The organism is Microbacterium sp. CJ77 (assembly GCF_002911615.1).
Lineage (GTDB): Bacteria > Actinomycetota > Actinomycetes > Actinomycetales > Microbacteriaceae > Microbacterium.
Map to the genome: position 1 here is coordinate 225749 of NZ_PQBR01000007.1, position 57370 is coordinate 283118.

General features: G+C 68.3%; 56 protein-coding genes and 1 tRNA gene (2 of these 57 cut by a window edge). 15 read left to right on the top strand and 42 right to left on the bottom strand.

The window, feature by feature from the left end; all coding sequences use genetic code 11:
* The 4 genes from tatA to lnt form a co-directional block, all read left to right on the top strand.
* Nucleotides 1-147 carry the 3' portion of a Sec-independent protein translocase subunit TatA gene (tatA, locus tag C2868_RS06985; protein ID WP_100810780.1) on the top strand. It extends 120 nt beyond the left edge of the window, so only the last 147 of its 267 coding nucleotides appear in the window; its start codon lies off the left edge, out of view; the stop codon is at nt 145-147.
* A 66-nt stretch (nt 148-213) separates the two neighbouring features.
* Nucleotides 214-990, top strand: a complete 777-nt coding sequence (tatC, locus tag C2868_RS06990; protein WP_100811326.1) for a twin-arginine translocase subunit TatC — start codon at nt 214-216, stop codon at nt 988-990.
* On the top strand, nt 987-3503 hold the full coding sequence (locus C2868_RS06995; protein WP_100810779.1) for an RNA helicase: 2517 nt from the start codon (nt 987-989) through the stop codon (nt 3501-3503). The genes tatC and C2868_RS06995 overlap by 4 nt, the downstream gene beginning before the upstream one ends.
* Nucleotides 3504-3526: 23 nt before the next feature.
* The gene (lnt, locus tag C2868_RS07000; RefSeq protein ID WP_100810778.1) at nt 3527-5062 is read left to right on the top strand and encodes an apolipoprotein N-acyltransferase; all 1536 of its coding nucleotides are present in this window, start codon (nt 3527-3529) and stop codon (nt 5060-5062) included.
* 85 nt (nt 5063-5147) lie between these two features.
* Here the strand turns inward: lnt and C2868_RS07005 are convergent, their stop codons facing one another.
* The 4 genes from C2868_RS07005 to C2868_RS07020 form a co-directional block, all read right to left on the bottom strand.
* Nucleotides 5148-5531, bottom strand: a complete 384-nt coding sequence (locus tag C2868_RS07005) for an RNA polymerase-binding protein RbpA (RefSeq protein WP_100810777.1) — start codon at nt 5529-5531, stop codon at nt 5148-5150.
* 149 nt (nt 5532-5680) lie between these two features.
* Nucleotides 5681-6457 (bottom strand): glycerophosphodiester phosphodiesterase family protein, encoded by a 777-nt coding sequence (locus tag C2868_RS07010; RefSeq protein ID WP_100811325.1) that lies wholly within the window; start codon nt 6455-6457, stop codon nt 5681-5683.
* Nucleotides 6458-6482: 25 nt separating this feature from the next.
* Nucleotides 6483-7439, bottom strand: coding sequence for an SPFH domain-containing protein (locus C2868_RS07015; RefSeq protein WP_100810776.1), 957 nt, complete (start codon nt 7437-7439; stop codon nt 6483-6485).
* Complete coding sequence (locus C2868_RS07020; RefSeq protein ID WP_232711175.1) at nt 7436-7927, bottom strand: NfeD family protein; 492 nt, start codon at nt 7925-7927, stop codon at nt 7436-7438. Before C2868_RS07020 ends, C2868_RS07015 begins: the two co-directional genes overlap by 4 nt.
* Nucleotides 7928-8059: 132 nt before the next feature.
* Here C2868_RS07020 and C2868_RS07025 point away from each other — a divergent pair, with 132 nt between their 5' ends.
* Nucleotides 8060-8818 carry an SDR family oxidoreductase gene (locus C2868_RS07025; RefSeq protein ID WP_100810774.1) on the top strand — a complete coding sequence of 253 codons (759 nt, stop codon included), beginning with the start codon at nt 8060-8062 and terminating at the stop codon, nt 8816-8818.
* A gap of 66 nt (nt 8819-8884) precedes the next feature.
* Here the strand turns inward: C2868_RS07025 and C2868_RS07030 are convergent, their stop codons facing one another.
* On the bottom strand, nt 8885-9439 hold the full coding sequence (locus tag C2868_RS07030) for an HdeD family acid-resistance protein (protein WP_100810773.1): 555 nt from the start codon (nt 9437-9439) through the stop codon (nt 8885-8887).
* Between the two features lie 92 nt (nt 9440-9531).
* A complete protein-coding gene (locus C2868_RS07035; protein ID WP_100811324.1) occupies nt 9532-10455 on the bottom strand; it encodes an AEC family transporter in 924 nt (307 codons plus the stop codon).
* A 176-nt stretch (nt 10456-10631) separates the two neighbouring features.
* Here C2868_RS07035 and C2868_RS07040 point away from each other — a divergent pair, with 176 nt between their 5' ends.
* From C2868_RS07040 to C2868_RS07050, 3 genes are read left to right on the top strand one after another with little or no spacing between them, the layout of a single operon-like run.
* Nucleotides 10632-11225 (top strand): molybdopterin-dependent oxidoreductase, encoded by a 594-nt coding sequence (locus tag C2868_RS07040; RefSeq protein WP_100810772.1) that lies wholly within the window; start codon nt 10632-10634, stop codon nt 11223-11225.
* Nucleotides 11219-11944 carry an FAD-binding oxidoreductase gene (locus tag C2868_RS07045; RefSeq protein WP_181003376.1) on the top strand — a complete coding sequence of 242 codons (726 nt, stop codon included), beginning with the start codon at nt 11219-11221 and terminating at the stop codon, nt 11942-11944. Before C2868_RS07040 ends, C2868_RS07045 begins: the two co-directional genes overlap by 7 nt.
* On the top strand, nt 11944-12222 hold the full coding sequence (locus C2868_RS07050; RefSeq protein WP_100810770.1) for a DUF6510 family protein: 279 nt from the start codon (nt 11944-11946) through the stop codon (nt 12220-12222). Before C2868_RS07045 ends, C2868_RS07050 begins: the two co-directional genes overlap by 1 nt.
* 113 nt (nt 12223-12335) lie before the next feature.
* Here the strand turns inward: C2868_RS07050 and C2868_RS07055 are convergent, their stop codons facing one another.
* The 3 genes from C2868_RS07055 to helR all read right to left on the bottom strand — a co-directional run bounded on the left by C2868_RS07055 (nt 12336) and on the right by helR (nt 15512).
* Entirely contained in the window at nt 12336-12713 is a 378-nt protein-coding gene (locus C2868_RS07055; RefSeq protein ID WP_100810769.1) for a GntR family transcriptional regulator, read from the bottom strand.
* A gap of 231 nt (nt 12714-12944) precedes the next feature.
* Nucleotides 12945-13262 carry a hypothetical protein gene (locus C2868_RS07060; protein ID WP_146048017.1) on the bottom strand — a complete coding sequence of 106 codons (318 nt, stop codon included), beginning with the start codon at nt 13260-13262 and terminating at the stop codon, nt 12945-12947.
* A gap of 75 nt (nt 13263-13337) precedes the next feature.
* Nucleotides 13338-15512, bottom strand: coding sequence for an RNA polymerase recycling motor ATPase HelR (gene helR / locus C2868_RS07065; RefSeq protein WP_100810767.1), 2175 nt, complete (start codon nt 15510-15512; stop codon nt 13338-13340).
* A 110-nt stretch (nt 15513-15622) separates the two neighbouring features.
* Here helR and C2868_RS07070 point away from each other — a divergent pair, with 110 nt between their 5' ends.
* The 3 genes from C2868_RS07070 (at nt 15623) to C2868_RS07080 (ending at nt 17525) form a co-directional block, all read left to right on the top strand.
* Nucleotides 15623-16192, top strand: coding sequence for a dihydrofolate reductase family protein (locus C2868_RS07070; RefSeq protein WP_100810766.1), 570 nt, complete (start codon nt 15623-15625; stop codon nt 16190-16192).
* Nucleotides 16193-16218: 26 nt separating this feature from the next.
* Entirely contained in the window at nt 16219-16743 is a 525-nt protein-coding gene (locus tag C2868_RS07075; protein WP_181003377.1) for a hypothetical protein, read from the top strand.
* A gap of 128 nt (nt 16744-16871) precedes the next feature.
* Nucleotides 16872-17525, top strand: a complete 654-nt coding sequence (locus C2868_RS07080) for a hypothetical protein (protein ID WP_100810764.1) — start codon at nt 16872-16874, stop codon at nt 17523-17525.
* A 12-nt stretch (nt 17526-17537) separates the two neighbouring features.
* Here C2868_RS07080 and C2868_RS07085 read toward each other — a convergent pair whose 3' ends face one another.
* From C2868_RS07085 to polA, 4 genes are all read right to left on the bottom strand, one after another.
* Entirely contained in the window at nt 17538-18296 is a 759-nt protein-coding gene (locus C2868_RS07085; RefSeq protein WP_181003378.1) for an SGNH/GDSL hydrolase family protein, read from the bottom strand.
* A 214-nt stretch (nt 18297-18510) separates the two neighbouring features.
* Nucleotides 18511-19566, bottom strand: coding sequence for an LLM class flavin-dependent oxidoreductase (locus tag C2868_RS07090; RefSeq protein WP_103663124.1), 1056 nt, complete (start codon nt 19564-19566; stop codon nt 18511-18513).
* A gap of 76 nt (nt 19567-19642) precedes the next feature.
* Nucleotides 19643-21319, bottom strand: a complete 1677-nt coding sequence (locus tag C2868_RS07095) for a DUF885 domain-containing protein (RefSeq protein WP_100810763.1) — start codon at nt 21317-21319, stop codon at nt 19643-19645.
* A 9-nt stretch (nt 21320-21328) separates the two neighbouring features.
* Nucleotides 21329-23986 (bottom strand): DNA polymerase I, encoded by a 2658-nt coding sequence (gene polA / locus C2868_RS07100; RefSeq protein WP_181003379.1) that lies wholly within the window; start codon nt 23984-23986, stop codon nt 21329-21331.
* A 72-nt stretch (nt 23987-24058) separates the two neighbouring features.
* On the opposite strand from polA, the gene C2868_RS07105 reads away from it, so the two are divergent.
* Entirely contained in the window at nt 24059-24484 is a 426-nt protein-coding gene (locus C2868_RS07105) for a hotdog fold thioesterase (RefSeq protein ID WP_100810761.1), read from the top strand.
* Nucleotides 24485-24553: 69 nt separating this feature from the next.
* Here the strand turns inward: C2868_RS07105 and C2868_RS07110 are convergent, their stop codons facing one another.
* Nucleotides 24554-25174 (bottom strand): ANTAR domain-containing response regulator, encoded by a 621-nt coding sequence (locus C2868_RS07110; RefSeq protein ID WP_100810760.1) that lies wholly within the window; start codon nt 25172-25174, stop codon nt 24554-24556.
* A 38-nt stretch (nt 25175-25212) separates the two neighbouring features.
* Here C2868_RS07110 and C2868_RS07115 point away from each other — a divergent pair.
* Nucleotides 25213-25295: transfer RNA gene (locus C2868_RS07115), tRNA-Leu, on the top strand.
* A 30-nt stretch (nt 25296-25325) separates the two neighbouring features.
* Here the strand turns inward: C2868_RS07115 and pyk are convergent.
* The 4 genes from pyk to lgt form a co-directional block, all read right to left on the bottom strand.
* Entirely contained in the window at nt 25326-26774 is a 1449-nt protein-coding gene (gene pyk / locus C2868_RS07120) for a pyruvate kinase (RefSeq protein ID WP_100810759.1), read from the bottom strand.
* Between the two features lie 74 nt (nt 26775-26848).
* The gene (locus C2868_RS07125; RefSeq protein WP_100810758.1) at nt 26849-28315 is read right to left on the bottom strand and encodes a glutamate synthase subunit beta; all 1467 of its coding nucleotides are present in this window, start codon (nt 28313-28315) and stop codon (nt 26849-26851) included.
* The gene (gene gltB, locus C2868_RS07130) at nt 28308-32882 is read right to left on the bottom strand and encodes a glutamate synthase large subunit (RefSeq protein ID WP_100810757.1); all 4575 of its coding nucleotides are present in this window, start codon (nt 32880-32882) and stop codon (nt 28308-28310) included. The genes C2868_RS07125 and gltB overlap by 8 nt, the downstream gene beginning before the upstream one ends.
* Before the next feature lie 66 nt (nt 32883-32948).
* Nucleotides 32949-33950, bottom strand: a complete 1002-nt coding sequence (gene lgt / locus C2868_RS07135; RefSeq protein ID WP_100810756.1) for a prolipoprotein diacylglyceryl transferase — start codon at nt 33948-33950, stop codon at nt 32949-32951.
* A gap of 184 nt (nt 33951-34134) precedes the next feature.
* Between lgt and C2868_RS17390 the strand changes: the two genes are divergently transcribed.
* The gene (locus tag C2868_RS17390; protein WP_181003380.1) at nt 34135-34275 is read left to right on the top strand and encodes a hypothetical protein; all 141 of its coding nucleotides are present in this window, start codon (nt 34135-34137) and stop codon (nt 34273-34275) included.
* Here the strand turns inward: C2868_RS17390 and trpA are convergent.
* The 10 genes from trpA to rpe form a co-directional block, all read right to left on the bottom strand.
* Entirely contained in the window at nt 34272-35069 is a 798-nt protein-coding gene (trpA, locus tag C2868_RS07140) for a tryptophan synthase subunit alpha (RefSeq protein ID WP_100810755.1), read from the bottom strand. The genes C2868_RS17390 and trpA overlap by 4 nt on opposite strands.
* Nucleotides 35066-36337 (bottom strand): tryptophan synthase subunit beta, encoded by a 1272-nt coding sequence (gene trpB / locus C2868_RS07145; RefSeq protein WP_100810754.1) that lies wholly within the window; start codon nt 36335-36337, stop codon nt 35066-35068. The genes trpA and trpB overlap by 4 nt, the downstream gene beginning before the upstream one ends.
* Nucleotides 36334-37110 (bottom strand): indole-3-glycerol phosphate synthase TrpC, encoded by a 777-nt coding sequence (gene trpC, locus C2868_RS07150; RefSeq protein ID WP_100810753.1) that lies wholly within the window; start codon nt 37108-37110, stop codon nt 36334-36336. Before trpC ends, trpB begins: the two co-directional genes overlap by 4 nt.
* Nucleotides 37111-37112: 2 nt before the next feature.
* Complete coding sequence (locus tag C2868_RS07155) at nt 37113-37343, bottom strand: DUF6704 family protein (RefSeq protein ID WP_100810752.1); 231 nt, start codon at nt 37341-37343, stop codon at nt 37113-37115.
* Between the two features lie 93 nt (nt 37344-37436).
* Nucleotides 37437-38093: a Trp biosynthesis-associated membrane protein gene (locus C2868_RS07160; protein WP_232711173.1), complete on the bottom strand. Its 657-nt coding sequence runs from the start codon at nt 38091-38093 to the stop codon at nt 37437-37439.
* Nucleotides 38090-38500: a phosphoribosyl-AMP cyclohydrolase gene (gene hisI / locus C2868_RS07165; protein ID WP_100810751.1), complete on the bottom strand. Its 411-nt coding sequence runs from the start codon at nt 38498-38500 to the stop codon at nt 38090-38092. Before hisI ends, C2868_RS07160 begins: the two co-directional genes overlap by 4 nt.
* Complete coding sequence (hisF, locus tag C2868_RS07170; RefSeq protein ID WP_100810750.1) at nt 38497-39261, bottom strand: imidazole glycerol phosphate synthase subunit HisF; 765 nt, start codon at nt 39259-39261, stop codon at nt 38497-38499. The genes hisI and hisF overlap by 4 nt, the downstream gene beginning before the upstream one ends.
* Nucleotides 39262-39265: 4 nt before the next feature.
* Nucleotides 39266-40108: an ATP phosphoribosyltransferase gene (hisG, locus tag C2868_RS07175; RefSeq protein ID WP_100810749.1), complete on the bottom strand. Its 843-nt coding sequence runs from the start codon at nt 40106-40108 to the stop codon at nt 39266-39268.
* A gap of 43 nt (nt 40109-40151) precedes the next feature.
* Nucleotides 40152-40415 carry a phosphoribosyl-ATP diphosphatase gene (locus tag C2868_RS07180; RefSeq protein WP_100810748.1) on the bottom strand — a complete coding sequence of 88 codons (264 nt, stop codon included), beginning with the start codon at nt 40413-40415 and terminating at the stop codon, nt 40152-40154.
* Nucleotides 40416-40491: 76 nt separating this feature from the next.
* Nucleotides 40492-41175, bottom strand: a complete 684-nt coding sequence (gene rpe, locus C2868_RS07185; RefSeq protein ID WP_100810747.1) for a ribulose-phosphate 3-epimerase — start codon at nt 41173-41175, stop codon at nt 40492-40494.
* A gap of 183 nt (nt 41176-41358) precedes the next feature.
* On the opposite strand from rpe, the gene glsA reads away from it, so the two are divergent.
* Nucleotides 41359-42543: a glutaminase A gene (gene glsA, locus C2868_RS07190; RefSeq protein ID WP_100810746.1), complete on the top strand. Its 1185-nt coding sequence runs from the start codon at nt 41359-41361 to the stop codon at nt 42541-42543.
* Nucleotides 42544-42556: 13 nt separating this feature from the next.
* Here the strand turns inward: glsA and C2868_RS07195 are convergent, their stop codons facing one another.
* The 14 genes from C2868_RS07195 to carB form a co-directional block, all read right to left on the bottom strand.
* A complete protein-coding gene (locus tag C2868_RS07195; protein ID WP_100811320.1) occupies nt 42557-43918 on the bottom strand; it encodes a transcription antitermination factor NusB in 1362 nt (453 codons plus the stop codon).
* Between the two features lie 2 nt (nt 43919-43920).
* The gene (fmt, locus tag C2868_RS07200; RefSeq protein ID WP_100810745.1) at nt 43921-44841 is read right to left on the bottom strand and encodes a methionyl-tRNA formyltransferase; all 921 of its coding nucleotides are present in this window, start codon (nt 44839-44841) and stop codon (nt 43921-43923) included.
* An 8-nt stretch (nt 44842-44849) separates the two neighbouring features.
* Complete coding sequence (locus C2868_RS07205; protein ID WP_103663095.1) at nt 44850-46859, bottom strand: hypothetical protein; 2010 nt, start codon at nt 46857-46859, stop codon at nt 44850-44852.
* Between the two features lie 2 nt (nt 46860-46861).
* The gene (metK, locus tag C2868_RS07210; RefSeq protein WP_100811319.1) at nt 46862-48055 is read right to left on the bottom strand and encodes a methionine adenosyltransferase; all 1194 of its coding nucleotides are present in this window, start codon (nt 48053-48055) and stop codon (nt 46862-46864) included.
* A gap of 127 nt (nt 48056-48182) precedes the next feature.
* Nucleotides 48183-48458: a DNA-directed RNA polymerase subunit omega gene (gene rpoZ, locus C2868_RS07215; protein ID WP_100810743.1), complete on the bottom strand. Its 276-nt coding sequence runs from the start codon at nt 48456-48458 to the stop codon at nt 48183-48185.
* A 122-nt stretch (nt 48459-48580) separates the two neighbouring features.
* Complete coding sequence (locus C2868_RS07220; RefSeq protein WP_100810742.1) at nt 48581-49180, bottom strand: CoA-binding protein; 600 nt, start codon at nt 49178-49180, stop codon at nt 48581-48583.
* Nucleotides 49177-50514 carry an O-acetylhomoserine aminocarboxypropyltransferase/cysteine synthase family protein gene (locus tag C2868_RS07225; RefSeq protein WP_100810741.1) on the bottom strand — a complete coding sequence of 446 codons (1338 nt, stop codon included), beginning with the start codon at nt 50512-50514 and terminating at the stop codon, nt 49177-49179. The genes C2868_RS07220 and C2868_RS07225 overlap by 4 nt, the downstream gene beginning before the upstream one ends.
* Before the next feature lie 76 nt (nt 50515-50590).
* The gene (gene acs / locus C2868_RS07230) at nt 50591-52624 is read right to left on the bottom strand and encodes an acetate--CoA ligase (RefSeq protein WP_374935764.1); all 2034 of its coding nucleotides are present in this window, start codon (nt 52622-52624) and stop codon (nt 50591-50593) included.
* 1 nt (nt 52625) lies between these two features.
* Nucleotides 52626-53456: an ABC transporter permease gene (locus C2868_RS07235; RefSeq protein WP_100810740.1), complete on the bottom strand. Its 831-nt coding sequence runs from the start codon at nt 53454-53456 to the stop codon at nt 52626-52628.
* On the bottom strand, nt 53456-54493 hold the full coding sequence (locus tag C2868_RS07240; RefSeq protein ID WP_100810739.1) for an aliphatic sulfonate ABC transporter substrate-binding protein: 1038 nt from the start codon (nt 54491-54493) through the stop codon (nt 53456-53458). The genes C2868_RS07235 and C2868_RS07240 overlap by 1 nt, the downstream gene beginning before the upstream one ends.
* Nucleotides 54490-55359, bottom strand: coding sequence for an ABC transporter ATP-binding protein (locus C2868_RS07245; protein WP_100810738.1), 870 nt, complete (start codon nt 55357-55359; stop codon nt 54490-54492). The genes C2868_RS07240 and C2868_RS07245 overlap by 4 nt, the downstream gene beginning before the upstream one ends.
* A gap of 101 nt (nt 55360-55460) precedes the next feature.
* Nucleotides 55461-56333: a guanylate kinase gene (gene gmk, locus C2868_RS07250; RefSeq protein WP_269800324.1), complete on the bottom strand. Its 873-nt coding sequence runs from the start codon at nt 56331-56333 to the stop codon at nt 55461-55463.
* A gap of 73 nt (nt 56334-56406) precedes the next feature.
* Complete coding sequence (gene pyrF / locus C2868_RS07255; RefSeq protein WP_100810736.1) at nt 56407-57276, bottom strand: orotidine-5'-phosphate decarboxylase; 870 nt, start codon at nt 57274-57276, stop codon at nt 56407-56409.
* Nucleotides 57273-57370 carry the final stretch of a carbamoyl-phosphate synthase large subunit gene (gene carB / locus C2868_RS07260; RefSeq protein ID WP_103663096.1) on the bottom strand. 3190 nt of this gene lie beyond the right edge of the window, so the window shows 98 of its 3288 coding nt (coding positions 3191-3288); its start codon lies beyond the right edge, outside the window — the gene reads right to left on this strand; its stop codon occupies nt 57273-57275. The genes pyrF and carB overlap by 4 nt, the downstream gene beginning before the upstream one ends.

The following is a 57370-nucleotide window of genomic DNA, read 5'->3' on the forward strand; positions in this document are numbered from 1 at the left end:
CGCGGTGAGATGAAGGCCATGAAGGAAGAAGATGCGGCCTCGGATTCCGCCAAGGCGGATCAGAGCGCGGCTCCTTATCCGCCGGCGGCCACGGGCCTCACCCCGCCGCCGCCCGCATCGGGCGGAAGCCCCGAACCCAAGCCGTAGCAACGCGTGGCCACGACCGACGCGGGCGTGACCGTCTCGGAGGACGAACCACGCCGCGAGAAGCGGATGTCCCTCGCCGGGCATCTCGTCGAGCTACGTCGGCGTCTGATGATCGCCGCGCTTGGCGTCGTCGTCGCGATGGTCATCGCGTTCTTCATCACGGACGGCGTCATCTCGCTGTTGAATGAGCCGATCCTGGCCGCAGCGGAGCGCCGCGGTCAGACGATGGACGGCCAGTCGCTCACGGCACTGAATTTCACGACGGTCACGAGTGGATTCGATCTGCGGATCCGCATCGCCTTCGCTCTCGGTCTCCTCATCTCCGCACCGGTTTGGCTCTGGCAGATCTGGGCATTCATCATGCCGGGGCTCACACGCAAAGAGATCCGCTACACCTGGTCGTTCGCCGCGGCGGCCGTGCCTTTGTTCTTCGCCGGCTGCGCCGTCGGGTTCCTGATCATCCCGCACGTGATCGACCTGATGACCTCCTTCGTCCCGAACGGTGCAGCGCTGCTGTTCACCTACGACACCTACTACGACTTCGTGTTCAAGTTCTTCATCGTCCTGGGAGTCGCATTCGTGCTGCCCGTCTTCCTCGTCGCGCTGAACGTCGCGGGGGTCATGAGCGGCATGGCAATCCTGAAGGGATGGCGTGTCGCGGTGCTCATCGCGGCCGTCTTCGCGGCGCTCGCGACCCCGGCGGCGGACGTGACCTCGATGCTGCTGCTGATGGGCATCATGATCGTGCTGTATCTGGCCGCGGCGGCGTTCTCGGTGCTCTTCGACCGTCGTCGTCGGCGGCGTGAGCCACCCCTGCTCCCCACTCCCGGGATCGACGGGTGAGTCCCTCGGCCGAGGTTCCCCGTCCCGCCGAGCGATTCGCTGCCGCACGCGAAGCACAACGCCACCCGGTGACGTCCGCCTTCGCCGAGGCGCAGCCGTTCGACCTCGATCCCTTCCAGATTGCCGGATGCCAGGCGCTCGAGGAGGGCCGGAGCGTTCTGGTTGCGGCGCCCACCGGCGCGGGCAAGACGATCGTCGGCGAGTTCGCCATCCATCTGGCGATGCTGTCGGTGCGCGGCAAAGCCTTCTACACGACGCCGATGAAGGCGCTGTCGAATCAGAAGTTCCGCGAGCTCCAGCAGGTCTACGGTGCCGACCAGGTCGGGTTGCTCACGGGTGACACCAACATCAACGGCAACGCCCGCGTCGTCGTCATGACGACCGAAGTGCTGCGCAACATGCTCTACGCGGACTCGCCCGCGCTGCGCGATCTCTCGTTCGTGGTGATGGATGAGGTCCACTACCTCGCCGACCGTTTTCGAGGCGCCGTGTGGGAGGAGGTCATCATCCACCTGCACCGCTCGGTGAGACTCGTGTCGCTGTCCGCCACCGTCTCGAACGCCGAAGAGTTCGGCGACTGGCTCGACACCGTGCGCGGCGACACCGAGGTCATCGTCTCCGAGACGCGGCCCGTGCCGCTCGAGCAGCACGTGCTAGTGCGCAGCGATCTCCTCCCCCTCTTCGACGACCGGGCCGGTATCGCGACCGCGCAGGTCAACCAGGAACTCATGCGCATCAGGTCGGTCAAGGGACCGAACTTCGAGAACAATCGCCGCGCTCAGAGCATGAACAGCGGTCGCCAGGCCGGTTGCTACGAACCGACGCGTGGCCGCCCGCACAAGGCTGGCCAACGGTCCGGCGGTCAGCGCCCGGTCCGCCCGAGCAACGTGCAGCGCATCGAACGGATGGACCGTCCCGACGTCGTCGAACTGCTCCGCCGGAACAACCTGTTGCCCGCGATCTTCTTCATCTTCAGCCGTGCCGGATGCGAGCAGGCCGTTGCACAGGTGCGGCGTGCGAATCTGCGGCTCACGACACCCGAAGAGCGCGCCGAGATCCGTGCCGTGGTCGAAGACCGCACGCGTTCGCTCCCCGACGAGGACCTCGCCGTGCTCGGCTTCTGGGAGTGGCGCGAGAACCTCGAGCGCGGCGTCGCGGCCCACCATGCCGGCATCCTGCCCGCCTTCAAGGAGGTCGTCGAAGAGCTCTTCCAGCGCAAGCTCGTGCGCGCGGTCTTCGCGACCGAGACCCTCGCGCTCGGCATCAACATGCCGGCGCGAACCGTCGTGCTCGAGAAGCTGGAGAAATTCAACGGCGAGGCGCGCGTGGCGATCACGTCGGGGGAGTACACGCAGCTGACGGGGCGCGCGGGCCGGCGCGGAATCGATGTGGAAGGCCACGCGGTCATCCAGTGGACCGAGGGGCTCGATCCGCAGGCCGTAGCCGCTCTGGCATCGCGGCGCACGTACCCGCTGCACTCGAGCTTCCGCCCCACCTACAACATGGCCGTGAACCTGATCGATCGGTACGGCCGGGCACGCGCTCGGGAGTTGCTCGAATCCTCGTTCGCCCAGTTCCAGGCCGACCGTGCCGTCGTGGGCCTCGCTCGCCAGGTGCGTGAGCAGGAAGAATCGCTCGCCGGCTACGAGAAGGCGATGACGTGTGATCGCGGCGACTTCTCCGAGTATTCGCGGATCCGGCGCGAGCTGAGCGATCTCGAGAAGCAGAACCGTGGCGAGTTCCTCGGGTCCAAGGCCGCGCGCGAACGCCGACAGGCGCAGATCCGTGACCTGCGCACGCGGATGCAGCGGCATCCGTCCCACACCTGTCCCGATCGCGAGGCGCACGCGCGGTGGGCCGAGCGGTACTGGAAGCTCAAGCGTCAGGTCGACAAGACCCGGCGTGAGATCGACACCCGTACCGGCACGGTCGCGCGCCAGTTCGACCGAGTCACGGACGTGCTCGCCGCGCTCGACTACCTGCGTGTCGGTGAGGACGGCGGCACGGCACTGACGGATGCCGGGCGCACGATGCGCCGCATCTACGGTGAGCGCGACCTGCTGGTCGCCGAGTCGTTGCGGCGCGGGTTGTGGGATCGGTTGGATGCGCCGGCGCTGGCCGCTCTGGCGAGCTGCCTGGTGTACGAACCGCGCCGCGACTCCGCGGGGCCGGGCGAGCACGGGTTGCCGGGCGGTGAGTTCCGCGTCGCTCTGAGCGCGACCGAGGAGCTCTGGTCGGATCTGGACGACCTCGAGCGGGAACACCGGCTGCCGGGTTCGGAACCGCTCGCGACGGGTCTCGCGCGAGCGATGCGGGCCTGGGCGCGGGGGATGCCGCTCGACCGTGTGCTCGAAGACGCCGACATGGCCGCGGGAGACTTCGTGCGGTGGTGCAAGCAGACGATCGATCTGCTCGATCAGCTGTCACTCGTCGCCGAAGGGGACCTCGGACGCACCGCCCGTGCCGCGCTCGACGGGGTCCGTCGCGGCATCGTCGCGTACAGCGCGGTCTGATCGCGTCCGCGTAGGGTTGTCGGATGCCCCTGAAACGCGTCGAGGTGCGCCCTGTGCTGCCCCTCTGGGCCGCCGTGCCCGCCTCGATCGCCGCCGGGTTCTGTCTCGATCTGGCCTTCCCGGATGTCGCCTGGTGGCCCCTCGCCTTCGTCGCGGTCGTTCTCGCACTCGTGTCGATCATCGGGCGTCGCGCCTGGAGTTCGGTCCTGGTCGGGTTCGCTTTCGCGGCGCCGTTCTTCCTCACCAACCAGGTCTTCACCGCGCGCTACCTCGGGCCGGTTCCCTGGCTCGCTCTGTCGCTCTTCGAGGCCGTGATCACGGCCGCGCTCACGGTGACGATCGCTTTCGCGTACCGCTGGGTGCCGCGGGCCGTGCCCTCGCTCTGGGCGCGGCTCATCGTTCTGCCGCTCATCGTGGCGGGCCTGTGGTGCGTACGCGAGCTGGTCGTCGGCTCGTGGCCCTACGGCGGTTACCCTTGGGGGCGTGTGGGGATCACCCAGACGAACGGGCCCTTCGCCGAGCTGGCGTCGTGGGTGGGGGTCACCGGCCTCAGCTTCTTCGTCGTGGCATTCTGCGCGGCCGTCATCGAGTACGTGCGTGCCGCACGATTCACCGACCTGCGCACGGCCCTGCCTGCTGCATCGATCCTTGTGGTCCTCGCGATCGCTCCCCAATTCCCGACGTCGGATGCCGGGACCATGCGTGTCGGCTCCGTGCAGGGCAACGGTCCCTCGGGGTATTTCGACCGTGCCCCGGCCGGTGCCGTGCTCAACGCTCAGCTCGCCGCGACCCGGCCGCTCTACGGGGAGCAGCTGGACGTGCTGCTGTGGCCCGAAGGCGGCGTCGACTCAGACCCCCGGAACAACGCGGACACCGCGCGCGTGCTCGATGCCGTCGCCGAACGTGCCGGCGCGCCCCTGATCATGAACGCGGCATCCGAGCGGGACGGACTCTTCTTCAACTCCTCGATGCTCTGGGAGGCGGGGGAGGGCGCTGTCGCGACCTATGACAAGAGGCATCCCGTACCGTTCGGTGAGTATGTGCCGGATCGCTGGTTCTACCGCCTGTTCGCGCCCGACCTGATCGATCTGATCCAGCGCGAGTACACGCCCGGCACAGCGACGCCGATGTTCGACGTCGACGGCGTCGGGGTGGGTCTGGCCATCTGCTTCGACGTGATCTACGACGAGGTGATCTGGACGGGAGCGCGCGATGGCGCGCAGGTATACATGTTCCAGACGAACAACGCCGATTTCCGCGGAACCGATGAGAACCTTCAGCAGCTCGCGTTCGCCCGCATGCGCGCGATCGAGACGGGCCGTGCGGTGGTCAACCTCTCGACAGTCGGCACGAGTCAGGTGATCGCACCTGACGGGAGCCAGATCGACGGCCTGCCGGTGGACGTGGCGGGGCACATGCTCACGGAGGTGCCGCTCCGCACAGGACTCACCCCGGCCGTCGTGCTCGGCGAGGCCGTTCCGATCGTCATCGCGGGTGGCAGCCTGCTCGCTCTGCTTGCCGCGGGGATCGTCGTGCGTCCCCGGCGGCGCATCGCCTGAGGGGTCGACGGGCCCGGTTTCTTGTCGGGACATGCGAGAGGGGCCGGATGCCTCGGCATCCGACCCCTCTCTTCGTCGTGTGGGCTCAGGCCCCGAGCAGCAGGCTGTCGGGGTTCTGGCCGGCGCCGCGGCGTGCGCGCAGGTACGCGAGACGCTCTTCGAGGAGCTCCTCGAGTTCGGCGCGCGAGCGGCGCTCGAGCAGCATGTCCCAGTGCGTGCGCGGGATCTTGTCGGCGCTGTGATCGATCGTCACGGCCTCGTTGTCGACGACCAGTGCGGCCTCGGCACCGCAGGTGCGGCACTCCCAGGCCTCGGGTGCCTCAGCATCGGCCGCGAACACCAGCTTGGTCTGTCGTTCGCACACGGTACACGCGTAGGTGTACTCCGTGCGTTCCATGAATACGACGCCCTCTTCGCTCTGTAGGCTCTGGGCGCCGAGACGCATGCCCCGTAGGCTGCGATCTGCCATCGTGTGGTCTCCTCGGCGTGTGTATGACGGAGCCTTCGTGACTCCTCCTTCCGGTATAACGCCCTGACCTGGATGGTTCATCCGAACGGGCCGTACGGGCCCGGCATTCCCAGTGAACGCACAGTGTTGCGGATGTCAGAATGGTCGGTTCATGCCAGGGCGTCGAGAGCCACATCCGTCCGGTCCGTGACGATCCCGTCCACACCGAGCGCCACGAGGCGGCGCATCTCGTCCGGATCGTTCACCGTCCACACGTGCACCTCGACCCCGGACCCGTGCGCCGCGCGGATGAGGCGCGGCGTGAGCACGCGAAACCGGCCCTGACGCTCCGGGATCTGGATGGCATCGATGTCGGCGAACAGGCGGCGGGCGGCCCGCGCCGAGCCGAGGGCGACCGCCGCGAGCAGCCTGGCGATCGTGCCGGTCCCGGCGGACGTGGCAGGGCGCACGCCCGTCGTGGCACCGCTGGCAGCGGCGAGAGCCGTGAGGCGGCGCTGATCCGAGAAGCTCGTGAGCAGCACGCGTGCACCATGCTCGGCGACTGCGTGGCCGACCGGCACGGCCGCTCCGGGTGCCTTGACATCGAGGTTGAAGCGCAGCGTCGGAAAAGCGTCGAGGGTCTCGTCGAGCGTCGCCAAGCCACCCCGCGAGGCCATGAGCCGGCTGAGTTCACGAGCGTCGACGTCCGCGATCGGACGAGGATCGCCCGTAACGCGCCGCAGATCGTCGTCATGGAAGAGCACCACGACGCCGTCGCGGGTGAGGTGGCAGTCGGACTCGACGTATCGGACCCCCGCAGCGTGGGCCTGCGCGATCGCCGCAATCGAATTCTCTGCAATGCCCTCGTCCGCCATACGTGCAGTGACATGGCCGCGATGTGCGAGAACGCGGGGCGTGCCCGCATCCGAGAACCAGGGATGGCTCACGGGAACGCCGCCCACCGGATCACTCTCAGGGGAGCGGAGGAACGGGACTGGGCGCGGGCGGGGCCGCGGTCGGGTTGTCCGCGCCGCCGGGTGCCCTCACGCCGAAGGCGTTGGTGATGCCGCTCAGCGCCGCGGTGAACTCGCTCGGAATGATCCAGAGCTTGTTCGACGCTCCCTCACTGATCTTCGGCAGCGTCTGCAGGTACTGGTAGGCCAGCAGTTTCTCGTCCGCGTCGCCGACGTGGATCGCGTGGAAGACGGTCTGGATCGCCTGGGCCTCACCCTCTGCACGCAGCACTGCCGCCGCCTTGTCGCCCTCGGCGCGGAGGATCTCGGCCTGTCGTGCACCCTCTGCCGTCAGGATCGCGGACTGCTTCGTTCCCTCGGCCGTCAGGATGAGCGCCCGCCGGTCACGCTCGGCGCGCATCTGCTTCTCCATCGAATCCTGGATCGACGCGGGCGGGTCGATCGCCTTCAGCTCGACACGTCCGACTCGGATGCCCCACTTGCCTGTCGCCTCGTCGAGCACGATGCGCAGCTGGCCGTTGATCTCATCGCGGCTCGTCAGGGCTTCTTCCAGGTTCAGGCCACCCACGACGTTGCGGAGCGTGGTGGTCGTCAGCTGCTCGACGGCGCCGAGGTAGTTGTTGATCTCGTACGTCGCCGCGCGCGGGTCCGTCACCTGGAAGTAGATGACCGTGTCGATCGAGACGACCAGGTTGTCTTCGGTGATGACCGGTTGTGGCGGGAAGGACACGACCTGTTCGCGCAGGTCGATGAGCGGGCGCACCCGGTCGATGAAGGGAACCAGCAGGTTCAGCCCCGGCATCAGGGTGCGGTGGTATCGCCCGAGGCGCTCGACGACGCCAGCGGATGCCTGCGGAATGATCCGGATCGACCGAACGATGATGACGACGACGAAGATGAAGACCGCGAGCGCGAGCGTCCAGCCGATCGCCGTGGGGATGATGTCCTCGATCATGCGGGGGAGTCCTCCTGGATGACGTTCGTGGGCTCTGCGGGCTGAACGACGGCGGTCGCTCCATCGATCTGGGTGACGGTGACGCTGATGCCGGGGGTGATGTCGATGTCGGCATCGGCGCGGGCCGTCCAGATGTCGCCGTTGGCCAGACGCACCTGCCCGCCCATCGGACCGACGGTCGAGACGACGACCCCGCGCATCCCGCGGAGTGCGTCGATGTTGCTGAGTACCGGGTCCTCACCGCGGCGCAGGCGCCGCAGGAGCGGTGGGCGCAGGACGAGAAGCAGGAGTGCGGCGACGGCCGCGGCGATGATCACCTGCAGCCAGAGCGGTGCACCCGCGAGGTCCGACACGAGACCGGCGGCACCGCCGAGACCGAGCATCAGGAAGGTCATCTCGAGCGTCAGCGTCTCGATCGTGAAGAAGACCAGGATCAGGACGATCCATCCGATCCACGCGAACTGATCGATGTTCTGGATGAGTTCCACGGTAGGCCTCCTCCTCATCGAACCTAGCACGCGGGTGGTCCCGGAAGGCGGGGGGAATGCGCCGGAACGACGGGCGAACCACGCCCGCTTGGTAGGGTCGAGACGTCTCACCCCGCCATCCCAGGAGTACGCATGTCACAGCCCCTCGCACCCGGTTCTCTCGCAGGAAAGCGGGCGCTCGTGACGGGCTCATCCCGCGGTATCGGTGCCGACACAGTCCGCTACCTCGCCGAGGCGGGAGCCGATGTCGTCATCAACTTCCGCAACAAGGCTCCCCGTGCCGAGAAGCTCGCCGCGCAGGTGCGTGAGCTCGGCGTCCGAGCCCTCGTGATCGGTGCGGATCTGACCGACGCCGACTCGGTGGGCACCATGTACGCCGAGATCGAGCGCGAGTTCGGTGGCCTCGACATCCTGGTCCTGAACGCTTCGGGGGGAATGGAGAGCGGGATGGGCGAGGACTACGCCCTCCTGCTCAATCGCGACGCGCAGGTCGGGGCGCTGCAGCGCGCACTGCCGCTGCTGGACGCCGGTTCGCGCGTCGTCTTCGTCACGAGTCACCAGGCGCACTTCATCCGGACCACGCCGACGATGGCCGAGTACGAGCCCGTCGCGTTGTCGAAGCGCGCGGGTGAGGATGCTCTGAGGGAGCTGATCCCGGATCTGACCGACCGAGGCATCGAGTTCGTCGTCGTCTCCGGAGACATGATCGAGGGCACGATCACGGCGACCCTGCTCGAGCGCGCGAACCCGGGCGCGATCGCGTCCCGCCGCGAGTCGGCCGGCAAGCTCTACAACGTGGGCGAGTTCGCGGCAGAGATCGCGCGCGCGACGATCGACCCGATCCCGGCGGACAACACGCGTCTGGTCGGCGATACGAGCGATTTCATCTGATCCACGGCACGAAAAAGCGCGCATCCCGGTTGTTCGGGATGCGCGCTCTCTCGTGCCAGCGGCCGCCTAGAGCGACTTGAAGGTGAAGGCGCGGATGATCTGGATGATGCCGAGCACGACGAGCGAGATGGCGAGCAGCCACCAGAGCACGAGTGCACCCCAGAGCGGCGAGAACAGCAGGATGATGCCCGCGACGATGCTGAGGATCGCGAAGAAGATCGTCCACCCCTTCGACGAGGAGCCACCGAGCGTCGTGAGCGCCACGACGCCCTCGACGATCCACATGATGCCGACGAGGATTCCGAGGAACAGCGCGAGCCAGGCGGCCGTCATGCCGAGGTTGAAGAAGGCGATGATGCCCGCGACGACGTAGATGAGGCCGAGCACGATGTGACCGACCCGCGACCATCCGCCCATGGACTTGGAGAAGATGCCGAGACCGGCATATACGAGGCCGCCCACGATGGCGTAGACGGCGATGATGGCCGTGACCACGATCGCGGTGCGGCCCGGCCAGACGAGGATGAGGACACCCACGATGAGCGCGATGGCGCCGCTCAGACCGAGGGCAGTGCGGATGCCGTTGACGGCAGCCTTTTCGACGGGGATGTCGGTGGACATGGCAGCGTCCTTTCTGGGAAATACCTGTGAGACACCAGGTTAGCGCTGTCGCGCGCTCGGCGCAGGTGCTCCGCGAGGCGTGTCTGGTGCGACTACGAGAGCAGGAGCGCGACGACGATCAGCACCGGGATGCATCCGATCGTCGTCAGGAAGATCGTGTCGCGCGCGATGCGTTCGCCGACGTCGTACCGTTGCGCGAAATTGAAGACGTTCTGCGCGGTCGGGAGCGCCGCGAGGACGACGACGGCAAGCACCTGATCGCGGGGGAGCGCGAACACGAACTGGCCGAGCGCCCAGGCGACGAGCGGCATCGCGATCAGTTTGAGCCCGCTCGCCAACAGGATGTCGCGACGGCGGCCCTTCGCCGTCAGCACGCGCGCTCCGGGCAGCGACAGACCGTACGAGATGAGCAGGATGGGCACGCACGCACCGGCGATGAGGGCGATCGGTTCCCAGACGACGGGCGGGAGTTGGATGCCGGTCAGCGCGACGACCACGCCGAGCGCAGCGCCGATCAGCATCGGGTTGCGTGCCGTCTGCTTCAGGATGCGCCCGACAGACGGTGCGGAGGTGCTGGTGGAGGCATCCAGCAGCACGAGCGCGATCGGCATGAAGACCAGCAGCTGCGCAAGGATCACCGGGGCTGAGAACGCGGCGTTGCCCAGCAGATACAGCGCGATGGGGATGCCGATGTTGTTCGCGTTGACGTAGCCCGAACCGAGTGCGCCCACCACGGTGTCGCCGAGCCCGCGGCGCCAGAGCAGACGGGCGAGCATCGCGTAGACCGCGAACATCGACACCGCGGTGAGGGCCGAGACCGGGAGCAGCGCGGAGAAGAGCGTCGGGATGTCGGCTTCGGCCAGCACGACGAAGAGCAGGAAGGGGGAGAGGACGAAGAACGTCAGGCGCGAGAGGACGAAGCGTGCGTGCTCGCCGAGGAGTCCCTGTCGGCCGAGGACGTAGCCGAGCGCTATGGCGAGTCCGACGACGGCGAACCCCGTGAGAACCCCGTTCATCGCGCACGGCCCGAGCATGGGGGGCGCTGTGCGCGGGGAGGGATCACGTCTCGAGCGTAACGATTTGCGACAAAGCGATGCGTCCTCGGACCGACCTGCTCGGATACGCTGTGGCACGGAGTAGCCCGTATCGGGCGTGGTTCGAGAGCCCGATTCGGGCGTGACGGGAGGCTGACGTGGCGATCTTCTCGCGAGGGTTCGGCGAGCGACGACGCGAGAGTGATCCGCGGTTGCCTCCCGGCCAGTACCTGACGGATGACTTTCCCGTTCTCTCGGCTGGACCCACGCCGCAGATCGACACGGGGGAGTGGTCCTTCTCGATCGCGACCGAAAAGGGCGTCGTGTCGACCTGGACGTGGGACGAGATCCACGCTCTCCCCATCGAAGACGTCGACACCGATATCCATTGCGTTACCCGGTGGTCGAAGCTCGGTACGAACTGGCGCGGTGTTTCGCTCGACACGCTGTTCGCGGGCGTCGACACAGTGGACGAGTACGTCATGGTGCATTCGTACGGTGGCTACACGACGAACCTCGCACTCGAGGATCTGCTGGGTGGCAAATCCTGGATCGCATTCGAGTTCGGCGGCGAGCCGCTCGACCCCGAGCACGGCGGCCCGGCCCGTCTTCTCGTGCCTCACCTGTATTTCTGGAAGAGCGCGAAGTGGGTTCGTGGCATCACCCTCCAGGCCCACGACGACCCGGGATTCTGGGAGCAGAACGGCTATCACACCCACGGTGATCCCTGGACCGAGGAACGCTATTGGTAACGCCCCGGACCTGGGCTGTCGCACAGGTCGCAGATGTCACGGCCGTTACGCCGAACGCCCGAGTCCTGGGCGTCGAGGTGCCCGGATGGCCGGGAAACCTGCCCGGGCAGCACGTCGACGTCCGCCTGACCGCGGAGGACGGCTACCAGGCAGTGCGTTCGTACTCTCTCGGTTCCTCCGGCACGGGGGAGCGTATCGAGCTCGCTATCGACGAGCATCCCGAGGGTGAAGTCTCGCCCTATCTGGTGCGCGAGGCGCAGCCGGGGGACCACCTCGAGATCCTCGGCCCCTTGGGCGGCTACTTCGTCTGGCGCGGCGAGGATGCTTCGCCCGTGCAGCTCATTGCGGGAGGTTCGGGCATCGTCCCTCTGCGCGCCATCGCACGCGCCCGGGCCTCGGCGGGAACCGGGCAACCGTTCCGGCTGCTGTACTCGGTGAAATCCCCGGAGGATGCGATATATCGCGATGATCTGATGGCGCTGGGGGAGCAGGGGATCGAGCTCACCTGGGCCTTCACACAACACGCGCCCGAGGGCTGGCCGGGCGTCGTGGGACGCCTGAACGCCGAAACGATCGCCGCCGCGGTCTTTCCGGCCACGGATGCGCCGACGGTCTATGTCTGCGGGCCGACGGCATTCGTCGAAGTCGTCTCGCGCAGACTCGTCGAACTCGGACACGATCCGGCGCGGATCAAGACCGAACGATTCGGAGGCGGATGATGGATCCACACAGGCGTGCGGCGCACGCGGACCACGTCGACGGAAACGTTCTGGCGGGCGCCCTCAGCCGACTTTTCGGTGGCGAGCCGACCGACATGGTGGCGGTTTGCGGCTCGTGCGGCGCGGCGGCGCGCATCGCGCAAGCGTGGGTGGAAATCGACGAGACCGCGGCAATCGTCCGGTGCAACTCGTGCACACACACGCTGGTGACGATCATGTTCGCCGAGGAGCCTCCCAGACTCGTCGTCTCGTCGCTGGGTGAACTGCGCGGTTCCTGATCCGCTGCCGGCCGTGACCGACGGAGTGTAGCAATGGGTTATCCCCGATAATGCACATTATGTCAGTTAAGGTCGAATCCACTCGCCCGTACGCTCAGGCGCACGCGCGAGGGTCAGCCCGACGGGGCTGTCGTGGTTCCGCTACGGAGCGCCGCCGAAACGAGTGCGAGCGCCTCTTCCGTGTCGAGGCGCAGAGCGCGCATCTGGTCGGCAAACACCGTCGCCGCCCGCTGTGCTTCGCGGTGTGCAGCATCGCCGTGCGGTGAGACGAACGTGCCGTTGCGTCCACGCGTTTCAATGACTCCGGATGCCTCGAGCTCTCGATAAGCGCGCGCGACCGTTCCCGCAGCAATGCCGAGATCCTCAGCGAGCCGCCGGACCGTCGGGAGTCGGGTCCCGGGTGCGAGTTCCCCCTCTGTCACCGCATCGAGGAGTTGGGTGCGCAGCTGCTCGAATGGCGGCACGGGTGATCGAGGATCTATGACGATCATGTGAGCTTCCCCTCCCCCGGCATCCCCTGATTCACACCCACATTGTGCCATCGTATGTATTACTGTGTCAATACATAACTGGGCCTGGTCATGGGGCCGCGTGGTGCATGAGGAACGGAGCCGACAGTACCGCGACCGTCGCGCCCAGGGCGATCGAAATGATCGCCCGCATCGAGGGCAACTCGTATGGCGGTTTCACACTCACACGCTACGTCGATCGCTCGCGGCGGGTCACAAGTCGTCCAGGTCTGTCCAATCGTATTTCGGCTCGACGGGCACCACGCCCGCTGTCGGTGTATCCCAGCCGAACTGCCGGAGTCGGCGTGCTTCTGCGGTCATCCGCTCGACGAGTTCGTCGTCGACCACGTCCTCGTCTTGTGAGCGCACCTCGTGCGCGATGAGTTGACTGGCCGGACCGATCAGAAGCTCTACGTTCCCCCTTCGGCCGTCGTCCTCGAGCGTGGGTACTTCGACGGTGGCCGATGCACTCACCTGTGACAGCGCCTGCGCATAGTCCAACAACGCGCGCGCGATCTCCGAGCCGGTCACGATCGAGTCCCCTGCGTAGTGGATCCTGTGCATGCTCCATGTGTATCAACCGCGGCTGTTGGCTCCCACCCCCTTTCATCCCGCGGTCGAATCCGCTACGCACCTGCTCGTGAGGATCACGAGCTGCTGGGTTGCGCGGGTCATCGCAACGTAGCGGTCGACCGCACCCGTGACTCCGGCACCGAATCCGTGCGGATCGACGAGCACGACAAGATCGAATTCGAGCCCCTTTGCCAACTCGGGAGTCAGCCAGCGCACTCTGTCGGACGAGGACTCCCGGGCGACAGCACCGATGACGCACGCGATCCCCTCCGCATGATCGGACAGCCAATCATCGAGGACTACTCCCAGCTCGGATACGTCGCCGCGCACAACCGGGATACTGCTCGATCGGATGGATTTCGGGACATTCGCGTCGGGCAGGACCGCACGGATGATCGGTTCTGCCTCCGACATGATCTCTTCGGGCGTGCGGTAGTTGACCGTCAGAGGTGCGACTCGGATGTCTCGGAATCCGACGCGCTCGAGCCGCTTCGCCCAGCTCTCCGCGAATCCGCGACGAGCTTGGGCGCGATCGCCCACGATCGTGAAGCTCCGCGAAGGGCAGCGGCTGAGCAACATACGCCACTCGGAATCGGTCAGTTCCTGCGCCTCGTCGACGACGACATGCGCGAAGGGCCCCACGAGTCGATCCGGGCGCGTTGTGGGCACGCGCGAATCGTCGATGAGCGATTGACGCGCATCGGCACCGCGCAGCATCGTTACGAGCCCCTCGCCATCGTCATCGGCGGCGATCAGATCGTCGACGACCTGTGTCATCCGCTCTTGCTCCGCCGCGAGTAGACGGTCGCGCTCGCGGGCCCGACGTGGACCCTCTGGGTCACCGATCCGTCGGCGCGCCGCGTCCAAGAAGGGCAGGTCGGGCGCCGTCCAAGCGTGTGGGTCTGGCCGCTGCAGGCGCGCGACCTCGTCCTCGGTCAACCACGGCGCGCACTGGTGCAGGTATGCCGGCGACGACCAGAGGTCCGCCACGACATTCACCGGATCGAGCACGGGCCATGCATCCGAGAATGCACGCATCAGCGCCTCGTCTCGTGCAAGAGTCCGACGCAACGCGGTGGGCGGCGCATCCTCCGCCTCGACGACGTCGACGAGCACATCGAGTAGTGCGTCCCAGACCTCGTCCCGTGCATCGTTGTGCGGCGTTGTCGGGTCCGCTGCGGCGAACGCATCGTCCCAATCCGCGGGTCCCACGGGGATGTCGCACCACGGCGTCTCGACGATCAGGTTCACGACCGGCGGATGCTCGTAGTAGCGCACGGCCGCCTCGACGGCGTCGAGCAGGCGACCCGACTCCTTGAGCATCGCCGTCCGGTGATCAGGTTCCGGTCCCGCGGTCGCACCCTCGACGACGAGATCTCGTAGCGTGCAGATCTGCACGCCTTCTTCGCCGAGGCTCGGCAGCACACCCGCCACATATGACAGGTACGGGCCGTGCGGACCGATCAACAGAACACCGCCGCGCCTCTCGGTGACCAGGGGATCGGCGTACAGCAGGTACGCCGTGCGGTGAAGAGCGACGACGGTCTTGCCCGTTCCCGGTCCCCCATCGACGACGAGCGCACCCCGGGAGTCTGCGCGGATGATCGCATCCTGATCGGCCTGAATCGTGCCGAGAACGTCGCGCATCTGTGCCGACCGGCTGGAGCCGAGGCTGGCGATGAAGGCCGACTCGTCGTCGAGTGCGACGTTCGCGACATCGGCGTCGCCGGATAGCACTTCGTCCCAGTAGTCGACGATGCGCGCGGCGTTCCACCGATACCGGCGGCGCGTCGTGACGTCCATCGGTTGCGCGCGGGTCGCGGCGAAGTACGGGGCGGCCGCCGGAACACGCCAATCGATCAGCAGACGACGACCCTCGCCGTCGGCCAATCCGAAGCGTCCGATATACACGGGGCTCACGGCATCCGTCCGCAGGAATCTGCCCAAGCACAGGTCGAGACGCAGGCGCTCGAGCGCGGACATCTCTGCCGTCAGACGGCGTACCCGTAGGTCGCGGTCGACGGCTTCCCACCCCGGGCGGACGATCTGAGCGCGAGCGGTATCGAGCCGCTCCCGCAGCACGACCAACGAGGAGTCGATCGTGGCAGCGACCGCGCGAAAGTGATCCGCGTCGGCACCGATCAGGCGCGCATCGGCTTTCGCTGAGAGATGGGAGGGAAGGGCGAAAACACTTGGGTTCGGAGTCACGATCGATGATTCTCCGCCGCCAGGGGGGCCTTGCCGCAAGCCCCCCTCGGGGCCATATCCTGGTAGTGGAAGGAAGTCGCGTGTCGGAGGTCACCCCTAGTCTCTGGTGCATGACTCGCGTCGTCTACTACACAGCAACCACGTTCGACGGGTTCATCGCGGACCCCTTCGATTCCCTCGGCTGGCTCTTTGCGGTGCCCGACGCGGCCGAGGCGGAGGCTGGCATCGCGTCGTTCATGGATCGGATCGGCGTGCTCGTCGAGGGTTCCACGACGTACGAATGGGTCGTCCGGCACGATCAGCTGCTCGATCATCCCGAGAAGTGGGCGCAGTTCTACGCGGACCGACCGACTTTCGTCTTCACCAGCCGCGAACGGACTGCCGTACCGGGAGCCGACATCCGATTCCGATCGGGTTCAGTAGCGGACGCATGGCCCCAGATTCTCGAGGCCGCCGGCGACAAGGACGTCTGGGTCGTCGGCGGCGGCGAGCTCGCTGGCCAGTTCGCCGACGCTGGGCTGCTCGACGAGATCGTGCTGAGCGTCGCGCCCGTCGCGCTCGGGTCCGGTCGGTCGCTTCTCCCCCGTCGGCTGGAATCCGATCGCCTCACGCTCACGGCGGTGCGACGCGTCGGCCAGTTCGCCGAGCTGACCTACTCTGTGGATAACTCGCGGCGCTGATCCGCGACGCGCGCTAGCGTGTGGGCGTGCAGCGGCCTGTTCGGATACTTGTCGTCGCGGCTCTTGCCGTCTTGATCAGCGGATGCGCCGCCGCGCCGATGCCGCAGCCCACCCCCACTCCGACTTTCGCGTCGGAGGCCGAGGCCTTTGCGGCGGCTGAAGCGACCTATCGCGCATACGTCGACGCGCTGAACCAGGTCGACCTCGCCGACCCCGAAACCTTCGAGGCCGTGTATGCCTGGACGACCGGCGAGGCGAACGCGGGTATTCGCGAAACGCTTACTCAGATGCATGCTGACGGATGGGCCGTGACCGGTCGCTCTGTACCGACCCTCGTTGAACCACTCGTACTCGGCGCGAGCGGCTTGGAGCTCGCTGTCTGCCTGGATGTTGCTGAGGTGGCTGTACTCGACAGCAGCGGCGCATCCGTGGTATCCGATACTCGGGGAGACGTCCAGACAATGACCGTAGTCGCTGTGCCAAGTCCCAGTTCCGCTACGGGCGCAGCAATCGCCTTGATCGGGGGGCGATCGAGCGGACCGCAATGTTGAGGGCAGCAGCCGTTCTGGTTCTGGCTTTTTCATTCTCAGCGTTTCCCATGGGAGCGTCACCCGGCAGCTGCAACGAGCTTGGATGGCTTGATCACTGCAGCGCGACAACCGATGGCAGTCAGGTCGATGTGGGAGCCGGGACGACCACACCCGGCGGTTCCGGGTCCTCGAACGGGTCGGGTGGACAGAGCGGCGGCGGAACCAAGGGCGGCGGCGGATCGAGCACCGCTCCCCCGGCACCCGAAGAGGAGTGTGAGACGTCGCTGTGCCGCCCGCTCTACAGCGTCGTCACGCTCCCGGACGTAACGGCGGAAGATCTTCGCTCGTTCGTGCCCGCCGTGCCGACCGTGACGGGTGAGCCGCTCGGCCTCGGCGTCGTCGGGATGCCGACGAACCTAGTGGCTGCGGCATCCGTCCAACTGCTGAGCGGACCGCTCCTGGGATATGACGTGACCGTACGGTTCACGCCGACGGGCTACCGATTCGACCACGGCGACGGTACGAGCCGCACGGCCGCGACGGGCGGGGCGACCTGGGCTCGTCTGGGCGTCCCCGACTACACGGCCACACCGACGAGCCATGTCTACGGTGCGCCGGGCTCGTATCGGGCCGGAGTTCGCGTGGTCTACAGCGCCGCCGTGAACTTCGGAACGGGCTCCTGGCGACCGGTGACGGGCTCAGTCACTTCTGCCACGTCGTTCTACGACGTGCGTGTTGTCGAGGTGCGAACCGGGCTCGTCCAGCGAACCTGCGCCGAACAACCGTCGGGCCCGGGCTGCTGACGCCGCTCGCGTTCATCCGAGCGGCGGGACCAGGAGCCAGTCCGGGTACTTCGCGACCCGACCATCACCGGACGACGTGCGCGTGATGCGGCGGCGCATCCACGGGCCCACGTGCGTGCGGTAGTAGGCCAGGCCCTTCGGGCCACCGGCAGCGAGAGGAGGAAGGTCCCACCACTCGTGCGGGGCGGCGAGTCCGAGCGCGTCGAGCACCCGAGCCGCGACCCGGTGGTGGCCGCGCGCGTTCATGTGTAGGCGGTCCTCCGCCCAGAACGGCGGCGTTCCGAGATCGGCATCCGGCCAGTTGAGCGCCCGGATGACATCGGTGCGTCCCTGCGCGCGCCGGAGCACAGCGCGCGACAGCGCGTCGCCGCGGCGCCGGATCATGCGGCCCAGCGGCAGCTGCCGCGACGGGTCGGCACCCGAGAGCAGGATCAACGCGACCCCCTCCTCGTCGCACCGACGGAGCACCTGGGTGAAGGCGTCCGCGATGTGCTCGATGTCTGCCCGCGGCCGCAGCATGTCGTTGCCGCCGCCGTTGAAGGACAGGTGCGTGGGCTTCAAGGCCAGCGCGGGCTCGAGCTGTTCTCGGACGATCGGCCAGATGAGCTTGCCGCGAATCGCGAAGTTGGCATATTCGACGGGCTCAGCCGTCGCGTTCGCCCAGCCTTGCGCGACCAGGTCGGCCCAGCCACGCGTCGTACCGTCTGGCAGCTCATCCCCGACACCCTCGGTGAAGGAATCGCCGATGGCGACGTAACGCACGGAAGACACCCGTTCAGCCTAAGCGGCGGCACACGCAGCTGATCGCAACAGAGCCGGGGTCCTGGGCTCGGGCCGACATGCCCGCACCGCCCGGTCCCGCGCAACGTCAGTAAGGGAGCGCCGCGTACATCCGAAAGGAACGAATGGGCCGGATGCCCGGAGAAGCGGTCCGAATGGGCCACTCATGCCGGAGAAGACCTCTCCCATGTACGCGGACGCGATGTCACGCCGCGCTGCCGACGGGTCCCGGATCTTCAGACAGCAGCTCGTGGACACGAGGAAGGACGCGCGTGCCGTACAGCTCGATGCTCGTCATGAGCTTGTCGTGCGAGATGGATCCGGATGCGTACTTCATGTCGAATCGCGCGATCCCCAGCGTGCGCGCGGTCTGCGCGATCTTCTGGGCAACCGTTTCGGGCGATCCGACATACGCAGCCCCCTCGGGCCCGACGTCGTGCTGGAAGCGCATGCGGTTGTACGGGGGCCAGCCGCGTTCGCGACCGATCGTGTTGTTCAACTCTTCGAATCCGGGGTAGGCCTCCTCCCAGGCCTGCTGGTCGGTCTCGCCGACGTGACCTGGCGAATGCACGCCGATGGGCAGCATCTCGCTTCCGAGCGCGGTCAGCGACCGGTGGTACAGGTCGACGAAGGGGCGGAACCGGTCGGCCGGTCCCCCGATGATCGCGAGCATCAGCCCCAGGCCGTGGCGGGCGGCGCGTACAACGGACTCGGGGCTGCCGCCGACACCGATCCACGCCTTCAGACCGTTCTCGGTCTTCGGGAAGACATCGGCGTTGTTCAGCGGAGCACGTGTCGTGCCCTGCCAGGTGACCGGCTTCTCTTTCAGGAGCTCGGTGAACAGCCCCAACTTCTCTTCGAAGAGCACCTCGTAATCGCTCAGTTCGTATCCGAAAAGAGGGAACGACTCGATGAACGAACCACGGCCGAGAATGATCTCGGCACGACCGCGCGAGATCGCGTCGAGCGTGGCGAAACGCTCATACAGGCGCACGGGGTCGTCGCTCGAGAGGACAGTCACGGCGGTGCCGAGGCGGATCTGCTCTGTGCGCGCCGCGATCGCGGCCAGCACGATCTCGGGGCTCGTGATGGCGAAGTCACGGCGGTGGTGCTCCCCCAGGCCGATGAACGAGATGCCCACCTGATCCGCGAGCACCGCCTGGTCGACCACATCGCGGATCGTCTGTGCATCGCTCACGAGGGATCCATCGGATCCGCGGCTGATGTCTCCGAAGGTGTCGAGACCGAGTTCGAGCGTCATGAACACGCCTTTCTATTCACGCGTATGTAACAGGATGCCTCACTCGGCCATTCCCGTTCTCGAAAACCGCTCCGGTTCAGTCTCGCAGCAGCGCCGTACGAAGCGTGTCGAGACCGACCCCGCCCATGTCGAGCGCCCGCTTGTGGAACTCCTTGATCGAGAAGTCCGTGCCACGCGCCGTGGCGTAATCGTCGCGGACCTGCTCCCAGATGCGCTGACCGACCTTGTACGAGGGAGCCTGCCCCGGCCATCCGAGATAGCGATTGACCTCGAAGCGGACGAACTCGTCGGGCATGTTGACGTTGCGCCCCATGAACGCCAGTGCGTACTCGGCGTCCCAGATGCCCGCGCCGTCGGGACGCTGCTTGCCGAGGTGCACACCGATGTCGAGCACGACACGGGCCGCGCGCATCCGCTGCCCGTCGAGCATGCCGAGCCGGTCGGCCGGATCATCGAGGTATCCGAGGTCCTGCATCAGCCGTTCCGCGTAGAGCGCCCATCCCTCGGCGTGCCCCGAGGTGCCGGCCAGCAGGCGCCGCCACGAGTTCAGCTGCGCGCGGTTGTACGTCGCTTGGCCGATCTGCAGGTGATGCCCGGGAACCCCCTCGTGGTAGACCGTGGTCAGCTCGCGCCAGGTGTCGAACTCGGTGACGCCCTCGGGCACCGACCACCACATGCGGCCCGGGCGTGAGAAGTCATCCGTCGGCCCGGTGTAGTAGATCCCGCCCTCTTTGGTCGGCGCGATCATGCACTCAAGGGTGCGGATCTGTTCGGGAATGTCGAAGTGCGTGGCGCCGAGCTCGGCGATCGCGCGGTCACTCGTCGCCTGCATCCACTCCTGCAGAGCCTGCGTGCCGTGCAGCTTGCGCGACGGGTCCTGCTCGAGCAGCGCGACCACCTCTTCGACGCTCGCGCCGGGGCTGATCTCGTTCGCGATGGACTCCTGCTCGGCGACCATGCGCGCGAGCTCTTCGATGCCCCATTCGTAGGTCTCGTCGAGATCGATCACAGCGCCGAGGAACCGGCGCGAGTGCAGCGCGTACATGTCGCGCCCCACGGCGTCGCCTTCGCCGGCGGCGGGCGCAAGCTCCGTGCGCATGAACTCGGCGAGCTGATCGTACGCGACGCGCGCTGCCCCGGCCTGGTCTGCGAGTTCGCGCGCGAGTGACGCCGGCAGCTGGCCGTCGGCGGGGGCCGCTTCGCCGGCGAACTCGGTGAAGAACCCGTTGTCGGCCGTGTACCGGCCGATCTGCGTGATGACTTCGACGACTTGACGGCGCGCGGGCACGATCCCCTGGCGTACGCCCTCGCGCAGAGACTCCATGTAGCCGTCGACAGCGCCCTTCACGGCGCCCAGTCGCCGAGCGACGACCTCCCAGTCTTCGGCCGTGTCCGTCGGCATCAGATCGAAGACCTCGCGGATCTCTTGGGCGGGCGATGCGATCACGTTGAGGTCCCGCAGGTTCCATCGGATGTCGTGCAGCTCGAGCGCGAGGCGGAGCTCGCTCGACAGGTCGGTGCGGGTGATCTCGTCGATCGGATCGGTCGGCGTGGCGGCCTCGAGTGCGCTCAGGGCGCTCCGGGCTTCGTCCGCGAACCGCGCGTGGCCCGCGGGCGAGAAGTCATCGAACCGGTCCGCGTGCTCCATGCGGCCGATGTACGTGCCCAGCGTCGGCGACAGTTCTACGAGCGTGTCGACCCAGGATTCGGCGATCGCGTCGATCTGCGTGGGCGTGCGAGTTGCTTCGGTCATCCTTCGAGCCTAGTGAGCCGCCTCGTTCCAGTCCGAACCGCGCCCGATCTGCACGTCCAATGGCACGGAGAGTTGCGCCGCGCCCCCCATGCGGGTGCGCACGATCTGTTCCGTGGCTTCCCACTCCCCCGGTGCGACCTCGAGCACGAGTTCGTCGTGAATCTGCATCAGGACGCGAGAGCCGAGCCCCTGCTCGCGCAGGGCGGCATGGATGTCGAGCACCGCGATCTTCATGATGTCGGCGGCGCTGCCCTGAATCGGCGCGTTGAGCGCGGCCCGTTCGGCGTTCTCGCGCAGGACCCGGTTGGGACTCGACAGGTCGGGGAACGGTCGGCGACGGCCGAAGATCGTCGTGGTGTAGCCGTCGATCTTCGCCTGTTCGACCGACGCGCGCAGGTAGTCGCGCACGGCGCCGAAGCGCGCGAAGTACTCCATCATCAGCTGCTTCGCCTCGCTCTGCTCGATGCGCAGCTGCTTCGACAGGCCAAACGCCGACAACCCGTAGACCAGGCCGTACGACATCGCCTTGACCTTCGTCCGCATCGCGGGGGTGACCTCGGAGGGCTCCACTCCGAAGACACGAGCGCCCACGAACCGGTGCAGGTCTTCACCCGAGTTGAACGCCTCGATCAGCCCCGGGTCCTCCGACAGGTGGGCCATGATGCGCATCTCGATCTGCGAGTAGTCGGCCGTGAGAAGCGCCTCGTACCCCGGTCCGACCTCGAACGCGCTGCGGATACGACGCGATTCCTCGGTGCGGACGGGGATGTTCTGCAGGTTCGGGTCTGTGCTCGAGAGCCGACCCGTCTGGCTGCCCGTCTGCAGATACGTGGTGTGGATGCGCCCGTCGTCCCCGATCGCGGTGTCCAGCGACTCGATGATCTGGCGGAGCTTGGTCGCCTCGCGATGCTGCAACAGCAGACTCAGGAACGGATGCGGTGCCGTCTCCTGCAGATCCGCGAGAACGGCGGCATCCGTCGAGTAGCCCGTTTTCGTCTTGCGTGTCTTCGGAAGCGCAAGCTCTTCGAAGAGCACTTCTTGCAGCTGCTTCGGCGAGCCGAGGTTGACCTCGCGGCCGATGGTTCCGTACGCCTCTTGCGCAATCGCCTCCGCGCGGGCGCCGAGCTCTGCCGAGAACTCCGACAGCTTGGTGTGCGAGACCGCGACACCGGCGAGTTCGAGGTCTGCCAGCGCCGTGAGCGTCGGGAGTTCGATGTCGTCGAGAACCGCTCGAACAGGCTCGGGCATGTCGTCGCCCAGCGCATCCGCGACGCGCAACGTATACCAGGCCAACTGCGCGGGGGTCGCGCCCTCGGTCTCGGGCACGAGCTGCGTCGGATCGGACTCCGGCAACTTCTCATCGAGGTATCGATCCACCAGGTCCGCGAGGGTGCGGTCGGGGAAGCTCGGGCGTAGCAGCCAGCCCGCCAACAGGGTGTCGAACGCGAGACCGCCGAGCGAGAAGCCCGCGCGGCGAAGCGCCTTGACCTGCGGCTTCGCGTCGTTGGCCACCTTGGCCGCGGGACCGGCGAACCACTCCCCCAGGGCTTCCCAGCCGGGAGCATCCGCTGTCCACGTCAGCTCGACGGCATCGTCCAACGTTGCGAGCCCGACCCGGTACGGCAGACCCGACTGCAGCGTGATCGTGACGCCGACGGGTGTCTCGGGCGCGAGTGAATTGGCCCACTCCGCGGCCTCGACCGCGGTGACCTCCCGCACCGTCGGCGCGGCGACACCGGGCTCACGCGCGGCCGCGGCGGCGGACTCTTCCGCATCCAGCCCGACCGCCTCGAAAACGCGAGGCAACAGGGTGCGGAATTCGAGACGCGCGAAGATGTCGCGAACCGCCTGCGCGTCCATCGGCTGCATCGCGAGATCCGCCGGCCCGAGGGGTAGTTCGAGGTCTCGCACCAACCGGTTCAGCGTGCGGTTTCGGCGCACGGCCTCGATATGCTCGCGCAGGTTGTTGCCGACCACGCCGCCGACCTTGTCGGCGTTGCTGAGGAGCTCATCGAGCGAGCCGAATTGGTTGAGCCACTTCACGGCCGTCTTCTCGCCGACCTTCGGCACGCCCGGCAGGTTGTCGCTCGTCTCACCCACGAGCGCGGCGATGTCGGGATACTGCTCCGGGCGCACGCCGTAGCGCTCGATGACGGCCGCCGTGTCGTATCGCTTCAACTGCGAAACGCCCTGCACCGACGGGTACAACAGGGTCACGTCTTCGGTCACCAGCTGGATCGAATCGCGGTCGCCCGAGACCACCAGCACGTCGAAACCCTGCTCAGCACCCTGGGCCGCGAGGGTTGCGAGAACGTCGTCGGCTTCGTAGTCCTCTTTCGTGACGATCTGGACGCCCATCGCCTCGAGCGCGTCACGCAGCAGCGGGATCTGACCCGAGAACTCGGGTGGTGTCTCGGACCGGTTCGCCTTGTACTCCGCGTATTCGCGGGTACGGAACGAGGTGCGAGACAGGTCGAAGGCGACGGCGATGTGCGTCGGCTTGTGATCCTTGATCAGATTCACGAACATCGAGAGAAAGCCGTAGATGGCGTTCGTATGCTGGTGATCTTTGGTGGTGAAGTTGTCGACCGGGAGCGCGTAGAACGCGCGGAAAGCCAGCGAATGGCCGTCGACGATCATGAGAGTAGGCTTTTCGGAGTCCGGCACCCCCTCAGCCTAGCTACCGGTGCGGACACTCCCCACGGGCGCGATGGTGCCCTCGCCCCTGAAGGAGGCCTCATGTCCGATGCCGTTGCCGTGGACCCGCTCGAGTGGGTCAACCGTCGCGGATTCGGCGCCCTCGGAAACAAGATGGGGATGGCCTGGGTCGAGTTCACGCGTGAACGCGCCGTGGCCACCATGCCCGTCGAGGGCAACACCCAGCCCGTCGGGCTGATGCACGGCGGCGCGTATGTCGTGCTGGGCGAGTCGCTCGGCTCGATGCACGCGAATCTGCTCGTCGGGCCTGGACGCCTCGCCGTCGGCGTGGACATCAACGCGACTCACACCCGCTCGGCCACGCAGGGCTTGGTAACCGGCACCTGCGTACCGATCCACGTCGGGCGCAGCATGACCGTGCACGAGATCGTCGTGACGGATGATCAGGGCCGACGGCTCTCGACGATCCGCATCACGAATCTCATCAAGGACATGCCCGCGTCCTGAGGCTCGCGTGGCCTCTTCGACAGGCCCCCGTTCGCCGGGCGTGTCGAAGAGGCACACTCGGGACTCGGGCTACGCCTTCTTCGACGCCAGCTGCTCGATGATCGCCTTCGCGACATCCTGCATCGTCAGACGACGATCCATCGACGCCTTCTGAATCCAACGGAAGGCCTCGGGCTCCGACAGCCCCATCTTCTCGTTGAGCAGACCCTTGGCTCGGTCGACGAGCTTGCGCGTCTCGAAACGCTCGACCATGTCGGCGACCTCGGCCTCGAGCGTGAGGATCTGTTGGTAGCGGCTCAGCGCGATCTCGATCGCGGGAAGCAGGTCGTTGGGCGTGAACGGCTTGACGACGTACGCCAGCGCACCCGCCTCGCTGGCCCGCTCGACGAGCTCCTTCTGGCTGAACGCGGTCAGCAGCACGACGGGCGCGACGTGGTTCTTGTTGAGCTTCTCGGCGGCGCTGATGCCGTCCATGATGGGCATCTTGACGTCCATGATCACGAGATCCGGACGCAGTTCGGTCGCGAGCTGAACGGCGGTTTCGCCGTCCCCCGCCTCTCCGACGACGTCGTATCCGTTGTCACGGAGAATCTCGACGATGTCGAGTCGGATGAGCGACTCATCCTCCGCGACGACGACGCGCCTCGGGGTTGAGGGCGTGGGCGCTGCGGTCTCGTCTAGCTCGGTCACGTTTGAATCCTACGGTATGGTCATTCTCGGACGTGCGGGCCGGTGTGGCGGAATGGCAGACGCGACCGACTCAAAATCGGTTGCCCGTGAGGGCGTGTGGGTTCGAGTCCCACCACCGGTACTTTTATCGGCCGCCCCGCCCGTCCCCCGACTACTCCCGGATCTGGTAGATCGGGGCGGCGCCGTGGACGGCGTCTCCGACCTTGTGGACACGGATGTCGTTGGTCGAGCCGACGATCCCCGGAGGGGATCCCGAGATGACGACGACCTTGTCGCCGACCGAAGCCAGGTCGTTCGACAGCAGGTAGTCATCGACCTGGATGAACATGCGGTCCGTGTGGGCCACGTGCTCGACGAGCGCGGACTGGATGCCCCAGGTCAGCGCCATACGGCGACGGATTGCCGGCTCGGGCGTGAACGCGATCATCGGGATGTTCGGGCGCAGGCGCGACATCCGGCGAGCCGAGTCTCCCGACTCCGTGAAGATGCAGAGGTACTTGGCGTCGACGAATTCGGCGACCTCGATGGCCGCGAGAGTGATCGCACCACCCTGCGTGCGCGGCTTGTTCGTGAGCTTGGCGATCCGGTCGAGACCGTGCTCCTCGGTCGAGGCCACGATCCGTGCCATGGTCTCGACGACGACGACGGGGTACTCCCCCACACTCGTCTCGCCCGAGAGCATGACGGCGTCGGCGCCGTCCAGGACGGCGTTGGCGACGTCGGATGTCTCGGCCCGCGTCGGCACGGGGCTGTTGATCATCGACTCGAGCATCTGTGTTGCGACGATGACGGGCTTCGCCATGCGCCGCGAGAGCTCCACGGCGCGCTTCTGGACGATCGGCACGGCCTCGAGCGGGAGTTCCACGCCCAGGTCGCCACGAGCGACCATGATGCCGTCGAACGCGTCGATGATCTCTTCGAGGTGCTCGACGGCCTGCGGCTTCTCGATCTTGGCGATGATCGGGACGCGGCGGCCCTCCTCGGCCATGATGACGTGGGCGCGCTGGACGTCCTTTGCGTCACGCACGAAAGACAGCGCGATCAGGTCGGCGCCGATGCGCAGGCCCCACCGCAGGTCCGCCTCGTCCTTTTCCGACAGAGCGGGGACGTTGACGGCGACACCTGGCAGATTGATGCCCTTGTTGTTCGAGACGGGACCGGCGACGATCACCTTGGTCGTGACGACCGTGTCGGTCTTCTCGACGACCTCGACCTTGACCTTGCCGTCATCGATCAGCAGGAAATCCCCGGGGTTCACGTCTTGCGGCAGACCCTTGAAGGTCGTCGACACGATCTCTTTCGTGCCCGGGATGTCGTCGATCGTGATCTTGAAGATGTCACCGACCGCGAGCTCGTGGGGGCCATCGGCGAACTTGCCGAGGCGGATCTTCGGTCCCTGCAGATCGACGAGGATCGCGACGGGGCGACCCGCATCCTCCGCTGCCTTGCGCACGTTGGCGAAGTTCGTCTCGTGGACGGTGTAATCGCCGTGGCTGAGGTTCATGCGGGCGACATCCACCCCCGCGTCGATGATCGCGCGCACCGACTCGTAGGTCGAGGTGGCGGGGCCGAGGGTGGCGACGATCTTGGCACGTCTCATCGTGTGATGCTCCGGTGGGGTTCGGGGTTCGGGGTCGAGTCGAGATGGGACCGGTCTCACAGTCCGGGGTAAGCCTACGCGGGCTGCAGACCGATCGCGATGTCGGTGGGATGCACGGGGAATGGCAGTTCGGTGGACCCCATCAGGTAGGCGTCGACGCGAGCGGCCGCAGCGCGGCCCTCGGCGATCGCCCAGACGATCAGGGACTGGCCCCGACCCGCGTCACCCGCGGCGAAGACGCCCGGCGCCGTGGTCTGGTAGTCGCCGTCGCGCTCCACGTTGCCGCGGCTCGTGAAGCGCGCGCCCAGCTGGTCGGCGAGCTGAGTCTGCTCGGGGCCCGTGAAACCGAGCGCGATCAACACGAGGTCCGCGGGGATCTCACGCTCGGTCCCGCTCTTGGGTACGCGACGCCCGTCGACGTACTCGGTCTCGGCAACACGCAACGCGCGCACCTCGCCCGCGTCGTTCGAGAGGAACTCGACGGTGGAGGCGAGGTAGACACGCTCGCCGCCCTCCTCGTGCGCGGAGGAGACCTCGAAGAGCGTCGGCATCATCGGCCAGGGCTGGTCGTCGGTACGCGCCGTGGGCGGCTGGATGCCGATAGCGAGGTTCGTGACGCTGAGCGCCCCCTGGCGGTGCGCCGTGCCGATGCAGTCAGCTCCGGTGTCGCCACCGCCGATGACGATGACGTGCTTGCCCTCGGCCGAGATCTGGTGCGGCACGGAATCCCCCGCCACGGCCCTGTTCGACTCGATCAGGTACTCCATGGCGAAGTGGATGCCCGCGTGGTCGCGACCCGGAATGGCGAGGTCGCGCGGCACGGTCGATCCGGTGGCCACCACGACCGCGTCGTAACGCGCACGCAGGTCGTCCCAGGAGATGTCGACACCGATCTCGACGCCGGCACGGAAACGGGTGCCCTCGTCCTGCATCTGACGGAGGCGCATTTCGATGTGGCGCTTCTCCATCTTGAAGTCGGGGATGCCGTAGCGCAGCAGACCGCCGATGCGGTCGTCACGCTCGTACACCGCGACCGTGTGGCCAGCGCGGGTGAGCTGCTGAGCCGCGGCGAGGCCCGCGGGGCCGGAGCCGACGACGGCGACCGTCTTGCCGGTCAGGCGTCCGGGGGGCTCGGGCTCGACCCATCCGTTCGAGAAAGCCTGGTCGATGATGCCGACCTCGACCTGCTTGATCGTCACCGCGGGCTGGTTGATGCCCAGCACGCAGGCGCTCTCACAGGGCGCCGGGCACAGGCGACCCGTGAACTCGGGGAAGTTGTTGGTCGCGTGCAGACGCTCGATGGCGTCGCGGCCCTCACCTCGCCAGAGCAGGTCGTTCCACTCGGGAATCAGGTTGCCGAGCGGGCAGCCCTTGTGACAGAACGGGATGCCGCAGTCCATGCAGCGGCCGGCCTGGCGACGCAGGACGGCCTTGTCGCCCGGCTCGTACACCTCTTTCCAGTCCATGATGCGCACGGGCACGGGACGACGGGGCGCGAGTTCGCGCTCCGTGACTTTGAGGAAACCCTTCGGGTCAGCCACCGGTCACCTCCAGGATGCGAGTCCAGACGACATCGCCGTCGGGGTCGAGCCCCTCGGCCACCGCCGCCTGACGGGTCTCGAGCACGGCCGCATAGTCGCGCGGAAGAACCCGCGTGAAGCGAGCGGTCGCCTCGTCGAAGTTTTCGAGCAGGTCGGCCGCGAGGGTCGAACCGGTCTCGGAGACGTGGAGCTTGAGCAGATCGCGCAGGATCTCGACATCGCCCGAGCCGAGTTCGAGCAGCTCGAGTTCTCCCGACGCGAGAGCCTCGCGGTTCACGAGCGTACGGTCGAGGTCGTAGACGTACGCGGTGCCGCCCGACATACCGGCGCCGAGGTTACGTCCCGTGGCGCCGAGGATCACCGCGAGCCCACCCGTCATGTACTCGAGCGCGTGGTCGCCCACTCCCTCGACGACAGCGGTCGCGCCGGAGTTGCGGACGAAGAAGCGCTCGCCCACGACGCCGCGCAGGAACATGCTGCCCTGCGTTGCGCCGTACCCGATCACGTTTCCGGCGATCACGTTCTGCGACGCATCGAAGGATGCTCCGCGGGGCGGCCGGATGACGATCTGTCCGCCCGACAGGCCCTTGCCGACGTAGTCGTTGGAGTCTCCTTCGAGACGCAGGGTGATCCCCGCGGGCATGAAGGCGCCGAAGGACTGTCCGGCCGAGCCGCGCAGGTTGACCACGATCGAACCGGACGGGAGTCCGTTCTCGCCGTGGGCCAGCGTGACGCGGTTGCCGAGCATCGTGCCCACGGCGCGCGCGGTGTTGCGGATCGGCAGGTCGATCTCGACTCGACCGCCGTGCGCAATGACGTCCTGCGCGCGTTCGATCAGCTGCACGTCGAAGTGCTCGTCGAGCTCGTGCTCCTGTTCGCGCGCGTTTCGCCGCGGCTCGTCCTCGGCGAACGGCGGCCCCACGAGAATCGGCGTCAGGTCGAGCCCGCTCGCCTTCCAATGCTCCACGGCACCGTCGACATCCAGGAGCTCCTGGTGACCGATGGCCTCGTCGAGCGAGCGGAAGCCCAGCTCGGCGAGGATCTCGCGCACCTCTTCGGCGATGAACTCCATGAAGTTCACGACGAATTCGGGCTTACCCGTGAAGCGCGCGCGCAGAACGGGGTTCTGGGTCGCAACGCCGACGGGGCAGGTGTCCAGGTGGCAGACGCGCATCATGACGCAGCCCTCGACGACCAGCGCCGTGGTGGCGAAGCCGAACTCCTCGGCGCCCAACAGCGCTCCGATGATGACGTCGCGGCCGGTCTTCAACTGGCCGTCCACCTGCACGACGACGCGGTCACGCATGCCGTTGAGCATGAGAGTCTGCTGCGTCTCGGCGAGGCCGAGTTCCCACGGCGTGCCGGCGTGCTTGAGCGAGTTGAGCGGGCTCGCACCCGTTCCGCCGTCGTGGCCGGACACCAGGATGACGTCGGACAGCGCCTTCGCGACGCCCGCCGCGACCGCACCGATACCCGACTGACTGACGAGCTTGGTGTGGATGCGGGCCTTCGGGTTGGCGCGCTTCAGGTCGAAGATCAGCTGCTTGAGGTCTTCGATCGAGTAGATGTCGTGGTGCGGCGGCGGCGAGATCAGGCCGACGCCGGCGGTCGCGTGTCGCGTGCGTGCGATCCACGGGTACACCTTCGTCGGGGGCAGCTGACCGCCCTCGCCGGGTTTGGCACCCTGGGCCAGCTTGATCTGGATGTCTTCGGCATGCGTCAGGTACAGGCTCGTCACGCCGAACCGTCCCGAAGCGACCTGCTTGATGGCGCTCCGGCGTTCGGGGTCGAGCAGGCGGTCGACATCCTCGCCGCCTTCGCCCGTGTTGGACTTGCCGCCGATGCGATTCATCGCGATCGCGAGGGTCTCGTGCGCCTCTTTCGAGATCGAGCCGTAGCTCATCGCACCCGTCGAGAAACGCGTCAGGATCGCCGAGATCGGCTCCACCTGATCGATCGGCACGGGGGGCCGGACTCCCGAGCGCAGGCGGAACATGCCGCGCAGCGTCTTGAGTTCGGCGGCCTGATCGTCGACGAGTTTGGTGTACTCGCGGAACAGGTCGTAGCGGCGCGAACGGGTCGCGTGCTGCAGCTTGAAGACGGTGTCGGGGTTGAAGAGGTGCGGCGAGCCGTCCCGCCGCCACTGGTACTCCCCGCCGGTCCACAGCCGTTCGTGCGCGTGCACCGCCGCGTCCTCGGGGTACGCGTAAGCGTGGCGCGAGGCATTCTCGGTCGCGATGACATCGATGCCGACACCGCCGAGCTTCGTCTCCGTGCCGGTGAAGTACGCGTCGACGAAGGACTGCGAGAGTCCGACGGCCTCGAACACCTGTGCGCCGGCATAGGACGACACGGTCGAGATGCCCATCTTGGACATGATCTTGAGCACGCCCTTGCCGAGCGCGTAGATCAGATTCTTGACGGCCTTCTCCGGCGTGACGTTCGTGATGAACCCCGCGCGGACGAGGTACTCGACGGTCTCCATCGCCAGATACGGGTTGACGGCGGATGCACCGTACCCGATCAGCGTCGCGACGTGGTGTACCTCGCGCACGTCGCCCGCCTCGACCACCAGACCGACCTTCATGCGCGTCTCTTCGCGGATGAGGTGGTGGTGGATCGCGGCGACCATGAGGAGCGACGGGATCGGAGCGAGGTCCTTGTTCGAGTCGCGGTCGGACAGCACGATGAACTCCGCGCCGTCCTCGATCGCCTGGTCGACCTCGGCGCACATCTGGGCGATGCGCTTCTCCAGCCCCTTGCGTCCGGCTTCGACGCGGTACAGGCCGCGGATCGTCACGGATGAGCGGCCCGGCAGGGCCGTGTCGACGTGCTGGATCTTGGCGAGCTCGTCGTTGTCGATCACCGGGAAGTCCAACGTCACGGTGCGCGCGTGGTCGGCGCCCCATGACAGCAGGTTCGGCTCGGGGCCGAGGCCGATCCTCAGACTCGTGACGACCTCTTCGCGGATGGAGTCGAGCGGCGGGTTCGTGACCTGCGCGAACTGCTGCACGAAGTAGTCGAAGAGCAGGCGCGGCCGCTCGCTCAGCACGGCGATCGGCGTGTCCGATCCCATCGCGCCGAGCGGCTCGGCACCGTTCTGACCCATCGGCGTCAGAAGGATCCGCACCTCTTCTTCCGTGTACCCGAACGTGCGCTGACGACGGGTGATCGAGGCGATCGGATGCACGATGTGTTCGCGCTCGGGAAGGTCCGACAGGCGCACGGTGCCCTTGTCGAGCCATTCCTGCCATGGGTGCAGGTCGGCCAGCTGCTGCTTGACCTCTTCTTCCTCGATGATCCGGCCGGCGGCCGTGTCCACGAGGAACATGCGTCCCGGACGCAGGCGTCCGCGACGCTTGATGCGCTCGGGTTCGAAGTCGAGCACGCCCGTCTCGCTGCCGATGACGATGAGACCGTCGGTCGTCTCGGTCCAGCGCCCGGGGCGCAGACCGTTGCGGTCGAGGGTCGCACCGACGAGCGTGCCGTCGGTGAAGATCAGGGCGGCGGGCCCATCCCACGGCTCCATCTGCATGGAGTGGTAGTCGTAGAAGGCGCGCAGCTTCGGGTCGATGTCGGCCTGCTTCTCGTAGGCCTCGGGCACCATCATCATGACCGCGTGGGGCAGGCTGCGACCCGTCAGGGTGAGCAGCTCGAGCACCTCGTCGAAGGACGCGGAGTCGGATGCGCCGACCGTACAGATCGGGAGCAGGGGCTTGATGTCACCGAGCAACTCGGACTCGAGCTGCGACTGACGCGCGCGCATCCAGTTGCGGTTGCCGTTCACGGTGTTGATCTCGCCGTTGTGCGCGAGCATCCGCAGCGGCTGCGCGAGCGGCCACGACGGGAACGTGTTCGTGGAGTAGCGCGAGTGCACGACGGCCAGCTCGGACGCGAAACGCTCGTCCTGCAGGTCGGGATAGAAGGGCTCGAGCTGGAGAGTCGTGACCATGCCCTTGTAGCCGAGCGTTCGCGCAGACAGCGACACGAAGTACGCTCCGAGCTCGTGCCGTGCGCGCTTGCGCAGACGATACACACGCCGGTCCAGGTCGATGCCGGAGAGCGGCGGTGCGTCGCCGACGGCGGGACGCGAGATGAAGAGCTGCTCGAACGCCGGGCGTGCCGCGTGCGCGAGCTTGCCGAGGTGACGTTCGTCGGTGGGAACCTCGCGCCATCCGAGCACGATGAGGTTCTCGCTCACCGCGATCTCGGCGATTCCGTCCTTGAGCTTCGTCCGCTCGTCCTCGTCCAGGGGCAGGAAGGCCATACCGACGGCGTACTCGCCGACCGGCGGCAGGTCGAACTCGACGACCGCGCGGAGGAACTCATCCGGGATCTGAGTCAGGATTCCGGCGCCGTCGCCCGTACCCGCGTCGGAGCCGATGGCGCCGCGGTGCTCGAGGTTGCGCAGCGCCGTCAGAGCTTGGGCAACGATGTCGTGCCCGGGCGTGCCTCGGAGCGTGGCGACCATCGCCAGACCACAGGCATCCTTCTCGAATGCCGGGTTGTACATCCCCTGCTTTGCCGGGAATGAAGCGTTGTCGCCGTAGTTCGGGCTCACGGCCATGTCAACCGTCCTCACTGGTGGATCTCATGGGACGACGTCGGCCCGGAAGCATTACTTCGTGGCGGTCTATTTACTGGCGACTGTGCTTGTGGCCGTTGCCCCGCCCTGGAGTTCGTTCGCGGGCGGCTCGCTCACGTCCACGAACTCAGTGGTGTCCTGCGATTGTACCCCAGCACCTTCGCCCGGCTCCGCGACGACCGGGCCGCGGCCGGGCATGTACGGGCTCGGCTCCATGCCGGTGTGGCGACGCTTCTGGACGATCATGATGGACAGGCCGACGACGACGCCGAGGATCGCGGCCCACACGTTCGTGCGCAGGCCCAGGATGATCTCACTCGGGTCGATGCGGATCGATTCCCACACGATCCGGCCGGCGCTGTACCAGATGAGGTACAGACCGAACAGGCGACCCCACTGCAGCTGCAGCTTGCGGCCGGCCCAAAGCAAGACGATGACGCCCGCGACGTTCCAGATGACCTCGTACAGGAACGTGGGGTGGAAGAGCGTGTCGGGCGCCAGGCCCGGGGGGAACGCCGCGTTGTCGGGGTCGATCTCCAGACCCCACGGCACATTCGTGGGAAGACCGAACAGTTCCTGGTTGAACCAGTTGCCGAAGCGTCCCATCGCCTGAGCGAGCAGCAGGCCCGGTGCCAGGGCATCCGCGTACGTCCAGAACCGGATGCCGCTCCAGCGACACCCGAGCCAGGCACCTATCGCGCCCCCGATGAGGGCGCCGTAGATCGCGATGCCGCCCTCCCAGATGTAGAACACGGCGAGCGGGTCGGTGCCCTCGCCGAAGTAGAAACCGGGGTGCGTGAGCACGTGATACGCCCGCGCGACGATGATCCCGAGCACGACCGCCGGGAGCGTCACATCGAGCACGACCCACGGCTCGGCACCCTGTTTGGTGAGGCGGTGGTTCGTCATGATCGTCGCGACGATGATGCCCGCGATGATGCAGAGCGCGTAGAAATGGATGCGCAGCGGGCCGAGCTCAATGAAGCTGATCGACGGGCTCGGGATGCTCGCGACAACACTCGCGTGCACGCTCAGGGCGAAAGAAGGCATGAGCGGAAGTCTAGATCAGCGCGGCGACGTGCCCGAGTCGGGTCCGGGCGGCACGACGCCGGGTATGCGCCTGCATCGGGGTCAGGGGCTCGCGATCGGCTCAGCGACGAGGCCCTGCGTCAGGTACCCCCGACACCACGTTGGCGCCAGTTCGCGGCATCCGCTACGTCTGTGGGTGGCGCGCATGCAGGGAACAGCCGCCGACGTGGGGCTCGCCGAGCTGACGGCCGACGGGACGGGCCCGAGGGCACCGGTCGTGCGGCGCGACACGGGTCAATGTGCGGCGGTGCGGAACGGCGAAGTGCGGCGCGGCGCGGCCGGCTAGGCCGTCTGGGGGCGTGACGTCCCCGCCGAGAGCGCGCGAACGACTTCGCCGAGGCCCTCGACGCCGCCGTCGCGGAGCGCGCGCACGAGAGCCGTGCCCACGATCGCGCCGTCCGCGTACTCGATCACGCCCGTCACCTGATCGGGGGTGGAGATTCCGATGCCGACGCAGGCGTACTTCGCGCCGCGTTCGCGGAGCCGCGCGACGAGTGTGCGGGCCGCGGCATCCAGCTCCGTGCGCTCGCCCGTGATGCCCATCGTCGAGACCGTGTACACGAAACCGGTCGAGTTCTGAACGACAAGGTCGAGCCGCTCGTCCGTCGAGGTCGGTGCGGCGAGGAAGATGCGGTCGAGCCCGGTGCGGGTGCTCGCGGCGATCCACTCCCCCGCGGCCTCGGGCGTGATGTCGGGCGTGATGATGCCCGCACCGCCCGCGGCGAGCAGGTCATCGGCGTAGCGGTCGACGCCGTACTGCCAGATCGGGTTCCAGTACGACATGACGAGCACCGGGATGTCGATGCGCTCCGTGATCGCACGGATCGCCGGGAAGAGGTGCTTCAACCGGAACCCGGCGGCGAGGGCCGCCTGTGTCGCTTCCTGAATGACGACGCCGTCCATCACCGGATCGCTGTACGGGGGGCCGAGTTCGATGATGTCGGCACCGTTCTCGGCCAGCGCGACGGCGGCCTCGATGCTCGTCTCGAGATCGGGGAAGCCCACGGGCAGGTAGCCGACGAGTACACCGCGGCCCTCGGCGTGGGCGCGCGCGATCGCCTCTTCGACGCGTGAACTCACAGCTGGATCCCCTCGCCCGACGCGGCGTCGTCGGTGCCGATGACCTCGTCCGGGATGACGGGAGCTGCCGCATCCGCGTCGTACAGCTCGAAGTAGCGTGCTGCGGTGTCCATGTCCTTGTCGCCGCGCCCCGAGAGGCAGATGGCGATGATGCCGTCGGGTCCGAGCTCCTTGCCGATGCGCAGCGCACCGGCGAGGGCATGCGCCGACTCGATGGCCGGGATGATGCCCTCCGTGCGGCTCAGCAGGCGCAGGGCCTGCATCGCCTCGTCGTCGGTGGCGGGGATGTACTCTGCGCGACCGATCGCCGACAGCCAGGCGTGCTCGGGACCGACACCCGGGTAGTCGAGTCCGGCGGAGATCGAGTGCGACTCGGTCGTCTGGCCGTCTTCGTCCATCAGCACGTAGGTCTTGGCGCCGTGCAGGATGCCGGGGCGTCCGCGTTCGATGGACGCCGCGTGGAACGGGGTGTCGACGCCGTCGCCGGCCGCCTCGACGCCGTACAGGCGCACGTCGGCGTCGTCGAGGAACGCATCGAACATCCCGATCGCATTGGATCCGCCGCCCACGCAGGCGACGACCGCGTCGGGGAGGCGTCCGAGCTCGTCGAGCAGCTGCGCGCGGGCCTCGTCGCCGATGACCTTCTGGAAATCGCGGACCATCGCCGGGAACGGGTGGGGGCCGGCGGCCGTGCCGAAGATGTAGTTGGTCGTCTCGACGCTCGACACCCAGTCGCGGTACGCCTCGTTGATCGCATCCTTCAGCGTCCGCGAGCCGGTGGTGACGGGGATGACCTCAGCGCCGAGCAGACGCATCCGCGCGACATTGAGCGCCTGGCGTTCGGTGTCGACCTCGCCCATGTAGATCGTGCACTCGAACCCGAACAAGGCAGCGGCCGTTGCGGTGGCGACACCGTGCTGACCCGCTCCCGTCTCGGCGATGACACGCGTCTTGCCGAGGCGTTTGGTCAGCAGAGCCTGACCCAGGACGTTGTTGATCTTGTGCGATCCCGTGTGGTTGAGGTCCTCACGCTTGAGGAAGACACGCGCGCCGCCCGCGTGCTCGGCGAAACGGGGCACCTCGGTGATGATCGAGGGGCGACCCGCGTACGTCGCGAGCAAGTGGTGGAACTCGCGGATGAACTCGGGGTCGGCCATGGCGGCCTCGTAAACGCCTGTCAGCTCATCGATCGCCGCGATGAGCGACTCGGGCATGAATCGCCCGCCGAACTCGCCGAAGAACGGCCCCGTGGCAGCGCGCAGGCTCATGCCGGCACCGCCAGGAAGTCGCGGAGTGTTGCAACGGGGTCGCCCGTCACCAGCGCCTCGCCGACGAGCACCACGTCGGCGCCATCGTTCCGGTAGTGCGCGACGTCCTCGGGGCGCAGCACAGCCGACTCGGCGATCTTGATCGCGTCGGCGGGGATGTGCTCGGCCAGGCGACCGAACAGGTCGCGGTCGAGCTCGAATGTGCTCAGGTCACGTGCGTTGACACCCACGAGGCGTGCTCCGATCTCGCTTGCGCGGCGGACCTCGTCGAGGTTGTGCGTCTCGACGAAGGGGGTCATGCCCAGTTCGATCACGAGTTCGTGCAACGTCGCGAGCGTGGGCTGGTCGAGTGCCGCGGCGATCAGCAGGACCAGGTCGGCGCCCGCGGCGCGCGCTTCGAACACCTGGTACGCCGTGGCGATGAAATCTTTGCGGAGGACGGGCACCGACACGGCCGCGCGCACCGCTTCGAGATCCGCGAGGCTGCCCTTGAACCGGCGCCCCTCGGTCAGGACGCTGATCGCCGACGCGCCGCCCTGCTCATAGAGCCGTGCCTGCAGCGCCGGGTCGGGGATGTCGGCAAGATCGCCGCGCGACGGACTGGCGCGCTTGACCTCGGCGATGATTCGCACGGTGCCGCTCGGGGCCAGCGCCGCGAGGACGTCGATCGCGGGTGACGCGGCCAGGGCCTTGCGCTCGAGCGCGGGAAGAGGGAGCTCGGCCTCACGAGCGCGCGCATCTTCCACCGCGCCGGACGTGAGGTCGGCCAGCATGCTCAATGCGCTTTCGGAGCCGACTTGGCGCCGCCGACGCCGTATCCGGTGCGCTTCATCACCCAGCCGACGAGCAGACCGACGACGAGCAGACCCGCGGAGGCCCAGACGATCCATGGCACGTCGACAACGAATGCGACGGTGCCGATGGTGACGGCGAGCAGCATGATCACCACTGCTGTCCAGGCGGCCGGCGAGTGTCCGTGACCGGGGTCGTCGATGTCGTGGCTCATGGGGGCTCCTTCGGTGGAATGCGCACCCCAGTCTATCGGGAGCGCGCGGGGCCCCAAGTCCGACTCCGCGGTGTCGGCAGGCGCCTGCGGTGGTCAGCGCGTGGGGTCGGACCCGTGGCTGAGGTCGTCCCACGAGTCGATCGCGTCCAGGGGGGCGGAGGAGGTCGCGGATGTCTCACCCGAGGCCGCAACGGACTGACCGCGCTCGGCGCCGCGACCTGCGGCGTCGGCACCACGCGGGCGAGAGCTCGTCCGGTAGCGGCGTCCCGTTCGGGGCCACGCGTGGGCCGTTACCAGGGCGAACAGCCCGACGACGAGCAGCACAACGGACAGCACCAGCGCGATGATCGGCCACGCCGTGGTGTCGACACGCCGGACCAGGGCGGCGATCGCATCCGTTCCGGCGATCCCCGTTGCCTCGGTGACCGTGGGGGCGATCGCGGCCGCCGTATGGCCCGTCGAGGGCGCCCAGAGCAGGACGGTGAGGGCTGAACCCAGCAGGACCGCGAGGACCGCGGCGGCATAGGACAGGAAGCGGCCCGCGATGGAGGTCGCCGCTGCGACGGCCAGCGCAGCCAGGGCGAGCGGTGCGAGGACCGGCATCGCGGCCGATCCGCTCACCTCGAGCGGTGTGTCCGGGCTCTCCCGCAGCACGACGACGAACCACGTCTGCGTCGACGCGATCAGGAGCAGGGCGCCCGCCGCGAGAAGCAGGAGGACCGTCGTGGACCGCGCCCGACGGATCCTCACGCGCCGTCCGCCGCAGCCGTGTCGGTGACCGCGGCCGTGTCGGTGACCGCGGGCGCGAGGTCGTCGGCGTCGAAGCACGTGCGCGTGCCGGTGTGGCACGCGGGGCCGACCTGCTCGACGCTCAACAGCACGGCATCGCCGTCGCAGTCGAGCCGAGCCCCGCGAACCAGCTGGATGTGGCCCGAGGTGTCGCCCTTCCGCCAGTACTCACGGCGCGAGCGCGACCAGAACGTCACGCGACCGCTCGTGAGTGTCCGGCGGAGTGCCTCCGCATCCATCCAGCCGAGCATCAGGACCTCGCGGGTGTCGTGCTGCTGCACGATGGCCGCGACCAGTCCGTCGTCGTTGAAGGCGACGCGCGCGATGCGCTCGTCGGTGTCGGCAGTGGATGACTCTGCGTCGCTCATGCGCGCACCTCGATCCCGTCCGCGGACATGGCCGCCTTGACGTCCCCGACGGTGAGCTGCCCCGAGTGGAAGACGCTCGCGGCGAGGACCGCATCTGCCCCGGCGCGTATCGCGGGTGCGAAATCCGCCGCAGACCCCGCGCCGCCGGACGCGATCACGGGAACACTGGCGATCTCGCGCATCAGCCCGACGAGCTCCAGGTCGAATCCTTCCTTCGTGCCGTCCGCGTCGATCGAGTTGACGAGCAGTTCGCCCGCGCCGCGCTCGATGGCCTCGCGCGCCCACTCGAGGGCGTCGAGCGTCGTCTCGGTGCGGCCCCCGTGGGTCGTCACGACGAAGCCCGAGGCACTCGCGTCGGAGCGCTTGACGTCGAGCGAGAGCACCAGCACCTGCGCGCCGAAGCGATCGGCGATCTCGTCGAGCAGCGCGGGACGCGCAATCGCAGCCGAATTGACCCCGATCTTGTCGGCACCGACGGCGAGCAGGCGGGCGACATCCTCGGCGGTGCGCACTCCCCCGCCGACCGTCAGCGGAATGAAGACCTCTTCGGCGGTTCGACGCACGACGTCGTAGGTCGTCGCGCGCTCGTCGACGGTCGCGGTCACGTCGAGGAACGTGATCTCGTCGGCGCCCTGCGCGAAGTAGAGCCGTGCGAGTTCGACCGGATCGCCCATGTCCCGCAGGTTCGCGAAGTTGACGCCCTTGACGACGCGCCCCGCCGCGACGTCGAGGCACGGGATGACGCGGCAGACCAGAGCCACGTCGTCACAACCTCGCGGCGTGGATCGCGGTCACGAGGATGGCGCGGGCTCCGATCGCGTAGAGCTCGTCCATGACGCGATTGACGCCGTGACGCGGGACCATGACACGCACGGCCACCCACTCCGGGTCCCGGAGCGGCGAGATCGTCGGTGATTCGATGCCGGGGGCGACGTCGGCGGCCTTGTCGAGCAGGGCCGCGGGCAGGTCGTAGTCGACGAGGACGAATCGACGGGCGACCATGACGCCGCGCAGGCGCCGGAGGAGCGTCTCGGTGCCCTCCTTCTCGTCCGGCCCGGCGATCAGCACGGCCTCGGATTCGAGGATGATCGGACCGAAGATCTCCAGGCCCGCCTGGCGCAGGGTCGTGCCGGTCGAGACGACGTCCGCGACGGCATCCGCGACCCCGAGACGGACCGCGGACTCGACCGCGCCATCGAGGGGCACGAGGTCGACGGCCACGCCGTGTTCGTCCAGGAATCCGTCGACGAGGCCCGGGTACGCGGTGGCGACCCGCATCCCCTCGAGATCCTTGACCGAGTCGAAGCGACCGGGAGGACCGGCGAACCGGAACGTCGATCCGCCGAAGCCCAGTGCCTCGACCTCTCGGGCGCCGGGCATCCGGGCATCGAGCAGCAGGTCCCGCCCCGTGATCCCCACGTCGAGTGCGCCGGATCCGACGTAGGTCGCGATGTCCTTGGGGCGGAGATAGAAGAACTCGACGTCGTTCTGCGGGTCGATGACGTGCAGGTCTTTCGGGTCGCGGCGGCCGGTGTATCCGGCTTCGGCGAGCATGTCGGCGGCTGTGTCGGCGAGCGAGCCCTTGTTGGGCACGGCGATACGCAACATGGTGATGCGGGCTTTCGGGTCGAGGGTCGGCGGACGGGAGCGATCAGAGATGTCGGTAGACGTCGCCGGTCGTCAGGCCCTTCGCCAGCATGAGCACCTGCAGGTGGTAGAGCAGCTGCGAGATCTCTTCCGCCGTGGCCTCGTCGGACTCGTACTCGGCGGCCATCCAGACCTCGGCGGCTTCTTCGACGATCTTCTTGCCGATCGCGTGCACACCACGCTCGAGTTGCGCCACGGTACCCGAGCCTTCGGGACGCTCGGCGGCCGTGACCGTCAGCTCCGCGAACAGCTCGTCGAAAGTCTTCACCCTGTCAGGCTACCGGCTTCGCAGAGCCCGGCGGCATCAGCCTCCGCTCGACGGCTCGGGGCGCCAGTCGCATCGGTCAATGCATGTGACGGGCAGCGCCGGCGCGCAACGATGCGATCGCCGCATCCGGACGCTCCGCACCGAACACGGCGGAACCCGCGACGAAGGTGTCGGCGCCGGCCTCGGCGGCCTGCGCGATCGTGGATTCGGCGATGCCGCCGTCGACCTGGAGCCACACCTGCGACCCGCGGCGGCGTGCCTCTGCGGACAACAGCCGAAGCTTGGGCATCGTGTCCGCGCGGAAGGACTGACCGCCGAAGCCGGGCTCGACGGTCATGACGAGGATCTGGTCGAACTCGTCGAGCACATCGAACAGGCCATCGACCGGGGTATCCGGTTTGACCGCTACACCGGCGCGCGCCCCGATCTGGCGGAGCTTTCGTGCCAGAGCGACCGGATCGGTCGCCGCCTCGAGGTGAAAGGTGACGGATGCGGCGCCGAGCTCGGCGTACCCGGGCGCCCACCTGTCGGGGTCGTCGATCATCAGGTGCACATCGAGCGGGATGGGGCTCGTCGCCTGGATCCGCTCCACCATCTGGGGCCCGAACGTCAGGTTCGGGACGAAATGGTTGTCCATGACGTCGACGTGGACGAAATCGGCAGCGGCGATCCGCTCGAGGTCCGCCTGCAGGTTGACGAAATCCGCGGCGAGGATGCTCGGGTTGATTCGCGGGGCGGGGGGAAGCTCTGTCTGGGGCACCTGTTCATTATGCCGACGTGCCCCCGTGCCCCCGCGCCCAGCGAGGCGCCGTGCTGCGCGCCCGTCGAGCACACCAGTGCCCCGCGAGAGGACGCGACATGCCGTCCGTGCACGGGCGCGCACGGCATGTCGCGTCCTCTCGGTGAGCGACGGGCGCGGCGACGCGCCCGATAGGGTCAGGGCGTGGATCCCATCGTGCGCATGCTCGAGACCGTGCTGGACGACGTGCGCGGGCACGACGACGGACAGGTCGCCGACTACATCCCCTCCCTCGCCGCGGCCGACCCGGAGCGCCTGGCTTTCGCGGTCGTCGGGCCGCGCGGCCGCGTGACCTCGGTGGGCGACGATCACGTCGCGTTCACGATCCAGTCCGTCTCGAAACCGTTCGTGCTCGCCCTCGCCCTCGAAGAACTCGGTCGCGATGCCGTCTTCGCACGGGTCGGCGTCGAGCCGAGCGGCGAGCCCTTCAACGCGATAAGTCTCGAGGCGGGAACGGGCCGCCCCGCGAACCCCATGGTCAACGCGGGCGCGATCGTGACGTCGTCGCTGCTCGGAGAAACCGGACGTGCCGGCGACGAGATCTCACGCGCCGAGACGATCGTCCAGGGGCTCTCGCGCTTCGCGGGACGATCGCTCACGGTCGACGAAGAGGTCTACCGCGGCGAATCCGAAACCGGACACCGCAACCGCGCGCTCGCCTATCTGACACGCTCGCACGACATCATCCGGGGCGACGTCCCGACGGTCGTCGAGACATACTTCCGGCAGTGTTCCATCCTGGTCACCGTGCGGGATCTGGCCGTCATGGGCGCGACCCTCGCGTTCGGCGGAGTGAACCCCGTGACGGGCGAACGCGTCGTGCGCGAGGACGTGGCGCGCGACGTCGTGTCGGTGATGGCGAGCTGCGGCATGTACGACTACTCCGGTGAGTGGCTGCTACGCGTGGGGCTTCCGGCCAAGAGCGGGGTGAGCGGTGCGCTGCTCGCGATCGCTCCGTCGCAGTTCGGGGTCGCGACGTTCAGCCCGCGTCTGGATCGGCACGGCAACAGCGTCCGAGGCATCCAGATCCTCGAACGCATGTCGGGTGAGTTCGGGATGCACGTCTTCGAGCCGCACGAGGCGATCGCCGAACCGGGCATCCGCATCGACCGCGAAAAGGGTCGCGTCATCGTGCACCTGGGCGGCGAACTCGCCTTCAGCGGCGCCGAGCGGGTCATCGGGGTGCTGAGCGACCTTGCCGACGGAGCGGTCACCGACGACGCGATCCTGGTGGATGCGAGTGCGCTGGCCCGCGCGCATCCGGCCGCCCTGGAGCTGCTGCGGCGTCAGCTCGAGGCGCACGGCGGACGCCTGCACTTCCTCGACTGAGCCCGCGCGGTCGTCAGGCGGTGCGCTCGAACAGGGCGATGAACATCCCGTCGGTGCCGTGCCGGTGCGGCCACAGCTGGACGTGCAGGGCATCGTCGGATGCCTCGGGCAGATCGATCGGTGCGCGTGCCACGTCGCGAACAACCGCCCGGGCGTCGAGTTGCGTGAGCTCGCCCGCCCACCGCCGCACGCCCTCGCGCGTCACGCCGACCGTCTCGGCGAGATGCGGCGAACACGTCACGTAGGCCAGGATGCCGCCCGGCCGCAGCGCCCGCACCCCCGCGTCGAACAGCTCACCCTGCAGTGACGTGAGCTGCGGGACATCCTCGGGCCCCTTGCGCCACCGCGCCTCGGGCCGCCGGCGAAGTGCGCCGAGCCCGGTACATGGCGCGTCCACCAGCACGCGGTCGTAACCGCCCAGGTCGCGATCGACGCGCGTGCGACCATCCTCCTCTGTCACCTCGACCGTCGCCGGAACACCCTCGAGCGCACGACGCACGAGTCCCGCGCGCGCGGGCGAGACCTCGTTGGCGTCGACGGATGCCTCGCCCCGAGCCTCGGCGGCGAGCACCGCGGTCTTGCCCCCGGGCCCGGCGCACAGATCGAGCCAGCGCTCCCCCGCTCGGATCTCGCGGGCGCGGGTCAGCGCGAGTGCCGCGAGTTGCGAGCCCTCGTCCTGCACGCGCAGACGACCACCGGAACCGATGACCAAGGGCTCGGGATCCCCGCCGCCCGCACGGAAGCCGAGAGGCGAGTACAGCGTTCGCGTCGCATCCGCCGGGACGTCGGCGAGGCCGGTGAGGGCTGCCATGGTGACCGAGGGAGAGGCGTTGTCTGCGGCGAGCAGCGCCTCGAGTTCATCCCCGCGGCCTTCGGCGGCCAGAGCTCGACGGAAAGCGCGGACGATCCACGTCGGATGCGCGTGCTCCAGCGAGAGGCGCTCGTCCGTGTTCCGCGCCGTGGCCAGCACGCGTTCGCGCCAGGTGCCGGGATCTTCGCGCGCGATAGCGCGCAGCACCCCGTTCGCGAAACCCGTGGCCCCGCTGCCGCCATACACCCGGACGAGCTCCACACCCTCGTGCACGGCCGCGTGCGAGGCGACACGGGTCGAGAGCAGCTGATGCACGGTCATCCGGAGCGCGTCGAGCACGGGGGCGTCGATCGCGCCGACCTTCCGGCGCGAGGCCAGCTCGATCACGGCGTCGTAGTACCCGCGGCGCCGAAGTGTGCCGTAGGTCAGTTCGGTCGCGAGTCCCGCGTCCGCGGGGCCGAGTCCCGCCCGGCCGATGCCGACCGGAAGCAGCAGATTGGCGTACGCATCCGAATCCGAGACGGCCGTCAGAACTTCGTACGCCACGCGGCGTGCCGGTTGGATCTTCACTCGCCCGCCCTCAGCTCGGCGGTCCGAAGCCCCCGCCACCAGTCGCCCGCTGCCATCGCCTGTCGTCCCGCGGGTTGGACGCGATCGATCAGAATCGCATCCGTGCCGGTCCCGATCAGGATGTCTCGGCCCGCCGCCGCGATCTCGCCCGGCCGCAAGGCGATGTGCGCCTCGTGCGAGCGCGCCGTGAGCACCTTCAGCCGTTGCCCGTTGACCGTCGTGAATGCTCCGGGCTCGGGGGTCGTCCCGCGAATCCGCCCGAGAACCTGCCGTGCGGACTCTTCCCAGCGGATGCGTCCGTCATCGAGCGTGAGCTTGGGCGCGAACGTCGCCTCACCCACCTGAGGCGCGGCCGTCATCCGACCGGATTCGATGCCCGCGACGACATCGCGCAGTAATTCGGCACCGAGGCCCGCCAGGTCGACGAGGACATCGCCGGCCGTCGCATCGGCGGGGACGCGGTAGCTGCGCTCGGCGAAGACGTCGCCCGCGTCGAGTTCGGCGACGAGCTGGAAGACGCTCGCCCCGGTCAGTTCGTCGCCCGCGATGAGTGCGTGTTGCACGGGCGCGGCGCCCCTCCACCGTGGAAGGAGCGAGAAGTGGAGGTTGATCCATCCGTGCGTCGGCGTGCTCAGCAGCGGCTCCCGCACGAGACCGCCGTATGCCACGATGACGCCCAGCTCCGGCTCGAGATCGCGAATCTCGGCCGTGGCCGCATCGTCGAGACGAGCGGCGCGGATGACGCGCAGGCCCTGACTCTCGGCGGCCGACGCGATCGGTGACGGCGTCAGCTTGCGCGAACGCCCCTGAGGGGCGTCGGGCCGCGTCACGACTCCGACGATCTCGTGCCCTTCGGCCACGAGCACCCCGAGCGAGGGCACCGCGACGTCGGGCGTCCCGGCGAATACGAGCCGCATGACGCCTCCTAGAGCTCTGGGTCGGCCAGATCGACCCGCACTCTGAGTGTATTCCGCGAGGCAGCCGTGCCCGGTCCACCTGCCCTCGGTCCGCGGCGGCCGCGCAGTGCCGCAGCGACGACCGCTGCACGCAGGCTCGTCGTCACGGCGGGACCCTGCGCGTAGTCGAAACGCACCAGGACGCGCGCCGCCGGACCGGGCCGCGTCGCCAGCGGGTCGGCAGGGATCTCGACGGGCCCGATGACGGCGTCCGGGTCCAGCGCAACCGCTGTCCGCAGCTCGGTGACCGCCCGTTCCACCGCGACGAGATCACCCTCGAGGGACGCGACGCGGTAGGTCGGCGGCATCCGCAGCGGGGCGCGGTCCTCGAGCTCGGCACGTGCGTATGCCGCCTGTGTCCAGGTCGCGAGCGCACGGCCCACGGCACCCGCGACTCCGACGAGATGGACCGGGGCGCCGGGGGCGGCCAACGCCGCCGCATCCGACCACCAGCGCAGACACGCCTCGCCGATGCGCAGGGCATCCGACATCAACATGCGGTCGCCGTCGAGCAGGACGACCGCGCGGTATCCGCCGGCCGCGAAAGGCTCGGCCCCGCGGGTGGCGATGACCAGCGCCGGTCGATCGTCGACTTCGAGTACGGGATGCGTGCCATCGGCGACGATCACCCGCGTGTCGGGGAATGCCCGGCCGAGTTCGTCGGCGGTGCGGATGCTCCCCGCCGATGCGAGCCGGAACTTCGTCTGCTCGCAGTGCGGGCAGTGCCATCCGGTTGCGCCGCGCCCGCACCAGCGGCAGTTCGGCATCGCGCCGCGACGCTCGGCCTGCAGAGGCCCCGCACAGTGCGCGCAACGGGCGGCGCGGCGGCAGCCGTCGCAGATCAGCACGGGCGCGTAGCCGGGGCGTGAGACCTGCACGAGCACGGGCCCATGCGCCAGGGCTTCTCGCGCCGCCGCGAAGGCCGCCGACGGCACGCGCACACCGGGCCGCTCGCCCTCGCGTGTCGCGCTCAGCACGACGCGCGGTGCGGTCCGGCGCGTTGCGGGGATGTCTCGTACCCAGCCGATTCCGACGAGCCGCTCGACATCCGTCGTGCGGGTATGTCCCGCGAACAACAGCGCGCCACCCTCGAGGCCCTGCCGCACGAGCGCCGCGTCGCGCGCGTGGACGTAGGGAGCGAGCGGCTCTTCCAGCAGAGGATCGCCGTCGTTCCAGATCGCGACGAGACCGAGCCGCGAGACCGGGGCGTACACGGCGGAACGGTTGCCGATGACGATCACCGGAGCATCCTCGAGTAGTCGCAGATAGCCGCGGTAGCGTTCCGCCGCGCTGCGGGCCGAATCGTCGCGCAGGACGGCGTCCGCGGGCACGATGTCTGCCAGCGCCCGCGCGAGCTGGTCGAGGTCACGGTGATCCGGGGCGACGACGATCGCGCTACGGCCCGCGGCCAGGGTGCGTGTCGCGGCGGCCGCGAGCAGAAGCGCCCACTCGCCCACGGCTTCACCGGAGGCGGTACGCGTCGGTCGAGGCGGCGCGTCGAGCGCTATCCGCCCGCCCTCGTCGATCGCGGGCCAGAGCCCCGGGTAGAAGCCCAGGGTGCGTTCGGCCGCAGCCACGCGATCCTCGGCGATCTCGGGCACGGTCGGTCGCTCCCCCGCGACCCAGGTCTTCTCGACACGCACCTGTCGCTTGGGTATCGCGAGGCGCAGGATGTCCGAGGCCGACCCCGCCGCGCGGTCCGCCACGCGGCGGGCGAGCATATAGAGGCGTTCGGGCAGCAGACGCACATCCGAGACGACCGCGTCGATCTCTGACAGCGGGCGGTCGGGATCGACAGCCTCGCCGCGCTCGACGACATACGCATCGACCAGGCGTCCGACCGTGCGGAGTGGTACCCGCACCCGCACGCCCGGCACGACGGCGTCGTCCATTGCGGATGGGACCGCGTAGTCGAGCAGGCGGTCGAGCTGCGGCAGCGGCGAATCCAGCAGCACTCGAGCCACCGGACGTCCTGCCATGGTCAGAGTCCGGCTGCTGTGCGCAGTTCTTCGACGCGGTCGAGCCGCTCCCACGTGAAGTCGGGCAGCTCGCGTCCGAAGTGCCCGTAGGCGGCCGTCTGCGCGTAGATCGGACGGAGGAGGTCGAGCTGCTCGATGATCGCGGCGGGACGCAGGTCGAAGACCGCGGTGATCGCACGGGTGATCTCGGCGTCGTCGACGCGCCCGGTGCCGAACGACTCGACATAGATGCCGACGGGGCGCGCCTTGCCGATCGCGTACGCGACCTGAACCTCGAGGCGGTCGGCGAGTCCGGCGGCCACCGCGTTCTTCGCGACCCAGCGCATCGCGTAGGCGCCGGAGCGGTCGACCTTCGAGGGATCCTTGCCGCTGAATGCACCGCCACCGTGTCGCGACGCTCCCCCGTAGGTGTCGATGATGATCTTGCGGCCCGTCAGGCCCGCGTCGCCCTTGGGCCCGCCGACCAGGAACGGTCCCGCGGGGTTGATGTAGTACTTCACGTCTGGCATGTCGAGACCCGTGCTGGCCAGTACGGGATCGATGACCTCGGCACGCACCAGTGCACGCAACTCCTCCTGAGAGATGTCGGGATGGTGCTGCGTGGACAGGACGACGGAGTCGACGGTCTTCGGCGTCGGTCCGTCGTAGCCGAGCGTGACCTGAGTCTTGCCATCGGGACGCAGGAAAGGCAAGCGCCCCTCACGACGAACGTCCGCGAGGCGCTCCGCCATGCGGTGCGCGGTCCAGCTGGCCATCGGCATGAGCTGCGGCGTCTCGGTGGTCGCGTAGCCGAACATGATGCCCTGGTCGCCGGCACCCTGCTCGTCGTGCGGGTCGACCGAACGCTGCTCGCGCTGCTCGAATGCCTTGTTCACACCAGCGGCGATGTCGGACGACTGCGCACCGATCGAGACGCTCACCCCGCAGGAGTCGCCGTCGAAGCCGGTCTCGCTCGAGGTGTAGCCGATGCGATTCACGACCTGGCGAACGATCGCCGGGATCTCGACATAGGCAGACGTGGACACCTCACCGGCAACGTGCACCAGGCCCGTTGTCACGAGGGTCTCGACCGCCACGCGCCCGAGCGGATCCTCGGCGAGGATCGCGTCCAGGATGCTGTCGCTGATCTGGTCGCAGATCTTGTCGGGGTGGCCCTCGGTCACGGATTCGGACGTGAACAGTCGCAGATCGCTCATCGGTGCTCCAGTCGGGTGCTCGCGCACCAGTGTGCCGGTCAGTATGACGCGGCCCGCCGACATCGCTCGGCGGCGTCCGCCCGGGACGGAAGGGTCTCTGCGGGCGGCCGGGATTGCTGCGGAGTCTTTACGCCTCGGTGCCGCGCAGGCGCAGCTTGTCTTCGTTGATCTCGTGCATCGCGATCGTGAGCGGCTTGTCCTCGACGGACGAGTCGACCAGCGGACCCACGTTGTCGAACAGGTTGCCCTCGTGCAGGTCTGAGTAGTAGTCGTTGATCTGACGCGCGCGCTTGGCTGCATAGATCACGAGCTGGTACTTCGAGATCGCGTCGCCGTTGGCGTCCTTCTTCTGCAGCAGCGCGTCCAGGGACGGGTCGATGATGCCTTCGCTCGTTCCAGCCATGGCGGATCCTCTCGATCGGGGCCCGGACGCAATCGGTCCGGAAGATTTCGGCACGCGCCTGAGCGCACGCATCCGTTCATTCTACGCGAGCACGATCCGTGACGGCACCACGCTCGCGGGGATCAGCGCGACCGCAGCTGCCGTTTCGAGCTGATCACCCCGGTGTCGAACCCCGCGAGGTGGAGCCCACCGTGAAAACGCGCGTGCTCGATCTTGATGCAACGATCCATCACGACCGAGAGGCCCGCGGCCTCCGCGATCGCCGCGGCATGCTCGTTCCATGAGCCGAGCTGGAGCCAGAGCGCGGCGGCTCCGACATCCACCGCCTCCTGTGCGACGCCCGGCAGGTCGTCGTGTCGACGGAAGACGTCGACGATGTCGGGTACGACGGGCAGATCGGCGAGCGACGCGTACACGGGACGTCCGAGGATGCTCGTGGCGCGCGGATTGACGAAGTACACGTCGTAGGGCGAGCTGCCGAGGAGGTACGTCGCGACGAAGTAGCTCGCGCGCGCGGGATTGTCGGACGCGCCGACGATCGCGATCGACTTCGCCGTGCGCAGGATTTCGTACCGGTCCTGTGCACCCGGTGCCGCCCAGGTCCGCTCGGGGGCTCCCGCGACGACCGAGCCGGGAAGCGCGCACGCGGCGCCGGTCTCGACGGCGGGAACCGCGGGCTCGGTGACAGCCGGTCGCTGCGGAAGTTCGCATGACGCGCTCATCGCTGCACCCCCGTCGCGGCCGCGAGGGCCTGATCCAGATCCCACAGGATGTCTTCCGGGTCTTCGAGTCCGACCGAGATGCGGATCAGATCCGCGGGCACGCCCGCGGCGACGAGCTGCGCCGAGCTCAGCTGCTGGTGGGTGGTGGATGCGGGATGGATGACGAGTGTGCGCGCATCCCCGATGTTGGCGAGGTGGGAGGCCAGGCGCAGAGCCTCGATGACGGCCTCCCCCGCTCCTCGCGCGGCGACGAGCCGCTCTTCCTCCGTGGCGAACTCGCCCGACGGCCGCACGCCGAACGCGAAGACCGACCCCGGCCCGAGCGGCAGGTACTTGGCCGCGCGTTCGCGATGGGGGTGCTCGTCGAGTCCCGCCCACGTCACGAACGAGACGCGGGGGTCGGTGTCGAGCCACTCGGCGACGATGCGGGCGTTGGCGAGGTGCGCGTCGATGCGCTGCGGCAGGGTCTCGACGCCCTGCAGCAACAGGAAGGCGGAGTGCGGGCTGAGCGCCGGGCCGATGTCGCGGAGCTGCTCGGAGCGCAGCTTGGTGAGGAATCCGTACTCGCCGAAGTTGTCCCACCAGCTGATGCCGCCGTAGGACGCGACGGGCTCGGTCATCTGCGGGAATTTGCCGTTGCCCCAGTCGAACGTGCCCTTCTCGATGACGACGCCGCCGAGGGTCGTGCCGTGTCCGCCGAGAAACTTCGTGACGGAGTGGATCACGATGTCGGCGCCGTGTTCGAGCGGACGCGCGAGGTACGGAGTCGCGAGGGTCGAGTCGACCACGAGCGGGATGCCCGCCGCGTGGGCGACCTCGGCGAGCCCTTCGATGTCGGCGATCTCGCCGGAGGGGTTGCCGATCGTCTCGACGTAGAGCACCTTCGTCTCGGGCCGGATCGCGGCGGCGTAGTCGGCCGGATCGCTCGAGGGCACGAACGTCGTCTCGACGCCGAAGCGGCGCAGGGTCACGTCGAGCTGCGTGACCGTGCCGCCGTACAGCTGGCCCGATGCCACGACGTGGTCGCCGTGACCGACCAGTGCGGCGAAGGTGATGAACTCCGCACTCATGCCGGATGCCGTGGCCACCGCGCCGATGCCGCCCTCGAGCGATGCGAGTCGCTCTTCGAGGGCCGCGACGGTCGGGTTGCCGATGCGCGAGTAGATGTTGCCGTACTTCTGCAGGGCGAACAGGTTCGCGGCATCCGTCGCGTCATCGAAGACGAACGACGAGGTCTGGTAGATCGGGACCGCGCGGGCTCCCGTCGAGGCATCCGGGGTCGCGCCCGCGTGCAGGGCGCGCGTCCGGAATCCGAACCGGTGATCTTCGGTCATGTCTTCTCTCTAGCTACGGTGGGGCTCAGGGCTGTGTTTACGGTGCGGCTCAGGGCTGTGCTCTGTTCCGTGCGGCTCACGCGGAGGTGAGTGCGGCCGCGATGTCGTCGACGGCCCAGGGGTTCTGCAACGACGTGGTGTCGCCGAGGGCGGCGGATGGGCGCCCCGCGCGGCGATCCTGCTCAGCCTCCCACAGCTGCGCCAGCAGGCGGCGCAGGATCTTGCCCGACCGCGTCTTCGGCAGCTCGGGCACGACGAGCAGGTGTTTGGGTTTGGCGATCGGGCCGATCTCACGCGCAACGTGAGCTCGGAGGTCCGCGGCGGACAGATCGCCCGCGCCGGATACGACGACGAACGCCGCGACCGCGTGACCCGTGACCGGATCGGGGACGGCTGCCACACCCGCCTCACCCACGGTGTCGTGCGAGACGAGGGCGGACTCGATCTCGATCGTCGACATGCGGTGGCCCGAGACGTTGAGCACGTCGTCCAGGCGCCCGAGGATCCAGATGTAGCCGTCCGCATCCACCGTCGCCCCGTCTCCGGCGACGTAGAACCCGCCGTACGCGCCCCGACCCGCGAACTGCGACCAGTACGAGTCCCGATAGCGCGTCGGGTTCCCCCAGACGGTGCGTGCCATGCCCGGCCACGGCCGCCGCACCACGAGGGTGCCCGACCGGCCCGCCTCGACGGGACGGCCGTCCTCGTCTACGACGCCGACATCGATGCCGGGGAGCCCGATGGATGCCGAGCCCGGCTTGAGCGTCGTGACGCCGGGCAGGGGCGCGATCATGGCGGCGCCCGTCTCGGACTGCCACCACGTGTCGACGATCGGCAGCTCGCCGCGACCGAACGTCTCGCGGAACCACACCCACGCCGCGGGGTTGATCGCTTCGCCGACCGTACCGAGCAGGCGCAGCGTCGACAGGTCGTGTCCGCCCGGCAGCGACTCGCCGAACCACGTCATGAAGGTGCGGATCAGGGTCGGCGACGTGTAGTACACCGTCACGCCGTACCGCTCGATGATCTCGAGGTGCCGTTCGCGATCCGGGGTGTCCGGAGTCCCCTCGTAGATCACTTGCGTGAGCCCGTTCGAGAGCGGCCCGTAGATCTCGTACGTGTGCGCCGTCACCCACGCGAGGTCGGCCGTACACCAGTGGACATCGTCGGGTTTCGCATCGAAGTGCGCCCAGTGCGCCCAGCTGGCGTGCGTCAGATAGCCGCCGCTCGTGTGCACCAGTCCCTTGGGCTTCCCGGTCGTTCCCGACGTGTAGATGATGAACAGCGGATGCTCGGACTCGAACGCCTGCGGTTCGTGCTGGTCGGAAGCGGCGTCGACGACGTCGTGCCACCACACGTCGCGACCCTCCGTCCACGGCACGTCCTGGCCCGTGCGCCGGACGACGAGGACGCGCTCGACGTGGTCGAGTCCCTGGACGGCCTCGTCGGCGGCGGACTTGACCGCGACGGCCGTCCCGCGCCGGAACTGACCGTCGCTCGTGACGAGCAGCTTCGCGCCCGTGTCCTGCACGCGGAATCGCACGGCCTCGGCCGAGAATCCGCCGAACACGAGCGAGTGCACGGCACCGATCCGGGCGCACGCGAGGGCGATGACCACCGTCTCGACGAGCACGGGCAGGTATACCACGACACGGTCGCCGGGTTCGATACCGAGCCCCAGCAGCGCGTTCGCCGCCCGCGAGACGCGGCGCTGGAGGTCCGCGTACGTCACGGTGACGTGATCGCCCGGTTCGCCCTCGAAGTGCAGCGCGACCTTGCTCCCGCGCCCGGCCGCGACATGCCGGTCGACGCAGTTGTGGGCCACGTTGAGGCGCCCTCCGACGAACCAGCTCGCACTCGGAACCGACAGCTCCCCCGAGGCATCCGGCACCGGCGGCTGCCAGTCGAGCACGCTCTGCCAGGGCTCGGACCATTCGAGGCGCTCGGCGGCCCGTTCCCAGAAGGCGAGCGGATCCGCCGCGGCATCCGCGTAGGCGGCCGCGGTCACATTCGCCTGCGCCGCGAAGGCCGCGGGCGGCGGATACTCGCGCGCCTCGATCAGACGTGCCTCAGAGATGACCGCCGCGTCGGCGGAAAGCGGTGCGCTCACGTCAGATCCACCGGCGGAGCAGATACTTCTGCACCAGGCTCAGGATGCCGTTGGTCAGTGTGCCGAGCAGGGCGAGCAACACGATCGCGAGCAGGATGCGGTCGACACGGCCGGTCGACTGCGAGTCCGTCAGCAACCAGCCGAGACCCATGGACGCGGCGATGAGTTCCGCAGCGACCAGGAAGAGCCACGACTGCGCGAGAGCCAGTCGCAGGCCCGACATGATCGACGGGACGACGGCGGGCAGCTGCACCGTGCGGAACAGGGCGAAGCCACGCAGGCTGAACGAGCGCGCCATTTCGACCGACTGCGGGTCGACCTGGCGCAGTGCGGCGCTGACCGTGGTGAAGACGGGGAAGAAGGCGCCGATCGCGATCAGGGTCACCTTCGAGTCCTCGCCGATGCCCATCCAGAGCAGCAGAAGCGGTACGAGAGCCAGGGACGGCACGGCGCGGATCGCCGCGAGCGTCGGGCTGAGCAGGATGTCTCCGGCCCGCGTGAGGCCCACGATCGCTGCACCCGCGAGTCCGATGCCCGAACCGATGGCGAACCCGAGCAGCACGCGCTGGACGGAGATCGCGATGTGGATCCACAGGTCGCCACTGTCCGCGAGTTGGATCGCGGCCTGCACAACGGTCACGGGTGGCGGCAGCCGATAGGACGGGATGAGTCCCGACGCCGTGACGGCCTGCCAGACGCCGAGGATCGCGAGGGGCACCAGCAGTCCCCCGACGATGCGGACGGATCGACGTTCCCAGAACGAACGCCGCGCTGAGCCCGGGCGCACGGCGGCGTCCGGGCTCAGCGGGGTACCGGTCGATGTGGCGGTCATCAACCCTCGGTCGCCTTCTTGGCGAACGTCGCGTTGATGATCGTGTCGAGCGCCTTGTTCACGTCTGCCTCGCCGCCCTGGACCGAGCCGGACGCCACGAGGACGGGCGCGATGACCTCGAGCACCGCGAGCTGAGCCTTACCGGGCACGCCGCTGACGTCGAGGTTGGAGCGTTCCTGGATGACCGTGTTCGCAACGTCCGGGTCGATGCCCGCAACCTCGGCCAGCAGTGCAGCCGTCTCGTCCGGGTTCTCGAGCGCCCATGCGCGCGCCTCTTCGTAGGCATCGACGACGACCTGTGCGACGTCGGCGTGATCCGTGATGAACTCCTCGGTCGCGTTGAGGAAGCCGTACGAGTTGAAGTCGACATTGCGATAGATCAGCTTGTCGCCGGCTTCGACTTCGGCCGCGGCCATGATCGGGTCGAGCCCCGCCCAGGCGTCGACGGAGCCGCTGTCGAGCGCAGCGCGCCCGTCGGCGTGCTGCAGGTTCTGCACCTCGATGTCGTCGACGGTGAGGCCCTCGGTCTCGAGAGCCTGCAGCAGGAAGAAGTACGGGTCGGTGCCCGCCGTCGCGGCAACGGACTTGCCCTTCAGATCGGCGACCGAGGTGATGTCGCTGTCGGCGCCGACCACGATCGCGGACCATTCGGGCTGCGAATAGATGTCGATGACCTGGATGGGCGAACCGTTGGCGCGGGCCAGGAGCGCGGCCGAGCCGGCGGTCGAGCCGACGTCGATCGATCCGGCGCGCAAGAACTCGTTCGCCTTGTTGGAACCGGCGGACTGCACCCACTCGACGGTCACGCTGTCGCCCAGCGCTTCTTCGAGAAGGCCCTGATCCTTGATGATCAGGCTGAGCGGGTTGTAGGTGGCGAAGTCGATCGACAGCGTGTCGGTCGACCACTCCTGCGTTCCGCTCGAGGCCTCCGCGTCGGAGGCCGCGGCGTTCTCGCCCGCGACGCACCCCGTGGCGAGCATCATCATCGCGCCGGCCACGATGATCGCGGGAACGGTGCGGCGGATGGTGGTACTCATCGGGTCTCCTCGGAGGGGTTGTTGTGGTGGTGGGTGTCGACGCCGAGCCCCTGGAGGAGTTCGGCGCGCAACTCTGTGAGCGCACGGTCGGCGCGGTCGCGGGGGCGCTCCCCCGGGACATCGATTGTTCGGGCGATCGAACCGGCGGATGCGGCAGTGTCCGATGTCGCGTCGAGGGAACGCAGAAGCAGGACGCGATCGGCGAGGAACAGGGCCTCTTCCACGTCGTGCGTCACGAGGACGACGGTCGTCGGTTGAGCCGCGTGGATGTCGAGCAGCAGGTCCTGCATGCGCAGCCGGGTCAGTGCGTCGAGAGCGCCGAAGGGCTCATCCAGGAGGAGGACCTCGGGGTTGCGTGCGAGCGCGCGCGCGAGCGAGGCGCGCTGGGCCATCCCGCCCGAGACCTCGCGGGGCTTCTGATCCGCGGCGTGCGCAAGACCGACCAGGTCCAGCAGTTGGCGCACCCGATCGGCGCCCGCGCGGGCGCTGCGGCGGGTCCCGCGCGGCAGCCCCAGCTGCACGTTCTGGGCGAGTGTTCGCCAGGCGAGCAGCCGCGGTTCCTGGAAGGCGACGGCGGTACGCGCATCCGTGTCGGTCACCGGAGCGCCGCCGACGCGGATCGAACCGCTCGTGGGGGCATCCAGGCCGCCGAGCATACGGAGCAGGGTCGACTTGCCGCAGCCGGAGGGACCCACGATCGCGACGATCTCGCCGTGCCGTACGTCGAGATCTACGTTGCGCAGCACCTCGCGCGAGCCGCGTGTCGTGGGGAACGTACGGGACACGCCCTCGAGCTGCACGCCTTCCGCCCGCGGGGCGGTTTCGGGAAGGCGCGCTGCAGCGAGGTCGAGGACGGTTGCGGGCACGTCATCATCGTGGACGACCGCGCAACAAAGGGCACATCCGGTCGTAACTTTCCGAAATCGAACGCCCCTGCGTGCTATATCGGGCCAGGATCTCGGCCGGATCAGGCCTGTGCGAGCGCCGCGACCTCATCGGCCGCCGTGGCGACGTCCTCGTTGACGACCAGGTAGTCGAATTCGGGTTGTGCCGCGAGTTCCCGCTTCGCCGTCTTCAGGCGGCGCGCGCGCTCTTCGGCGTTCTCGGTCCCGCGACCCACCAGACGGTTCACGAGTTCGTCCCAGCTCGGCGGCAGGAGGAAAACCAGCATCGCGTCGGGCATGCTGCGGCGCACCTGCCGCGCACCCTGCAGGTCGATCTCGAGCAACACCGTCCGGCCCTCGTTCAGCGCTCGCTCGATCGGCTCACGCGGCGTGCCGTAGCGGTACTGGTTGTGCACGGTGGCGTGCTCGAGCAGTTCACCGGCGTCGACCATCCGATCGAACTCCGCGTCGTCGACGAAGAAATAGTGGCGACCATCCTCCTCGCCCGGTCGCGGCGGACGGGTGGTCGCCGAAACGGACAGCAGGATCTCGGGGTGGTGCTCTTGGATGTGCGCGGCGACCGTGCCCTTGCCGACGGCGGTCGGTCCCGCCAGCACGATGAGCCGGCTGCGGCCCGGACGCGGTTCGGGCTCGGGGAGCCGCTCGTCGAGGAAGGCGCTCAGATCCTTGCGTTGCCGGGTACCCAGGCCGCCGAGTCGCTTGACCGGCGAAATGCTGAGCTGCGCCAGGATGCGGTCGCGCTTTCCCTCGCCGATGGCGGGGATCGACGTCAGGAAGTCCGGGGCGCGCATCGCGGCAGCGGCCGATTCGGGTGCGGCCCACGCGCGCCGCAGCAGCTCCTGCGGTGTGATGACGCGGGTGGTCACGTCACGCTTGAGTGCGGCGCGCTCGCGTCGTGCCGCGATCGCGCGTCGAGATGCCGCGGCGCGGTCCACCTCGGGCGGTGTTCCGCCGCGTCGTTCGACCGCCGCTTGCTCACCCGGGCGTCGATCGTCCCCTGCCGGCGCGTCAGTCACCGATCATCTCCTCCGTGCGTCGTCTGTCGTCTATCGCCCGCGCCAGATCCGCGCGTTCGGGTCCCGCTGTCAGAATGCTGCGGCTCTCGGCCACGATCACCGCCGGAGCCAGGCGCCCGAAGATCGTCTCACGATCCTCCGACCGTGCGCCCTGATGCCCGAACCCGGGCGCCAGAATCGGCGCGACCGGCTCGAGGCCGTCGGGAATACCGCGCTCGGCGAGGGCCACCGTGGCGCCGATCACCAGACCGATGCTGCCCCACGAGCCGGCCGGTGTCATCGCGGCGTTGAAGGCCGCCACGTCGTCCGCGACGGCACCCGCAACGGTCTGCCCACTCGTATCCTCCGCCAACCGAGCGCTTTGCAGACCGGATGCCTCGGGGTTGCTCGTGGCCGCGAGCACGAATGCCCCCTTGCCGTGCGAGACGGCGTAGCGCAGCGTGTCTTCGAGCGCGCCGACGCCGAGGTAGGGGCTGAGTGTCACGGCATCCGCCTCGAGGGGCGAGCCGGGTGACAGCCAGGCGCGAGCATAGGCGTCCATGGTCGAGCCGATGTCGCCGCGCTTGGCGTCCGCGATCACGAGCAGGTCGGCCTCTCTCGCGGCAGCCATGACCTCCTCGAGCGCGGCGAAGCCGGCCGAACCGAAGCGCTCGAAGAACGAGACCTGGGGCTTGACGATTCCGCAGCGGCCACGCGCCGCCTCGACCACACGCAGACCGAACGTCCGCACACCCTCGGCCGAGACATCCAGTCCCCAGTCCGTGAGCAGCCGCTCGTGCGGGTCGATTCCGACGCACAGGCGTCCGTGCACGCCGAACGACGCGCGCACGCGGTCGCCGAATGTCGCCGGGGCTGCGCTCACCCGCGTGCCGCCCGATCTGCCGCGTACTCCTGCAGGCTCTTGACCGAGAAGCCCTCTCGCACGGCGTCCATGGCGCTCACGGCGGCGCCCAGGA

What these genes read in the sequence shown, in the direction of transcription:
- tatC (WP_100811326.1), top strand. Translation starts at nt 214, where the DNA reads ATGTCCCTCGCCGGGCATCTCGTCGAGCTACGTCGGCGTCTGATGATC.
- lnt (WP_100810778.1), top strand. Translation starts at nt 3,527, where the DNA reads ATGCCCCTGAAACGCGTCGAGGTGCGCCCTGTGCTGCCCCTCTGGGCC.
- C2868_RS07005 (WP_100810777.1), bottom strand. Translation starts at nt 5,531, where the DNA reads ATGGCAGATCGCAGCCTACGGGGCATGCGTCTCGGCGCCCAGAGCCTA.
- C2868_RS07015 (WP_100810776.1), bottom strand. Translation starts at nt 7,439, where the DNA reads ATGATCGAGGACATCATCCCCACGGCGATCGGCTGGACGCTCGCGCTC.
- C2868_RS07025 (WP_100810774.1), top strand. Translation starts at nt 8,060, where the DNA reads ATGTCACAGCCCCTCGCACCCGGTTCTCTCGCAGGAAAGCGGGCGCTC.
- C2868_RS07030 (WP_100810773.1), bottom strand. Translation starts at nt 9,439, where the DNA reads ATGTCCACCGACATCCCCGTCGAAAAGGCTGCCGTCAACGGCATCCGC.
- C2868_RS07035 (WP_100811324.1), bottom strand. Translation starts at nt 10,455, where the DNA reads ATGAACGGGGTTCTCACGGGGTTCGCCGTCGTCGGACTCGCCATAGCG.
- C2868_RS07050 (WP_100810770.1), top strand. Translation starts at nt 11,944, where the DNA reads ATGGATCCACACAGGCGTGCGGCGCACGCGGACCACGTCGACGGAAAC.
- C2868_RS07055 (WP_100810769.1), bottom strand. Translation starts at nt 12,713, where the DNA reads ATGATCGTCATAGATCCTCGATCACCCGTGCCGCCATTCGAGCAGCTG.
- C2868_RS07070 (WP_100810766.1), top strand. Translation starts at nt 15,623, where the DNA reads ATGACTCGCGTCGTCTACTACACAGCAACCACGTTCGACGGGTTCATC.
- C2868_RS07090 (WP_103663124.1), bottom strand. Translation starts at nt 19,566, where the DNA reads ATGACGCTCGAACTCGGTCTCGACACCTTCGGAGACATCAGCCGCGGA.
- C2868_RS07095 (WP_100810763.1), bottom strand. Translation starts at nt 21,319, where the DNA reads ATGACCGAAGCAACTCGCACGCCCACGCAGATCGACGCGATCGCCGAA.
- C2868_RS07105 (WP_100810761.1), top strand. Translation starts at nt 24,059, where the DNA reads ATGTCCGATGCCGTTGCCGTGGACCCGCTCGAGTGGGTCAACCGTCGC.
- pyk (WP_100810759.1), bottom strand. Translation starts at nt 26,774, where the DNA reads ATGAGACGTGCCAAGATCGTCGCCACCCTCGGCCCCGCCACCTCGACC.
- gltB (WP_100810757.1), bottom strand. Translation starts at nt 32,882, where the DNA reads ATGGCCGTGAGCCCGAACTACGGCGACAACGCTTCATTCCCGGCAAAG.
- lgt (WP_100810756.1), bottom strand. Translation starts at nt 33,950, where the DNA reads ATGCCTTCTTTCGCCCTGAGCGTGCACGCGAGTGTTGTCGCGAGCATC.
- C2868_RS17390 (WP_181003380.1), top strand. Translation starts at nt 34,135, where the DNA reads ATGCAGGGAACAGCCGCCGACGTGGGGCTCGCCGAGCTGACGGCCGAC.
- trpB (WP_100810754.1), bottom strand. Translation starts at nt 36,337, where the DNA reads ATGAGCCTGCGCGCTGCCACGGGGCCGTTCTTCGGCGAGTTCGGCGGG.
- trpC (WP_100810753.1), bottom strand. Translation starts at nt 37,110, where the DNA reads ATGCTGGCCGACCTCACGTCCGGCGCGGTGGAAGATGCGCGCGCTCGT.
- C2868_RS07155 (WP_100810752.1), bottom strand. Translation starts at nt 37,343, where the DNA reads ATGAGCCACGACATCGACGACCCCGGTCACGGACACTCGCCGGCCGCC.
- hisI (WP_100810751.1), bottom strand. Translation starts at nt 38,500, where the DNA reads ATGAGCGACGCAGAGTCATCCACTGCCGACACCGACGAGCGCATCGCG.
- hisG (WP_100810749.1), bottom strand. Translation starts at nt 40,108, where the DNA reads ATGTTGCGTATCGCCGTGCCCAACAAGGGCTCGCTCGCCGACACAGCC.
- fmt (WP_100810745.1), bottom strand. Translation starts at nt 44,841, where the DNA reads ATGCGGCTCGTATTCGCCGGGACGCCCGACGTCGCGGTGCCCTCGCTC.
- C2868_RS07205 (WP_103663095.1), bottom strand. Translation starts at nt 46,859, where the DNA reads ATGGCAGGACGTCCGGTGGCTCGAGTGCTGCTGGATTCGCCGCTGCCG.
- metK (WP_100811319.1), bottom strand. Translation starts at nt 48,055, where the DNA reads ATGAGCGATCTGCGACTGTTCACGTCCGAATCCGTGACCGAGGGCCAC.
- rpoZ (WP_100810743.1), bottom strand. Translation starts at nt 48,458, where the DNA reads ATGGCTGGAACGAGCGAAGGCATCATCGACCCGTCCCTGGACGCGCTG.
- C2868_RS07220 (WP_100810742.1), bottom strand. Translation starts at nt 49,180, where the DNA reads ATGAGCGCGTCATGCGAACTTCCGCAGCGACCGGCTGTCACCGAGCCC.
- C2868_RS07225 (WP_100810741.1), bottom strand. Translation starts at nt 50,514, where the DNA reads ATGACCGAAGATCACCGGTTCGGATTCCGGACGCGCGCCCTGCACGCG.
- C2868_RS07235 (WP_100810740.1), bottom strand. Translation starts at nt 53,456, where the DNA reads ATGACCGCCACATCGACCGGTACCCCGCTGAGCCCGGACGCCGCCGTG.
- C2868_RS07240 (WP_100810739.1), bottom strand. Translation starts at nt 54,493, where the DNA reads ATGAGTACCACCATCCGCCGCACCGTTCCCGCGATCATCGTGGCCGGC.